The 57,671-nt window shown below is 41.2% G+C and carries 46 protein-coding genes (1 of these 46 running past the window's edge); 19 read left to right on the plus strand and 27 right to left on the minus strand.

Annotated elements, in window-relative coordinates:
- Both M595_RS04060 and M595_RS04065 read right to left on the minus strand, forming a co-directional pair.
- A partial coding sequence (locus M595_RS04060) for a cadherin-like domain-containing protein (protein ID WP_023064827.1) occupies positions 1-887 on the minus strand: 887 nt, incomplete at its 3' end.
- A gap of 397 nt (positions 888-1,284) precedes the next feature.
- Complete coding sequence (locus M595_RS04065) at positions 1,285-2,193, minus strand: bacteriorhodopsin (RefSeq protein WP_052001698.1); 909 nt, start codon at positions 2,191-2,193, stop codon at positions 1,285-1,287.
- 522 nt (positions 2,194-2,715) lie between these two features.
- Between M595_RS04065 and M595_RS30985 the strand changes: the two genes are divergently transcribed.
- The 6 genes from M595_RS30985 to M595_RS04085 all read left to right on the plus strand — a co-directional run bounded on the left by M595_RS30985 (position 2,716) and on the right by M595_RS04085 (position 8,214).
- On the plus strand, positions 2,716-2,886 hold the full coding sequence (locus M595_RS30985; protein WP_161809801.1) for a hypothetical protein: 171 nt from the start codon (positions 2,716-2,718) through the stop codon (positions 2,884-2,886).
- Between the two features lie 66 nt (positions 2,887-2,952).
- Complete coding sequence (locus tag M595_RS04070) at positions 2,953-4,026, plus strand: tetratricopeptide repeat protein (protein ID WP_023064847.1); 1,074 nt, start codon at positions 2,953-2,955, stop codon at positions 4,024-4,026.
- Positions 4,027-4,193: 167 nt separating this feature from the next.
- Entirely contained in the window at positions 4,194-6,086 is a 1,893-nt protein-coding gene (locus tag M595_RS04075; RefSeq protein ID WP_023064806.1) for a CHASE2 domain-containing protein, read from the plus strand.
- A gap of 120 nt (positions 6,087-6,206) precedes the next feature.
- Entirely contained in the window at positions 6,207-6,641 is a 435-nt protein-coding gene (locus tag M595_RS32105) for a putative cHASE2 domain protein (protein ID WP_023064868.1), read from the plus strand.
- A complete protein-coding gene (locus tag M595_RS04080) occupies positions 6,634-7,383 on the plus strand; it encodes a hypothetical protein (RefSeq protein ID WP_023064857.1) in 750 nt (249 codons plus the stop codon). Before M595_RS32105 ends, M595_RS04080 begins: the two co-directional genes overlap by 8 nt.
- Before the next feature lie 132 nt (positions 7,384-7,515).
- Positions 7,516-8,214, plus strand: coding sequence for a calcium-binding protein (locus M595_RS04085; RefSeq protein WP_023064796.1), 699 nt, complete (start codon positions 7,516-7,518; stop codon positions 8,212-8,214).
- 112 nt (positions 8,215-8,326) lie between these two features.
- Here M595_RS04085 and gmk read toward each other — a convergent pair whose 3' ends face one another.
- The 3 genes from gmk to M595_RS04100 all read right to left on the minus strand — a co-directional run bounded on the left by gmk (position 8,327) and on the right by M595_RS04100 (position 10,853).
- Positions 8,327-8,887, minus strand: coding sequence for a guanylate kinase (gmk, locus tag M595_RS04090; protein ID WP_023064848.1), 561 nt, complete (start codon positions 8,885-8,887; stop codon positions 8,327-8,329).
- Between the two features lie 130 nt (positions 8,888-9,017).
- On the minus strand, positions 9,018-9,278 hold the full coding sequence (remA, locus tag M595_RS04095) for an extracellular matrix/biofilm regulator RemA (protein WP_009787456.1): 261 nt from the start codon (positions 9,276-9,278) through the stop codon (positions 9,018-9,020).
- 240 nt (positions 9,279-9,518) lie between these two features.
- Entirely contained in the window at positions 9,519-10,853 is a 1,335-nt protein-coding gene (locus M595_RS04100) for an aromatic ring-hydroxylating dioxygenase subunit alpha (RefSeq protein ID WP_023064779.1), read from the minus strand.
- A gap of 203 nt (positions 10,854-11,056) precedes the next feature.
- On the opposite strand from M595_RS04100, the gene pnuC reads away from it, so the two are divergent.
- A complete protein-coding gene (gene pnuC / locus M595_RS04105) occupies positions 11,057-11,713 on the plus strand; it encodes a nicotinamide riboside transporter PnuC (protein WP_023064813.1) in 657 nt (218 codons plus the stop codon).
- 256 nt (positions 11,714-11,969) lie between these two features.
- Here the strand turns inward: pnuC and asnS are convergent, their stop codons facing one another.
- Positions 11,970-13,361 carry an asparagine--tRNA ligase gene (gene asnS, locus M595_RS04110; RefSeq protein WP_023064824.1) on the minus strand — a complete coding sequence of 464 codons (1,392 nt, stop codon included), beginning with the start codon at positions 13,359-13,361 and terminating at the stop codon, positions 11,970-11,972.
- A 169-nt stretch (positions 13,362-13,530) separates the two neighbouring features.
- Here asnS and M595_RS04115 point away from each other — a divergent pair, with 169 nt between their 5' ends.
- From M595_RS04115 to M595_RS04125, 3 genes are all read left to right on the plus strand, one after another.
- Positions 13,531-13,839, plus strand: a complete 309-nt coding sequence (locus M595_RS04115) for a carbon dioxide-concentrating mechanism protein CcmK (RefSeq protein WP_023064863.1) — start codon at positions 13,531-13,533, stop codon at positions 13,837-13,839.
- Between the two features lie 127 nt (positions 13,840-13,966).
- Positions 13,967-14,320, plus strand: a complete 354-nt coding sequence (locus M595_RS04120) for a carbon dioxide-concentrating mechanism protein CcmK (RefSeq protein ID WP_023064773.1) — start codon at positions 13,967-13,969, stop codon at positions 14,318-14,320.
- 262 nt (positions 14,321-14,582) lie between these two features.
- On the plus strand, positions 14,583-15,053 hold the full coding sequence (locus tag M595_RS04125; protein WP_023064830.1) for a tellurite resistance TerB family protein: 471 nt from the start codon (positions 14,583-14,585) through the stop codon (positions 15,051-15,053).
- An 18-nt stretch (positions 15,054-15,071) separates the two neighbouring features.
- Here M595_RS04125 and hpsP read toward each other — a convergent pair whose 3' ends face one another.
- The 4 genes from hpsP to M595_RS04145 all read right to left on the minus strand — a co-directional run bounded on the left by hpsP (position 15,072) and on the right by M595_RS04145 (position 19,257).
- A complete protein-coding gene (hpsP, locus tag M595_RS04130; protein WP_023064803.1) occupies positions 15,072-16,238 on the minus strand; it encodes a hormogonium polysaccharide biosynthesis glycosyltransferase HpsP in 1,167 nt (388 codons plus the stop codon).
- A gap of 75 nt (positions 16,239-16,313) precedes the next feature.
- Positions 16,314-17,567 carry a rod shape-determining protein RodA gene (gene rodA, locus M595_RS04135; RefSeq protein WP_023064778.1) on the minus strand — a complete coding sequence of 418 codons (1,254 nt, stop codon included), beginning with the start codon at positions 17,565-17,567 and terminating at the stop codon, positions 16,314-16,316.
- An 88-nt stretch (positions 17,568-17,655) separates the two neighbouring features.
- Positions 17,656-18,015, minus strand: coding sequence for a VOC family protein (locus tag M595_RS04140; protein WP_023064864.1), 360 nt, complete (start codon positions 18,013-18,015; stop codon positions 17,656-17,658).
- A gap of 231 nt (positions 18,016-18,246) precedes the next feature.
- Positions 18,247-19,257, minus strand: a complete 1,011-nt coding sequence (locus tag M595_RS04145; protein ID WP_023064876.1) for a sulfurtransferase — start codon at positions 19,255-19,257, stop codon at positions 18,247-18,249.
- 415 nt (positions 19,258-19,672) lie between these two features.
- On the opposite strand from M595_RS04145, the gene M595_RS04150 reads away from it, so the two are divergent.
- Complete coding sequence (locus M595_RS04150; protein WP_023064763.1) at positions 19,673-22,210, plus strand: glycogen/starch/alpha-glucan phosphorylase; 2,538 nt, start codon at positions 19,673-19,675, stop codon at positions 22,208-22,210.
- 107 nt (positions 22,211-22,317) lie between these two features.
- Here M595_RS04150 and M595_RS04155 read toward each other — a convergent pair whose 3' ends face one another.
- From M595_RS04155 to M595_RS04180, 6 genes are all read right to left on the minus strand, one after another.
- The gene (locus M595_RS04155; RefSeq protein ID WP_023064782.1) at positions 22,318-22,950 is read right to left on the minus strand and encodes a hypothetical protein; all 633 of its coding nucleotides are present in this window, start codon (positions 22,948-22,950) and stop codon (positions 22,318-22,320) included.
- Positions 22,951-23,067: 117 nt separating this feature from the next.
- On the minus strand, positions 23,068-24,468 hold the full coding sequence (locus tag M595_RS04160; protein ID WP_023064870.1) for an S-layer homology domain-containing protein: 1,401 nt from the start codon (positions 24,466-24,468) through the stop codon (positions 23,068-23,070).
- A gap of 133 nt (positions 24,469-24,601) precedes the next feature.
- Entirely contained in the window at positions 24,602-25,945 is a 1,344-nt protein-coding gene (gene ctpB, locus M595_RS04165) for a carboxyl-terminal processing protease CtpB (protein WP_023064801.1), read from the minus strand.
- Between the two features lie 658 nt (positions 25,946-26,603).
- On the minus strand, positions 26,604-27,206 hold the full coding sequence (locus tag M595_RS04170; RefSeq protein ID WP_023064771.1) for a cyclin-dependent kinase inhibitor 3 family protein: 603 nt from the start codon (positions 27,204-27,206) through the stop codon (positions 26,604-26,606).
- Between the two features lie 77 nt (positions 27,207-27,283).
- Positions 27,284-28,336 (minus strand): GUN4 domain-containing protein, encoded by a 1,053-nt coding sequence (locus tag M595_RS04175; RefSeq protein ID WP_023064871.1) that lies wholly within the window; start codon positions 28,334-28,336, stop codon positions 27,284-27,286.
- 436 nt (positions 28,337-28,772) lie between these two features.
- The gene (locus M595_RS04180) at positions 28,773-28,952 is read right to left on the minus strand and encodes a hypothetical protein (RefSeq protein ID WP_023064817.1); all 180 of its coding nucleotides are present in this window, start codon (positions 28,950-28,952) and stop codon (positions 28,773-28,775) included.
- A 242-nt stretch (positions 28,953-29,194) separates the two neighbouring features.
- Here M595_RS04180 and bchM point away from each other — a divergent pair, with 242 nt between their 5' ends.
- From bchM to M595_RS04195, 3 genes are all read left to right on the plus strand, one after another.
- Positions 29,195-29,884: a magnesium protoporphyrin IX methyltransferase gene (bchM, locus tag M595_RS04185; protein ID WP_023064840.1), complete on the plus strand. Its 690-nt coding sequence runs from the start codon at positions 29,195-29,197 to the stop codon at positions 29,882-29,884.
- A gap of 107 nt (positions 29,885-29,991) precedes the next feature.
- A complete protein-coding gene (locus tag M595_RS04190; RefSeq protein ID WP_023064820.1) occupies positions 29,992-30,414 on the plus strand; it encodes a hypothetical protein in 423 nt (140 codons plus the stop codon).
- 380 nt (positions 30,415-30,794) lie between these two features.
- Positions 30,795-32,129, plus strand: a complete 1,335-nt coding sequence (locus tag M595_RS04195; protein WP_238987022.1) for a CHAT domain-containing protein — start codon at positions 30,795-30,797, stop codon at positions 32,127-32,129.
- A 125-nt stretch (positions 32,130-32,254) separates the two neighbouring features.
- Here the strand turns inward: M595_RS04195 and M595_RS04200 are convergent, their stop codons facing one another.
- Positions 32,255-34,234 (minus strand): family 10 glycosylhydrolase, encoded by a 1,980-nt coding sequence (locus tag M595_RS04200; protein ID WP_023064859.1) that lies wholly within the window; start codon positions 34,232-34,234, stop codon positions 32,255-32,257.
- 529 nt (positions 34,235-34,763) lie between these two features.
- Here M595_RS04200 and M595_RS04205 point away from each other — a divergent pair.
- Both M595_RS04205 and M595_RS30990 read left to right on the plus strand, forming a co-directional pair.
- Positions 34,764-35,492, plus strand: coding sequence for a sterol desaturase family protein (locus tag M595_RS04205; RefSeq protein ID WP_023064855.1), 729 nt, complete (start codon positions 34,764-34,766; stop codon positions 35,490-35,492).
- 520 nt (positions 35,493-36,012) lie between these two features.
- Positions 36,013-36,156: a hypothetical protein gene (locus tag M595_RS30990; protein WP_009787199.1), complete on the plus strand. Its 144-nt coding sequence runs from the start codon at positions 36,013-36,015 to the stop codon at positions 36,154-36,156.
- A gap of 62 nt (positions 36,157-36,218) precedes the next feature.
- Here M595_RS30990 and M595_RS04210 read toward each other — a convergent pair whose 3' ends face one another.
- From M595_RS04210 to M595_RS04235, 6 genes are all read right to left on the minus strand, one after another.
- The gene (locus M595_RS04210; protein ID WP_023064777.1) at positions 36,219-36,953 is read right to left on the minus strand and encodes an NUDIX hydrolase; all 735 of its coding nucleotides are present in this window, start codon (positions 36,951-36,953) and stop codon (positions 36,219-36,221) included.
- Between the two features lie 128 nt (positions 36,954-37,081).
- A complete protein-coding gene (locus tag M595_RS04215) occupies positions 37,082-37,648 on the minus strand; it encodes a nicotinate-nucleotide adenylyltransferase (protein ID WP_023064838.1) in 567 nt (188 codons plus the stop codon).
- Between the two features lie 108 nt (positions 37,649-37,756).
- On the minus strand, positions 37,757-44,017 hold the full coding sequence (locus M595_RS30995) for a choice-of-anchor I family protein (protein WP_023064856.1): 6,261 nt from the start codon (positions 44,015-44,017) through the stop codon (positions 37,757-37,759).
- A 606-nt stretch (positions 44,018-44,623) separates the two neighbouring features.
- Positions 44,624-45,202 carry a Crp/Fnr family transcriptional regulator gene (locus M595_RS04225; RefSeq protein ID WP_023064790.1) on the minus strand — a complete coding sequence of 193 codons (579 nt, stop codon included), beginning with the start codon at positions 45,200-45,202 and terminating at the stop codon, positions 44,624-44,626.
- 277 nt (positions 45,203-45,479) lie between these two features.
- Positions 45,480-45,905, minus strand: a complete 426-nt coding sequence (locus tag M595_RS04230; RefSeq protein WP_023064842.1) for a universal stress protein — start codon at positions 45,903-45,905, stop codon at positions 45,480-45,482.
- Positions 45,906-46,006: 101 nt separating this feature from the next.
- Entirely contained in the window at positions 46,007-47,563 is a 1,557-nt protein-coding gene (locus tag M595_RS04235; RefSeq protein WP_023064810.1) for an alanine/glycine:cation symporter family protein, read from the minus strand.
- Positions 47,564-47,840: 277 nt separating this feature from the next.
- Between M595_RS04235 and M595_RS04240 the strand changes: the two genes are divergently transcribed.
- Positions 47,841-48,743, plus strand: a complete 903-nt coding sequence (locus M595_RS04240) for a hypothetical protein (RefSeq protein WP_023064770.1) — start codon at positions 47,841-47,843, stop codon at positions 48,741-48,743.
- Between the two features lie 78 nt (positions 48,744-48,821).
- On the opposite strand, the gene M595_RS04245 is transcribed toward M595_RS04240, so the two are convergent.
- The gene (locus tag M595_RS04245; protein ID WP_023064800.1) at positions 48,822-49,949 is read right to left on the minus strand and encodes a TRAP transporter substrate-binding protein; all 1,128 of its coding nucleotides are present in this window, start codon (positions 49,947-49,949) and stop codon (positions 48,822-48,824) included.
- A 109-nt stretch (positions 49,950-50,058) separates the two neighbouring features.
- On the minus strand, positions 50,059-51,183 hold the full coding sequence (locus M595_RS04250) for a TRAP transporter substrate-binding protein (protein WP_023064780.1): 1,125 nt from the start codon (positions 51,181-51,183) through the stop codon (positions 50,059-50,061).
- 261 nt (positions 51,184-51,444) lie between these two features.
- Between M595_RS04250 and M595_RS04255 the strand changes: the two genes are divergently transcribed.
- A complete protein-coding gene (locus M595_RS04255; RefSeq protein WP_023064843.1) occupies positions 51,445-52,479 on the plus strand; it encodes a tetratricopeptide repeat protein in 1,035 nt (344 codons plus the stop codon).
- Here the strand turns inward: M595_RS04255 and M595_RS04260 are convergent.
- Together M595_RS04260 and M595_RS04265 are read right to left on the minus strand one after the other, a co-directional pair.
- Positions 52,471-53,169 (minus strand): DUF8692 domain-containing protein, encoded by a 699-nt coding sequence (locus tag M595_RS04260; protein ID WP_023064862.1) that lies wholly within the window; start codon positions 53,167-53,169, stop codon positions 52,471-52,473. The two genes, M595_RS04255 and M595_RS04260, sit on opposite strands and share 9 nt — an antisense overlap.
- Before the next feature lie 807 nt (positions 53,170-53,976).
- Entirely contained in the window at positions 53,977-55,692 is a 1,716-nt protein-coding gene (locus M595_RS04265) for a CHAP domain-containing protein (RefSeq protein WP_023064872.1), read from the minus strand.
- A 604-nt stretch (positions 55,693-56,296) separates the two neighbouring features.
- Between M595_RS04265 and pruA the strand changes: the two genes are divergently transcribed.
- A protein-coding gene (gene pruA, locus M595_RS04270) for an L-glutamate gamma-semialdehyde dehydrogenase (RefSeq protein ID WP_023064781.1) crosses the window boundary here: on the plus strand, positions 56,297-57,671 show its 5' portion. It continues 1,607 nt past the right edge of the window; 1,375 of the gene's 2,982 nt are visible here — the first part of the coding sequence; its start codon is at positions 56,297-56,299; its stop codon lies beyond the right edge, outside the window.

The raw sequence follows: 57,671 nt of genomic DNA on the forward strand, positions 1-57,671 counted from the left end.
ACTCCGTTGATAGTCAGGTTAACGGTAGCTGTGTCGGTTCCCCCTTGACCATCGTTAATCGTATAGCTGAAACTATCTGTTGCGGTTTCATTTGCTTCGAGAGCGTCAAATTGACCGTTGGGGTTATAGCTGATTGTACCGTCGTTGTTGATGCTAACTTCACCTTTGGTGTTTGTACCATCAACCATACTGACGTTGAGACTATCACCGTCTGAGTCGCTATCATTACTTAAGACATCAATATTAATGGCTGTATTTTCGTCAGTGCTGTCTGTATCGTCTGTGGCTGTGGGTGCTTGGTTAACTGGGTTCGGGTTTGTTACCGTTCCAGATGCCAGTGTAATTACTCGCAGAGGATCAACAGCATTACGGATAGTAAATTTAACTTCTATAGTGTTGTTATTATCTCCCAAAATTTTAACGGTATCTTCAGGAAGTCCACTACCTGGCCCTTCTAAAGTATTATTAGGTGCTAATATCTTAGCTGAATAACCAACAAATTCGTCATTACCATTAAGAGTTTGTAAGGTGTTTGCATCACCAAACAACTCATCATCAGCCATGAAGCCAATAATCGGAGTGTCAAAAGTAAAGGTGGCTGTATATTCTTCTCTGGATGTTGCTAGCTGTTTAACAAAAATAAAATGACTATTAACAGTAGTCCCGGCTGGAATTGTTCCTAAGTTATTGAGATCCTCCCAATTTTGAGGATTACTGATTTTGATGTCTTGTGAGAGGGTGAGATCTTGAGCTTCATTAAAAAACTGAAAGCTATTGGCACTAGGTGCCCACCTGCTTGAATATTTAGAGCTGTCTGAGGCATCATCTAACCAAAAATCATCAATGTCAATTTGTTTTGCTTGTCCTGTAAAACTAAGAATTGCCATAAAAATCTCCTAAAACCGAGGTAGGTTTGAATCTGTAAAAACACAGTTCTAACTTTTTCTATGTACAAGCTAATCTATATTGAGTCTAAATAGACAGGGGCTTTTGTAAAGATCGAGTGAAAAGTATGTAAACTTTTTGTAAACTAAATTTAACTTTAGGAGATCTAGTTAATACAGAATGTGACTCAAAAATCCGGAAAATTTAGTTGATTACAAGCGAAAAGAGGGGTGTTGGAAAAGGATTGATCAGGAGCAATTGTGTTCAATTCCCTTATCTAGTTTGTTTTATCATATAGGATAATTAGTTAATCATAAAAAAGGATTGGGCATCTTTTACGGTTCCCAATCCTTGAATTTGACTTCAATTTTATCTCAAATAAACAATTACTAGAAAGAACTAGCGTTGTTGATTAGATTCGACATACTCCGGTTGATAATTCCCGTTGCTTCCAGGTTGAGCTTCTAAAGCAGGTTCATATCTATCGGCAGCACTGCGAGTTTGAGCAATACTGGTTAGTAATACCCCATAAACGACTTTGGAGAAAACATCTGCCATCGTGTAGAGAAACTGTCTAATTACGACACTCCAAGCCCCTAACTCGGGGAATAATTGCCAGAAGAAAGGCATTAAATAAGCTAACGGATATAACGTCCAAGCGATGATAATTAACCACCACACTGTACCCATCGTATTGTAAGCTTTGCGGGGTAAATCTCCTCGACTGCGAAAGATTAAGTTACCAACCAAGTACAGAATATAGATATAAAAGACGGTACTGACTGCACCCCAAATCAGAAAAGCTGGAGTATTGGTAACTTCATAATACTGTCCGATATATCCAGTATAAATCATCAATAATCCGGCGATTACAAAGCGTCTGCGTGTTTTAGTAAATTGACCGGGTGAAATATCAATGATAAATAACATTTGGGTCAATAGACAGGGAACATCAATAGACCAGTTCAAATAGCGATAACCATTGGAAAAGGTCGTATCTGTCAGGCTCCAAACTTCTCCATCAAAGGCAAAAGCTTGTGACCATCCGATTAATTGCCAGGTTAGAATCAGGAATGCGGACACCATGACAACGGCTGAAAGTACGGAAGAAGGTCGATAGCGAGGCGCGCAACGTTGGCGGGTGGCGGTAAAATAAATAAAACCAACGGCTTGAGCGCTAACACCTAATACAAGTAAATGAGAAATGAGTTGGTGTTGAAGAGGAGAATAGGTGAGTAAATTTTCTAAGTTTAATCCTTCAGGAATTTCTCCTTGAGGAATTTGAGATAGATAAGAAAAGAGATTCATAAATGAATCGAGATGTGAAATCACAGTCAACTCCTTAAGTAGTTGTTTTAAGTTTTCTCCTAGTCAATTAAGGTTAAAACAAATTCTTGCTACTTTTTATCTATCTCAAGTTAGAGATATAATCGTTATGATTGATTTTAGCATCAGTCTCTAAGCTAGAAAACATCTACCGTGATCATTAAATTTAATATCAAATTTAAAAAAATAATTCTACACCTTTCTCGCCCAATTTCCCCATGAATGATCTAGATTAAATATTTAGTAATTTGATCTGAGTCTTTCAATAGAATAAACGCTGAATGCTTTTTTAATCAATTCTTACATCCATACAAAGACGAAATTCATAAACTTTAATTTTTTTCCATTACTGACAGGTGTTATACAGTTCTACCTAAACTGTCGGTGGGGAAACTCAAAAGTCAATTCGCTGAAATGCTGACTATATCTAGCTTATCGCGTTTTCTGATCCCGTTAGTGCATAAGCTTCCTGTTTTGAGACATATGTCACTGTAGATAACCCAATTGCAGAATTGTCTTGAAGCCATGCAACCGCAAGCCACCCTAGTTGAAAAATTAATCCTCAGTGCGTTAATTGCTTTTGTGACAGCGACTGCTTCGGCTACCGTGGAAATACACACAAAAGCCGAAAATTCACTTGCTAACCTCAATTCTGTCATTCTGGCGGATCGATAAGCGGTTGTATAGACTCTAAAATTTTTTGATTCTCTCGTCTACGTTGCTACTTTCTTGGAAATGACTATGAAATCTACTTCCTCTCTACAATCTCGGTTAAAAGTTCTCCGTAAAACTGGACTTCAACAGTTAAATCAAGAACAACTTTTACCGGCACTTAACACCTTTCAACAAGTGCTAGCCATTGCTCAAGAAACAGAAAGTTTAGAGTATCACGTTGAGGCTTTACATAAGATCGGACTCATTCACTATTCTCTGAAACATTATACTTGGTCTATTAACTGTCTCAAACAAATTATCAAACTGGCTGAGGGGAACTCAAACTCTTTAAGAGTCGCAACCGTTTATAATGATATTGCTCGGGTTTATTGTGCAACCAAGCAATATTCTCAAGCATTACGATATTCGGCTCAAGCACTCGAAAACTTTCTGAAGCTTTCCCATCTCAACGGCATCGGAATAACTTTAAACTATTTAGGAGAAATTTATAATCACCTGGGTATGTTTGAACAAACCCTACAATCCTGCCGAAAAGCCTTACTGATTTTTCAAGATCTCAATGATACCGTTCAAGAAGAAAACTTAAAAAATAGTGTCCATGAAGCAGCCGCTCTGCATAATCTAGGATTAGCAGAATATCATCTAGATCGACCCAGACAAGCCTTAGCCTTTCTCAATCAAGCTCTCAATATTCGTCAAAAGCTCTGTTCAGCCGAGCTAAATCAGGATCGAGGTGAAAACAAATATTCTGCAAAATTGGTTAAAATCCATTCTGAAATGGCAAAAAATCTTGGGCAAATCGGGATTGTTTACTTTAGTCTCAAAGAGTATAAAACTGCAATTGACTTTTACAAAAAAGCAATCCAAATCTATCAACAAAATCACCAACTCGAAGAACAAGCCAAACTGATGAACTACATCGGAATCGCTTGCTACAAAAAAGCTGATATTTCTCAGGCTTTATGGTATCATCTTAAAGCTTTGGAACTCTTTGAACAAATTCAAAATTCCGAGTCTAAAGAAAACTACTTACCTCATATCCTTTCCGTTTATCAGCGATTCAACATCTGCGATCAGGGCGTAAAATTGTATCAGCGTGTTCAGGAACTATTTCAGGTCATGGAAACCGAAGTTAGCTAAAATTCTCACAGAGAAGTCGGGAATTGGATATTGGGTATTGGGAGAGATGTGAGATCCGATGTCTGTCCAGATGTCTTGTACTATTACAGATAGTTAATGAATTATCCTGATAGTGAACCCGAAAGGTCACAAGTCTAAGGTTGTTTGTCGGCACATCCTCCATCAAGATGAATCAAACTATTTCCTCATTTAATTTAAAAATTCAACTTGTTGAACAAATCTGTCTCTTTGAATTATCTTGGGGTCAAGGACAACACTTAGAAATCAAAATTCCCTATCCAAAAACGCTGAACCGATTTTACCAAGATTGGCAACAAACTTATTTAAACTTCTATAAAAAAGCGTTGCGAGGTCGAGTGGAAGGAACAGGTCAACTTTCCGTTCCTGTCGATTGGCACGCTAAACTGGTTGAGGCTGAAGCCAAACTCCTCTCAGAATTTCATCGCTGGTTACGACACCAAGACTTGTTTGAGATCCGCGCCACTCTCGCTAAAGCCGCTTCTGATCATTGGCTCGTCGAACTGTGTCTGTGTGTCACTCCCCTGGACTTATCCCGCCTCCCGTGGGAAGCTTGGGAGATTGGCACTGAATTTGCCGCACCGGGAAAAATTCGGATTGTTCGCACCCCGGCTAACATTCGATCTAAAAGCATTCAGCCCTCGCCTCGTCAGCGAAAAGCCCGAGTTTTAGCAATTTTGGGAGATGATACCGGATTAGATTTTAAAGTCGATAAACAAGCGGTAAAATCCCTGTCTGACATTGCTGACATTGAGTTTGTGGGTTGGCAACCCGGACAAAGTTCTACAGAATTGAAAACTCAAATTGCCAAAGCCATTACTGATCCCAAAGGCTGGGATGTATTATTTTTTGCAGGTCATAGCAATGAAACCACTCTAACCGGAGGAGAACTCGCCATTGCCCCGAATATTTCCTTATCTCTGAGTGAGATTGAAAAACCGCTAACTTTGGCGATGCAACGGGGACTACAATTTGCTTTATTTAACTCCTGTATGGGTTTAAGTCTAGCCAATTCTCTGATTAATTTGGGCTTAAGCCAAGTTGCCGTGATGCGTGAACCTGTTCATAATTGTGTTGCTCAAGAATTTTTATTGCAATTTCTCCGCAGTCTTGCAGAATATAAAGATGCTCACGATGCCATGCTAGCGGCCTGTCAGTTTCTCAAACTCGAAAAACAGTTAACCTATCCCAGCGCTTATTTAATCCCTTCTCTGTTTCGCCATCCCGAGGCACCGGTTTTTCATCTCAAACCCTACGGTTGGAAACAAAAACTCAAACGCTGGTTGCCCACCAAAACAGAAGCGATCGCTTTGGGGGTATTGTGTGGATTAAGTTGGCAACTGTCTGTGCAGGAATTGTTACTCGACCAACGCCTGTGGGTACAGTCGGTTTATCGTCAAATTACCCTTCAGACTCCCACCAATTCGCCCCCGGTGTTGATGGTTTCCATTGACGAAGAATCGATTAAACGGGCTAAAATCTCCGCTCCCCGGCCCATGAATCGCCGCTATTTAGCCCAAATCATCGACCAACTCGCCCTGTTAGATTCCCCCGTTGTCGGTGTGGATTATTTACTCGATCGCCATCAACCCGAAAATGACCCCATTTTAGCCAATTCGATTCGTCAAGCGGTAGAAAAGCGAGGAACTTGGTTTATATTTGCCACGAAAAACCGTTCTGTAGACGGTTGGTTTGAAGTGTTACCGGAAATTGCCGATCCCAACTGGAGTTTTAACGGGGATCTGCGGGTTTTGGGTTATCCTCCCCACTATATGAGTCTGGTTCCTTTACCCGAGGAGAATTCCCAACAGCGTTTACCTTTGTCTTATCTACTCGCGTTGGGATATTGGGTTCATTATGAATCTGCACCTACCGCCACGACTATACCCAAACCCCAACTCGACGCTTCGAGCCAATTATTATCTCAGGTGAGGGCTTATTTACTCGAAACCACCACAAAAGACTACGGAAAGGTTTTTTCCCCGAAGGCGGTATTACACCCCTTAACCAATTGGGCTTATTTATTGCGTCAATGGTGGTAACAGCCGATTATTGATTTTTCGATTCCTCCCGAACAAGTTTATCAAACTATTCCGGCTTGGCAACTCCTCGAACAACCCTCCCAGATTGAGTCACTGATTGACTTAGATAAATGTGTCATTTTGATCGCCCCAGGTGGATACGGTGAAGCGGGTGTGGAGACGGAGGGGGAGGATAATTATCCCGTACCGAGCGCTCTTGCTTATTGGCGATCTCAACAAAATCCACCGGATTTACGTCAGATTTTGCCAGGAGGTGAAGTTCATGCGTATATGGTACATCATTGGTTAAATCGGCGATTGGTGACTCCGATACCTGATTTATGGATGGTGGCGATCGCTGCTGTGTTGGGAAAGGGTACTGTGTTGGCTGTGGGGCAGATTTCCCGCAAGCAGTGGAAAAAAATTCTAGTAATGATTGCTGTTAGTGGGATGTATGGCGGAGCCAGTTTACAACTTTATATCACGGGAGGGATATTATTGCCTTGGTTTTTACCAACTTTAACTTTTTGGACGTATCTTATTATTGCTTTTGTGGAGAGGAAATCTTATGGTTAAATATTATGGGATGCTATCGACAGTTGTCTTGACTGTGTTTTTGAGTGGGGAAGTTCTGATCCCGATGACTGCAACGGTTAGCCCTGTACAAGCTTTGGGAAAGGAGAGGCTGTTTTTATCTCAAAATAACTTACCTCCTCAGTCGAGTGATGGGGGATCGCGTTATGCAGATACTTCTTGGAGAGAGTCCTTTTTTAATAATCAACCTCCTCAGTCGGGAGATGGAGGATCACGAGGCGGGCCACTTTGTCCCCTAACGCCTTTAGATGAAGCAACTGGAATTGAAGTGTGGAATGATCGTCCCACATTTGTTTGGCAAGGACAGTTAATGCGAGTTGAACTTTATGATCAGAATGAAGATGAGTCGATCTGGAGTCAGGATCTCGCTGAAGACGATCAACAAGTACAGTATACAGGAGATCCTCTAAAACCCGGTCAGACTTATAATTTGATGTTGTATGAGACGGTTTCGGATAACTTCCCTTTTCCGGCAACCCAGGTGACGTTTACGGTGATGGACGGAGAAAAGCGTCAACAAGTGAGTCAGGCGTTAGAACAACTCAACCGTGAACTTAAACAACAAAATGCCTCTGAAGAAATCATTGCCCTTGTCCGTTTTAATTACTTAGCAGAAAATCAGTTATGGTCTGATGCTTTGGCTGAAGCTTTTTCGGTGGAAAATCCAACTAAAGAATTACAAGAACTTCGTGAAAAAGCAATTCCTCAAAAGTTTTGTAACTAATTCCTCAAATGGTATAATGCTTCAGAGTTCAATTAGAAAGTATTCTTGAGCTGAACGGATCATGATTACTTCTTTACTTAACAGGTTTGTATTCAAATTGTTAGTCCACTTAAACTGAGTTACCTCTAGAGTATGGCAGAAATTTTAGGAACTCCAGGAAACGATGAACTTTCTGGTACTGTTGAAAATGATTTTATTTTTGGGTTAGAAGGACAAGATACGATTAATGCTAATCTCGGAGATGATACTGTTATTGGAAATCAAGGTAGAGATGTTGTTTCTGGAAATGAAGGGAATGATATTTTATTTGGTGGCCGAGATAACGATTTTATTAATGATCAACAAGGTATTAATCAAATTTTTGGCAATTTAGGCAATGATTTATTAGCCGCAGGTGCCGGAGATGATAGTCTTTTTGGGGGTCAAGACAATGATAACATCTTTGGGGGCAGAGGAAATGATATTGTTTCTGGGGATAAAGGTGAAGATTTATTGATTGGAGTTGATATTACCACAGCCAATCCTGGACAGGGAGAAATAGATACATTGAGTGGGGGAACAGAGGTTGATGTTTTTGTGATCGGAGATGACTCCCAATCTTATTATCTCGGGGGCGGGAATGCAGATTTTGCTTTGATTACTGATTTTTCACCCACAGAAGATCGAATTAATATTAATAGTAGTAATAGTGAAATTCGATTTGTTGATTTTACGTTCGGAGACTTAGGGGCAGGTGTTGGTATTGTTGCCAATGAAGATTTAATTGCTTTCCTACCCGGTGTAAATGCTGGACAGCTAGAAATTGACGGAAATATTACTCCTGTTGTTTAACGATTTGATTTTTGCCTTTTGACTACTGGAGATGAGTAGTATAAAACCCGTTAACCGAAAATAATTTCCTGCCAGCAAGATGCTGGCATTCTTTTCTCAACTTCTGCCCTCTTTAAACGACTGCAAACAAAACATTTTCAAGCTGTTTAATTGCATCGTCTAAGTCATCGTTGACCAGTTGAAAATCAAATTCATTGGCTGCATTAATTTCTTCGATAGATCGTTTCAAACGACGGGCGATCGCTTCTTCTGAGTCTTGACCACGACTTCTGAGCCGACGTTCTAATTCTAGCATTGAAGGGGGTCGAATAAACACTTGTTGAGCTTGGGGAAACCGTTCTCGAATTTGTCTAGCCCCCACCAACTCAATTTCTAATAAAATCGACTCTCCCGCTTCAATGCGTTGTTTAACCGGAAGTAGAGGAGTCCCATAATAATTTCCCGCAAATTCTGCCCATTCTAGTAACTCTCCATTTTGTACCATTTGTTCAAACCGCTTGCGGTCAACAAAATAGTAATCTTTTCCCTCGACTTCACCTGGACGTGGGGAACGAGTAGTGATAGAAACAGATAAACGAAGTTCATGATGACGTTGCAAAAGTTGGCGAACTAAAGTTCCCTTGCCTACCCCACTGGGTCCTGTAATTACAATTAATTTACCTTGAGAAACCATACCACTTTTTGTAAGTTTGCTAGACGTGACTCGGGTTCAAGAGATGAACCTTGAAAATATTTTGATATTATTACACCATACGACTCAAAAGAATTATCAATTTATATCCCAGTTCCCTCCCCGATTAATTTCACACACTGGAATCTTCTCGATTGACGACAAATCGATGAGCAACTGTTTCCGGCTGGATAGCAGAAAGGATAATATGACTAGAATCAGTAATAATAACCGCCCGAGTTCGGCGGCCATAGGTGGCATCAATTAATTGTCCTCGGTCTCGTGCATCTGTAATGATCCGCTTGATCGGAGCAGATTCAGGACTAACAATGGCAATCACTCGGTTGGCTGAGACTATATTGCCAAAACCGATATTGATAAGTTGAATATCCATGTAAAGCCTGGGAGTAGGGATCAAAGAGGTTGATAGCTCTTAATTTAATGATAGAGAGAATTTTTTAGAGTTACAAGCCTAAAACCCAGGGAAAATACTGATTTTAGATAGAACTGCGGGGTTGAATATTTTCTCGTTCTCTGATAACCGATTTGAGTTGCTCATCTCTAGGAAGATTTTTATCAAGTTTTGAACGAATAAAATCTCCAAAGTTGAAGCTAAAATTTTTGAGAGTTAGAATTACTTTTTATCGGCATGAACATAGTCAACAAAGTAAAATTTGGGTTCTAATCTATACTTCAGCCAAGCGTAAATCCCTAAACCTGTTAAGGCGGTTAATACTAATGGTAAACCTACTCTGAAACGCCAAAAATCTGGTAAAATAGCAGCAGTAGAAATGGCGACAATAAAATAAATGAGTAAGCCCAGTTGCCAGCGTTTAACTGCTTTTAAGGCTCCTTTACAACTGCTACAATGTTGAGTATGTTGTTGGTAGCGATCTAGAATTTCGTGTCTATTTTTAGTCATGGGTAAGACTTCCGGCTGAGAAATTCCTACCTGTTCCCAAGGTAATTTTCCCCCGCTATATTGCTCGAACCATTTCCGAAATTCAATCACTAAACGATCTGCTTCTGTGGGAAGTTTATAAGCAGTTTTCCAACTTTCGGTTTTCTGCTTTTGTTGGAGTAAACGTTCTTGTTGATGTAAAAAGATCATATCTCCATCTAAGACTAAATTCCGAGTTTTAACGTGTTCCCACCACCGGGGAATAATTTTATTCAATCTTTTGGCAAAGTTGCGGGTAAATTGAGCAACAATTCTTGATTTTCCGGGAGACACGGGAAGACAATAAGTCACCAAACCCACTTGTTTACCATCGCTTCCAAATTCTATCTCATATTCTAAACGACAAGGCGGTTCAAAGGTGATTTTTGTATTAAAAAATCCTTTATATTTTGCTTCAATTAAATTGAGATTAGATTCAATAATTTTCAAAGGAATAGGGCTTCCTTTTTCCCGATTTCCCTGAACTCCATGATGAGCAAAAGGAACATGACTGGGGTCAGCAACATTTTCAACTAACGTTTGCCAATCATACTCTAAATCTCGCACAAAAGACGACCAAACAAAACCTTTACTCACATCAATTTGAGGGGATAATGGTAACGGAGTATTGGCTGCTTGTTCGCTGGAATTTGGATCAGCCCAAACCCAAAGTAAATCATTGGCTTCTTGAGTTGGGAATTTAACTACACAAAAATTATCTTTATTTTTACTCACAATTTCTGGTTTTTCAGCTTGAGGAATTGTTGTACAAATCCCTTTTTGATCAAACTGCCAGCCGTGATAACTGCACATTAAATCTCCTGTTTTTTCATCAACTCTACCCTCACTCAATGGGGCTAAACGATGGGGACATTCATCGATAAATACTTGATAAGTTGGACTGTTTTTAGGCTTCCAAATTACTAGATTTATTCCTAACAGCATAACTGGGGTTGGCTGTTCAGGATTGAGATCTTCGATGGGTGAAAGAGGATACCAGTTTTGAAAAAAGTTGAATTCAGAAACCATCATTAAGGGTCGGTAATGACAACGATTGAGCTTGAGGATCAGTCTTTCTTATTGTACTACAGTTTTGGTTTATATAGAATATTTTTTTCGTTCATACTATAATAATTGAAACCCGGAGTTAAATCAGTGATAATAGCCGCAAGCTATTTAGGCAATTCGATCAGTATTAAACCATAATTTAATCTCACTATTTTGGAAATAAAATGAATAAAAGTAGGATAATTTTAGTCCTGGCTGTAATCATCAGCTTTTTAATTGTGCTAATACCTTGGCAATCATTTTTTGCAGTAAAACTTAGTTTTTTAGAAGTCTTTGCGGTTGTGACTTCAGCCTGGAGTGTGGGTTTACTCGCCAGAAATAATCCTTTAGGATGGTGGGTGGGGTTAGTGGGAGTTGTCGCCTATGCGGTTGTATTTTATCAAGTTGAACTTTATGCTGAAACTGCTATACAAGTTTTTTATTTTTTTACCAGTATTAAGGGGATTTCGGTTTGGTTAAAAGGAGGTAAAAATAATACAGAAAAATCTGTTAGTCATCTGCCTAAATCTCAACTAAAATTAAGTATAATCAGCTTTATTCCGAGCGTATGGGGATTACAAACTTTTTTAATTGCGGTGAAAGGAGCAGCTCCTTTTTGGGATGCTATTACCACAGTCGGGAGTGCAATTGCTCAACTTTATTTAATGGAACGTTATGTGGAGAGTTGGTATTTATGGATTGGCGTTGATCTGATTTATATTCCTTTTTATGCTTCCCAAGGATTATACCTCACCAGTGGATTATATATTGTTTTTTTAGGGATGTCAATTTATGGATTACTTCATTTTCAGCACTTGTACAAACAACAGTCTAAACATTAATTTAAAATTCAGTTTTTTAAGGAAAATTACGATTAAAATTGGGATTATAGCGCTACTCAAAAAGGTTAGGACATTGGTAAAAGCGAAAAGTTGAGGCAGTGCTTCATCTTTTGCAAGAGCGCCTTTTGCCTTTTGCCTAGCGCGTAGCGCTATAATTCAGACTGCAAAAAGTCAAGTCAATTTTTAATTAAGTTTCATTATTAAGCGGGCAAGATGCCCGCACTGTTGAGAAAAGAGTTAAGGAGGAAAAAATCGTTTAAAAATCAATACTTAATGGCGCTCTGGGGAAAGGAATTACATCTCGAATATTAGCCATTCCCGTCATAAACTGAACCACTCGTTCAAAGCCCAAACCAAATCCCGCATGAGGAACAGTTCCATATTTTCTTAACTCCAAATACCACCAAAGTTCTTCGGAGTTTACATCCATTTCTTTCATGCGGCTTTCGAGAATATCTAAACGTTCTTCCCGTTGAGAACCGCCAATAATTTCTCCAATTTTGGGAGCTAAAACATCCATCGCTCGAACGGTTTTTCCGTCATCCCCTAACCGCATATAAAAGGCTTTGATATCTTTGGGATAATCGGTCACAATGACAGGCTTTTTAAACAAATCTTCGGCGAGATAGCGTTCATGTTCTGACTGCAAATCCAAACCCCAACTAACGGGAAAATCAAACTTTTTATCAGCTTTTTCCAAGAGTTTAATTGCTTCTGTGTAGGTGAGACGTTCAAACTGATTGTTGATAATATTGTCAGCCGTTTCTAAGACCGTTTTATCAATCCGCTTGTTGAAAAATTCCATATCTTCCGGGCATTTTTCTAAGACAAACTTAAAGATGTATTTCAAGAAATCTTCAGCCAAGTCCATATTGCCTTCTAAATCACAAAATGCCATTTCCGGTTCAATCATCCAGAATTCAGCTAAATGGCGAGAAGTGTTAGAATTTTCGGCGCGAAAAGTCGGCCCAAACGTGTAAACATTTCCAAACGCCAGTGCCATAATTTCGGCTTGTAACTGACCACTAACCGTTAAAAAAGTGGGTTTTCCAAAGAAGTCTCGACTAAAATCCACTTCCTTTGATTCAGTTAACGGTAAATTTTTGAAGTCTAAATTTGTGACCCCAAACATTTCTCCTGCACCTTCACAGTCACTCGCGGTAATAATCGGAGTATGAATCCATAAAAAACCCCGTTCTTGAAAAAACTGATGAACCGCCGCCGAACAAGCATTTCTCACCCGAAAAACGGCACCATAAGTATTAGTACGCGCTCGTAAATGAGCAATTGTGCGTAAGAATTCAAAAGAATGACGCTTTTTCTGCAAAACATAAGTTTCGGGGTCAGCATCACCGTAAACAATTACAGACTCTGCTTTGAGTTCCACTCGTTGTCCTTTGGCTGGAGACTCCACTAAGGTGCCGACAACCTCCACAGACGCGCCTGTATTAAGCTGTTTGAGAATATTTTGATAGTTCTCTAAATCAAGATTAAGAACCACTTGTAGGTTCGCCATCGCAGAACCATCATTAACTTCAACAAAAGCAAATTCTTTAAACTCTCGCTTGGTTCGCACCCAACCTTGAACCGTTAGTGCTTCATCCGGTTGACCACTTCTGAGTATTTCTGCAATACGTCGCGTCGCCATACAATCTAATTCCTTAAAACTGACCGATTTTTGCCTAATCTTAACTGTTCACAGAAACAACGGGTATGGGAAATTAACGAATTGCCTCTACACAGGTCACTGTAAAAGACGGTTTCGGTGGTACAATAAACACTTGGCGATTTCAATCATTGTTTAGGAGACCGATTCAATGCCACAAGCGGTTGGCGTTATTCAAGTCCTCGGCTTCCCGGGTGTGCTAGCTGCGGCGGATTCGATGGTGAAAGCCGGACGAGTGACCTTAGTTTATTATGGATTAGCTGAACGGGGTCAGTTCATGGTTGCTATTCGGGGAGGAACTTCTGAAGTTAGACCTGCAATGGAAGCAGGAATTAGAGCGGCAGAGAATACCTTTGGTTGTACCATTATTACTCACTACACCATTCCCAATCCTCCCGAAAACTTAGAAGCGGTTCTTCCGATTGCTTATAGCGAAGAAAGTGAACCCTTCCGAGTTTAATACTCTTTCACAGATTAGCGATGCGTGAGCTTCACATCAGTTTGAATTTAGCCTAGAGAGTCGCCAATCTTTTTACAATCAGTTTAGTTTAATCTCATTAAGTTTGCATTCATTCAGGAGAAATTCCATGTCACAACAAGCCGTTGGCGCACTCGAAACCAAAGGATTTCCAGGAATTCTAGCCGCTTCCGATGCGATGGTAAAAGCGGGCCGAGTTACGCTAGTGGGTTATATTCGAGCAGGAAGTGCGCGTTTTACGGTAATGATTCGGGGGGATGTCTCCGAAGTTAAGACGGCTATGGATGCCGGAATTGCGGCAATAGAAAAGGTGTATGGGGCTGCATTGGAAACCTGGGTGATTATTCCTCGTCCCCATGAAAACGTGGTTGCCGTTCTGCCGATTGATTTTAGTGAAAATGTCGAACAGTATCGTGCAGCGGCTGAAGGTTTAACCCTTCCCGGAATGCCGAACGGTCGATAGCTCATTCAGGAATGGGGAATAGGGACAAAATGTAAAGATTTTCATAATAAATCCGCTCATATCAAGTCGGGGATGGTAAATAATAGCAGGTGTAATCGTGGCTTCGGGAGTTTTTGAGGTCAAGTTTTGTATTGATTTCTGATCGTTTTTTTGGAAGTGTCCCTGTTCCGTCTGTCTAAAGCAAGTTGCACGGTTGTGAAGATCCTAGCTAGCATATAGCAGGTCAACAATACCGATCACCTTAGAGAGGAATTCTCAAAACATGAATTTATTAGAAAAAATGTTTGGTGTTCAGGATACAGCTCGTCGAATATCACTTTCCCCAGCCGAAGCATTTGCAGCGATTGCAGTCGCGGCGATCGCGGCTGATGGCTATCTGTCCAACGAAGAACGTCATCGCATCGTCGAAGTCTTGTTTCAAGTTGATCTGTTTCAAGGGTACTCAGAACAACGCTTGGCAGAACTACTCGAAAAGCTGTTTAATCTCCTGTCTGTTCGAGGAATTGATCCGTTAGTGGCGATCGCCAGGGAGTCTTTACCGCACCAATTGCAAGAAACAGCATTTACAGTCGCCGTTGACTTAGTATTAGTCGATGGTGAGTTATCCCCCAAAGAAAAAAGCTTTTTAGTGCGTCTGTGGAATATTATGGATATTCCAGTCGAAACAGCTTCTCAAATTTTGGATCTAAAAATAGAGGAGTATGACGCGGTTGAAGTCGCCAATCAAAGTTAAGCAATACCCTCTCCTCACTCAATCAACTTTCTTTTGATCTAAAATCTGCTGATAGGCTTGAATGGTCGTGGTTGCGATCGCATCCCAACTATAATGCTCTGTTGCCAATTTTCTGGCATTTTGGCCGCGTCGTTCTCGTTCCTGTCGATTTTGCAAAGCTGATGTGATCAAGGCCGTGATTTCATCTACACCCCCTGTACTCACCCAACCTGCTTCTGCTCGTTTGATCTGTTCCCAAATCTGCACCCCATCGGAAATCATCACAGGTATTCCTGCGACCATGGCTTCAGCGACAGCAATCCCAAAATTTTCATAATAGGACGGTAAAACAAACAAATCAGCCGTTTGTAATAATCTCGCTTTCTGTTCTCCGGTAACAAAACCTGTAATCGTGGTGTAGTCTGCGATCGCGGATTGTTGAATCTGGGTTTGAATTTGACTTTCATAGGCGGGATCTTGAGGATTTGATCCCGCTAAAATAAATTGAAACTGATGTCCTGCGGCTAATACTCCTTCTAACGCCGGAATCAGTAAGTTTAGCCCTTTTTTGGGTTCAATGCGCGACATGAACAAAATCACTGGCCGATGGTTAGGTTCTGTCTTTTCTTCCCGATGAACAGGGGGATTGACTCCCAACGGAATCACCAAATCTCGTGTAGTCACCCCAAAACGTTCAGAAATTTTGGCTTCCGGTTCACTGGTAAAATGTAGAGCCGACGCCCCGGCAATATTACTCCGTTCTAGTAGCGTTGCATAAATTTGTTTCAATTGCTTTTTTTTCTGCAAATCCGCCGGATCAAGTGTTCCTAAAGGACGCAAAATATAAGGCAATTGACGCATTCTCGCCACTGTCGCCGCCCCACTACAGACGGGAGAAAACAAAGCATGAATATGAGCCACATCAAACTCGTGGGCGTGATACCATAACCAGTTTAAAAGAGAGAGCGAAAATTTATAACGTCGGAATGGTGAACAGCGAAAATAACGCACCGTATAACCGTCTTCAGACACAGGTTGATTGAGTGGCACCTCTAAGGGCGGTTGGCCTGTGTCTCCGTTAGAATCAGTCGTTAAAATGGTGACTGATACCCCTTGCGTTGCCAACGCTGCTGATAGTCCTCGCACCATCTGACTCGGGCCACCATACACTAAGGCTATTGAAGGAATAATTTGAAGAATCCGCATCGCCGATATGACCTGAAGAATGAGGAATTGGAAGTTAGGGGGTCACAATGAGTCACTGACTCGATCACGTCTCGACTAGAACTTAATTCGTTGTCGATGGTTAGCAACCGACTGCACCAGTCCTATCGCCAGAAAATTACTCAATAGCGCCGAACGACCATAACTCAGCAGGGGCAAAGGAATACCTGTAACCGGAGCTAACCCAATGTTCATGCCAATATTAACAAAAACCTGAAACACAATCATACATAAAACCCCAATGGCAATCAGGGAACCAAAGGTATCTTTTGCCGTTAAAGCAATCATCACGATACGCCAACATAAAATCCAAAATGCTGCTAATACACACAAACACCCAATAAACCCTAATTCTTCACCAATGGCTGAAAAAATAAAGTCAGTGTGTTGTTCGGGGATAAAGTTTAACTGAGTTTGTGTACCTTGATAGAGTCCGCGTCCGTGGAGTTGTCCGGAACCAATAGCAATTCGAGATTGAATTAAATGATAACCTGCACCGAGCGGATCTTGTTCAGGGTTGAGAAATCCGGTCAGACGTTGTTTTTGATAATCTTGGAGTAAACCCCAAAAGAAATTTCCCAATTCACCCGCGCCTAAATTTGCCAACAGCGCCAACGGGCCAGTTAACCAACGGACAGGTAAACTCCACCAACCGACAAACCCCATTAATACCGCCCAAATGATCCCCGCATCCTCATAAACAGTGAATAAAATCACCGAAACAAGGGGGGCGACTAATAAAATTAACCAACCGGGATGAACATTTCCCCAATACAGCATTCCCAGTGTAATCGCTCCGAAAACCAGAGAAGTCCCTAAGTTGGGTTCGATAAAAACTAATCCCCAAGGTACAGCGGCGATTACTAATATTTTAATGACATCGAGGATAGTAGGGGTTGTACGTTCGTGTAATAAGGCAGCTAGAGTAATAATAATCCCGACTTTGGCAAATTCTGACGGTTGGACGTGAAAGCCACCAATATTAATCCACCGTTGCGCCCCTAAAGCGGTTGTCCCGATAATTTGTACCGCAATTAAGGCGATAATTGTGGCGATATAAATTACCCATTTCCATTCCAATAAATGTTCATAACGGCATCGAGCAATAAAAATGGCACTCACCAGACCAATACCGCCCATCAGCCAATGTTGCCACCAGTCTGTTAAGCCTTGATTGAGTTCGACACTGCGGATCATGATTCCGCCCAAAACGGTCAGACCAATAGACAGGAGAAAGAGAAAGTAGTCAACTTGTTCCCAAGCCGAAAAGGGGGTTTGCCGACGTCTTCCCAGGCGTATTTTTTCTAACATAGTTTCGGGTCGTGTTTTGAATGGTGGTCTTTTATTTATTGTTTTCAAACCCTTTCAGGCACAGTCGGGAGTTCCAGATTGAGAATTTTCAGTTAGAAGTGTTTACGGGTTCGTACAGGTACTCAAAGGTGTTGTCATCGAGATCTCGGGCATAGAAGGATGCACTCCCATCTCGGTGTTCGTGAATGGGACTGACTTCTACCCCTTGGGTTTGGAGTTGTTTGTAGGCGGTTTCCATTTCTGGGCGATCGCTAAACACAAATCCGAAATGGGCGCCGGCTTGGTCGTAACCGGGACTGAGAAGGGCTAGCCCATCTTCTCCTGCTTTGAGGTAGGCCCAGTCTGTATCTTTCCAAACCAACTTCATTCCTAAATTTTTATAGAATTGAGCCGCTTTGTCTATATCCTTAACACAGATTGCGACGTGTCCTAATCGTTTCAGTTTCATGGCAATATTTTGTTAAGATGCTTTTCCGTCATTATTTTACTGTTTCTATTGTGGGGTTTTGGAGTCTCTACGGGTGGGCAGATCGAAAGATCGGGAGATTTTGCATAAGATCGGATCACTCAGATGTATGTTGAGGTGAATGGCTCTAAGTGTTATACGTTCATAGCTGGAACCCCAATGCACTCTCCTTTATTGGTCGGGTGCATTTTTTTAGTTTTTATTCGTTACTGGTCACGATTGATTTTTGGAGTTTAACAGCGGATAATCTTCTGCGGGATAGGCTGACCACTCCCACATTGAACCCGGATAATTTTGGGCGGAAAATCCTAAATCTACTAACACCGAAGTTAACCAAGCTGAACGGATTCCTCCGGTACAATAACTGACAATTTCTTTATCGGGTGTAATCCCTTTTTCTGCTAATTTTTCTAAAATAAATTCACGAGAAAATAACATTCCATTTTCATCAAGCAACTCTTTGTAATAAAGGTGAATTGCTCCGGGAATATGACCGCCTCGCTGTTCTCCGTAGGGCGTTTTTCCCTGATATTCTCGGGGTTCTCGACTATCTACAATCACTAAATTGTTGTCATTTAAACGGTGTTTGAGTTGCTCGCGATTAATTTCCCAATTTTGACGACGTTGAACTTGAAAATCTCCTGGTGAAGGTTGAGTGGATTGGAGACGGTTTTCAACAGCTACACCTGCTTTAATTAAAGCCCCATAACCCCCATCAACCCAAACGGCTTGAGAATGACCCAGACTGCGTAACATCCAAACTATTCGACCCTCTTCGCCCCATCCTGTTTTGGGGTCAATGTAGACAATCACAGGTCGATCCTGAAAGATACCAATTGCTTGTAATTTTTGAGTTAAAACCCGATCATCGGTTAGTAGTTTACCGCGATTAGGAGGGTTGGGAAGTGAGAAGTCTTGCCAACTGACAAAAGTAGCATTTTGGAGACGTTCTAAGTGTAAAATCTGGAGGGAACGAGCATCTAACAGAGTTGCCCCTTGTTCGACGAGACTTTTAGCGTGTTCGCCACTAACGATCCATTGATGTTCTAGGTTTAGCGTTGCTTGAGTAAATTGAGATTGACTGGAACTGTCGAGGGCGGTCGTCTCAAACCACAGGTAAACAAAAATGACTCCAACTCCAAAGAAGCTGAGTCCTATCCATCCCAGAATCGTGATCAGACTGTGATTGAGCAGCAACTTTTCTCCTTTTTCCTGACCCGGCATTTCTAAAGAAAAGGCAAAGAAAGTTCAGTGCCAATAGAGATCCCGTTAAGTTAAATTGTGAAAGAGACCCCTCTGTAAAATGTACTGTTAACTACTTTAGGCTAGCCTGAAAAATGTGACAATGGCAGCACTTTGAGTTCGTTAAAGCGATCATTAAGATTCCAATAGGCGTGGGAGGAGGATCTCGCTCTGAGTCAATGTAGCTCAATCCAAACAAACAGGATACAATAGACCCGAAAGTTAACACTCTGGGTCTTCAAATCAAAGAAATTTATCAATAGTTTGCATCGGGAGCAGGGGTTCTGTAAAGACAGGCTGGAAACGATTGCTACGCAAGACAACTAAATCCAGCCTGATATTATTTCTGCAACCGAAAAGTTGTCCGAACCCAACAGGCCGATTGAAAGGAGAATCTATGACTCAATCCCTAATTCCCGCAAATGAATGTCCGATACAAATTGAGGACGACCGCACCGGAATGAGTGTGGACACGCTCAAGCGGGCTTTTGCGGATAATCTTTTCTATTTGCAAGGGAAGTATGAGTCCTTTGCTACAGCAGATGATTTTTACATGGCGCTTGCGTATACACTCCGCGATCGCTTACTCAACCGTTGGCTGAAAACGTTTAAAACCTATGTCGAAAACGATGTCAAGGTTGTCTATTACCTCTCAGCCGAATTTTTGATGGGACGCCATCTCGGCAACAGTCTGATCAACCTACACATCTATGAAAAAATTCGTCAAGCTGTTGAGGAGTCAGGACTCAATTTAGATGAACTGCTAGAACGAGAACCTGACCCCGGTTTAGGAAATGGGGGTTTAGGACGTTTAGCCGCGTGTTTCCTTGACTCTCTGGCGACGTTAGAAATTCCGGCGGTAGGCTGTGGTCTACGTTATGAATTTGGGATTTTTTACCAAACGATTCAAGATGGTTGGCAAGCTGAAGTTCCAGATAAATGGCTACGCTTTGGCAACCCGTGGGAAATTGCTCGGGCCGATCAGGCCGTCGAGGTGAAGTTTGGCGGCCATACGGAAATGTACCATGATGATAAAGGTCATTATCGAGTCCTTTGGATTCCCTCAACCACTGCCATTGGAATTCCTTACGATACGCCCGTTCCTGGATATGACACGAATACTGTTAATCCGTTGCGGTTGTGGCGGGCAGAAGCCAGTGATGACTTCAATTTTGATGCGTTTAACTCCGGGAACTACGATGGTGCGGTTGCTGAAAAAATCCGTTCTGAAACCATCTCTAAGGTTCTCTATCCCAACGACAACACCCCTCAAGGTAAGCAACTGAGATTAGAGCAGCAATTTTTCTTTGTTTCTTGTACGTTACAAGATATTCTTCGCACTCATCTGATGCGTCACAAGAATCTACATAACCTCAATGAAACGGCTGCTATTCAGCTTAATGATACTCATCCGGCAGTAGCGATCGCGGAAATGATGCGGTTGTTGCTTGATGAACATAGCATGGACTGGGATGATGCTTGGCGGATTACCCAAAATACTTTTGCTTACACGAACCATACTCTGATGCCGGAGGCGTTGGAAAAGTGGTCTGTGCAGTTGTTTAGCTATCTCTTGCCTCGCCATCTGGAAATCATCTACGAAATTAATCGTCGTTTTCTTGAAGATGTGAGGCTGTGGTATCCCGATGATGAGGAGATGTTGGCGCGTTTGTCTCTGATTCAAGAAGGGCCAGAACAATATGTCCGCATGGCGAATCTGGCTTGTGTGGGATCTCACGCAATTAATGGTGTTGCTGCACTGCATACTGAATTGTTGAAGCAAGACACTCTGCGCGATTTCTACAAGATTTGGCCGGAGAAATTCTTCAATAAAACAAATGGTGTTACTCCTCGTCGTTGGATTTTATTGAGTAATCCTAAACTGTCTGAGCTTTATACCTCTAAAATTGGTAATGGTTGGCTCAAAGATCTCGAGCAACTTCGCAAGATTGAAGATTTCATCGAAGATCCTGGATTCTGTGAACAATGGGATCAAATTAAGCTAGAGAACAAACGCAAACTTGCTGATTACATCTGGAAGCATAACGGCATTGGGGTTGATCCCAATTCGATGTTTGATGTGCAAGTCAAGCGGATTCACGAATACAAGCGCCAGCATTTGTGTGTACTGCATATTATCACGCTGTACAACCGGATTAAACAAAATCCCAATATTGAAGTTACACCTCGAACTTTCATTTTTGGGGGTAAGGCGGCACCTGGATATTTCATGGCAAAACTGATGATTAAACTCATCAATGCCGTCGCTGAAGTTTTAAACAATGATCCGGATGTACGGGGACGCTTGAAGGTCGTTTTCCTGGCGAATTTTAATGCTTCTCTGGGTCAGAAAATCTATCCGGCTGCGGATTTGTCTGAACAAATTTCTACTGCGGGTAAAGAGGCTTCTGGCACGGGTAACATGAAGTTTGCCATGAATGGCGCGATGACGATTGGTACCTTAGATGGTGCAAATATTGAAATTCGTGAAGAAGCTGGAGAGGAGAATTTCTTCCTATTTGGTTTGACAGCCGATGAAGTCTATAAGACAAAAGCTGCGGGTTATAATCCTTGGGAATATTACAGCAAAAATGCTGAGTTGAAAGGGGTGATTGATCGCTTGACATCGGGATATTTCTCTCATGGGGATAAGGAATTATTTAAACCCATGACTGATTCTTTCATGCACCATGATCCTTATATGCTGTTTGCTGATTATCAGTCTTACATTGAATGTCAAGACAAAGTTAGCAAAGCATTTCAAGATCGCTCTGGTTGGATTCGGATGTCAATTAAGAATGCAACTCGCATGGCTAAGTTTTCTAGCGATCGCACGATCAAAGAATATTGCGAACAGATCTGGAATGTTAAACCTGTTCCGATTCAAGTCGAAGAATACAATCAAGATGCTGCGGTTTTAAACGTCACTAAGTAATCTTTCTCGAATGATTTCTCTATTCTCGAAATTTTAATGTTCCTCTGTCAACAAAAGGCAGAGGATTTTTTTGTTTACAGTCACCGTAGATTATTGATCAATGATCTCTACTCAGGATTAAAGTTCCTAAAATCTCTAACTCTTAACCCTTCTGAGAGAATTTTTACCTGACAATTTAAGGGCGTTTTCTCAAAATCACAAATAGAGTAACCGAGTAAATCACCCTGACTATTACAAACCCGTAAATTATAACCATAGCTTCTAGTCACTGAAGAAAATCGACTGATAAACACATATTGCCCCATGTATTTTTCGCGATTCCAATTGATTCGATTGACTACAAGAGTAACTAAATTATTCACATACAAATCGGGCTGAAGTTGGGTAATTTTGGGTTCAATATACCAAGTTTCTAGCAACTGATATCGTTGACGGGTTTCTGGGGGTTGTTCGACATAGAGTTGAATGTCTGTTTGGCTTTGAACCTCCTCAACTTTTTGAGGTTCTAGAGTTGAATATCCATAGAGTTCTTGGGCTAACCATAAACTCGGAATACTGGGTTCAGTTTGAGAAAGGGGAGGGGAAGGTAATTCATCTGTTTCCCAGAAGCAAGGTTTAGGAGATTTACTCACAATCGGGGTGTCTGTCTCTTGCGATCGCAGAGGCTGAATCATAAAATTTGAACTTAAAAGTAAAGTTAAAAATACTGTTAGGGAACAATATTTATACTGATAGTACATAGAAATTTTACTCCGGTTCTATAAAAAAACTCCCCTAAAATTCTGCTTGTTAACGTTCAGACTAGGGGAGTTTTAAGCTTTAAAATTGTACCTTTTAAAAAAGTGTAAAATTCCACTCTAATCCGGTTTGACAATATAATCGGATGAAATGGATTCAGCTTGATCAGATGCGACTAAAGCTTGATAAATCATTGCTGAAACTTCCGCGCGAGTTGCGGGTTGATTGGGATTGAGAGTCTTTGTTTCTGGATAATTAACCACTAATCCGGCTTCTGTGGCGGCGGCGATTTGCTCAACAGCCCACTGGGGAATTTGATCGGCATCCTGATAAACTTTTAAGATTTCTTCAGGATTTTTCGGGATTTTGAGATTTAATCCACTAACTAACGCCACCAATACTTGAACCCGAGGTACGGTTAAATTAGGATTAAACACCTCGCCGGGATAACCGGTCATAAAACCGGTTTTGGTGACATCAACAATTGCCTGTTCCGCCCAGTAGCTTTGATCTACATCTTTATAACTGGGTCCGCCGGATTTATTTTCTTCGGGAATAAAGGCATTTTCGACTTGAGCGGCAAATTCAGCCCGAGTGATCGGTTGATCGGGCTTAAATGTACCATTGGCGTAGGGGATAATAATATCCTCTTGAGTGGTATACTCAATAAACTCTCTGGCCCATAAGTCTTCCGGTACATCCGAAAGCACGAATGGTGCTGTCGCTGGAGTTTCTGTCTCCGGTTGAGCCGCTTGTTGTTGGGGTTGAGGGCTAGCTTCTGTCTCCGGTTCAGTAGCCGTTGGCTCTTGAGGCGGAATGATGGGTACTATCGTTGTTTGTGTCTCCGGTTGAGCCGCTTGTTGTTGGGGTTGAGGGCTAGCTTCTGTCTCCGGTTGAGCGGCTTGTTGTTGGGGCTTCGGACTAGCTTCTGTCTCCGGTTCAGTAGCCGTTGGCTCTTGAGGCGGAATGATGGGTACTATCGTTGTTTCTGTCTCCGGTTGAGCCGCTTGTTGTTGGGGCTTCGGACTAGCTTCTGTCTCCGGTTGAGTAGCCGTTGACTCTCGAGTGGGAATCGGTGCGATTGTGACTGGTGAACCGATATTTTCCCCTGACTCTGGTGTGTCTTCAGGTGCAAAGAAGAAGGGAGTAAAACTCCACCCCGGATTGATCGCCGTTGAGTTAGAATCAGTTCCCGTAACATCGGCCGTCGAAAACCGATTAAACACAGAGGCAGTTGGGGAGACAGAGACAGGCTCAGAAGAAACTGGGGTTTGATTCCGATACTGAGCGAAGGATTCTTCTAAAACTCTAGATAAATTGAGATTATCCGAAATGGTTGTTTGAGGAGCAGGAACAACAGTGGGCGAAGCAAATTTTTGCTTATTGGGTTTAGCATCTCTACCCAAGATCCAAAAGAAAATACCGCTCATCGCGACAAGTGCGACTAAAACGGCAATCCATTCGTCATTACGAGAAGAATCTTGAGGCGATGATGAATTTGGAGGTATTGAGTGTGACATGATAACACTTTAATCCAGACAACATCATCCTCAAGATTACCTGCTATTTTCCAGTGTGACAATTGTTCGTTCGATAGACAAAAGACTCGGGGCAAATTTTAACTGAACAATTTGCCCACAATCAGTCTTGTTGTTAACGGTTCTGACGTTCGCTAACCGATAGAGATCGTAGAGGTTGTGAAGCCGCCTCAGTTTCTAAAAAATTGATCGCTCCGGCATAGTAAGGATCTTTGCGAGTACCAATTGATTGAGGATCGCCGGCAAGTTGTTTTTTCTGGGCTTCAGTCAATTTTAATTTAACGTCAGGTGTGACTCCTTTTTTACTAATATCGGTGCCACTGGGCGTATAGTAATGAGCAACGGTAACGGCTAAACCTGAACCATCAGATAAAGCAAAGACGGATTGAACTAATGCTTTTCCAAAGGTTTGATCGCCCATAATCACCGCACGATGATTATCTTGCATGGCTCCGGCGAGAATTTCACTGGCACTGGCGGAGTTTCCATCAACTAAGACAACAGTAGGTAAAGTGCTAAGGGCGGTGCGGTTGGCTCGAATTTCTTGGGTGTCGCCGTCGCGATAGACCGTACTAACAATAACGCCATCATCCATCCACATCCGGGCGATTTCTATACTACTGCGGAGCAACCCTCCGGGATTTCCGCGTAAATCGAGTACAAAAGCCTCTGCTTTTTGCTCGGCTAACTCCTCCATCGCCTCTTTCATTTGTTCAGCGGCGTGGGAATTGAACTCCCGCAATTGAATGTATCCGACTTTGCGATCGCCTTCGGTATTGAGACGATGGTAAACGGTTTCTAGTTCAATGCGAGCGCGGGTGAGAGTCACATCAAAATCTTCTCGTCCCTGGCGTTCAATTCTCAGTTCTACCTGAGTTCCAACGCTACCCCGAATTTTTTCGGCGGCTTTATCGACGCTCATGCCCTTTGTGGAGGTTCCATCAATAGCGATAATTTTATCTCCGGCTTGAATTCCGGCATCTTGTGCGGGAGAATTTTTAATCGGAGAGACAACAACTATAGTTTTGGTTTTTTCATCTAATGAAAGCTGCATTCCTACACCGGACAGTTCTCCTGCGGTTTGGTTGGTTAACCGCTCATACTGTTTAGGGTCCATGAAGCGGGTGTAGGGATCATTAAGTTTCTCTAAAGCTTGACGTAAGGCACCATAAGCTTCTTCCCGTGAAGAGTATTCTTTGTCGAGTAGATCTTGTCGAATGGCTTTCCAATTTTGGCGGTTAAAGCTCGGATCTACATACTTTTGATAGACAATCTGCCAAACCTCATCAACAACGGCTTTCGGACTATCTTTGAGGCTGGCATTAACGGCATTACTGAGTCCGGGAACCGCGATTGCCGAAATGGCTGCAATTGCCATTAGACGTTTAGCTTTACTACGAATTGCCTCACTGAGCAGGCGATCACAAAATGAAGAAAAGCTTTTTGCGTAGTCGTTCATCTAGTCTTCCTCTGGCTTAATTCCCTACATGGGGATGACAATGCAAGATGGGGAATTTTTCCCCGTAAAAAACGTAATTTACGGCTGATTTCCGCCTGGGGCGAGAATCTAACAGTTAGAGTAAACAGTATCCGTGAACCCGTTTTCCGTCCACTTTGGTGAGCAAACAATCAAGGGAGAGGTCGCATTGGGGATCAAGGAATTGTTCCTCAATCTTTATGATTACTCACGATTGAGTCCAAATTCAATAAGTTCCCTTACTCTAAGATTTCCCGGACTGGCCCACCTTTGATTTCGTTTTCTGGGTTTTCGCGAATGTAGACAATCTTTATACTGGGTCGTGAACAAAATAATCCGAACAGGATTCTACTTGTTATTGATGTCGTACTCCTCTCATTTTAGTGTAGCTAGACTTTTAGTAAATTGGAAATGCTCTAATGTTAACATTTTTACAAACTGAGTTTAAATGGGATCTGAAGTCCGTCTAAAAGTTTCCTTAAATCTTTCCGGATCTTTAGAAATTTACTGGGTTGACTTTTGATCCCAGCTGAACCCGAGCTAGCGATCGCTAGATTTTTTTCTGTATGATACTTAACCTTGACCAAAATTCCGCTGCATTTGTTACCGTTTAAAGACTTCACGGTTGCTGGGTTGAGGTCTAGCAAAAATTTCGAGATAAATTTCGAGACATCATGGACTTGGAAGTTTCCCAAGCAGAGGCAAACTCGGAGATATAATCTTCTTGCTGTTGAGTTTCAATACTATATTGGCGAGTTTCACGAACGGTTTCAATTGCTTCTTCAGGAGAATAACCCCTAGCCACTAAACAGCAAGCGGCAACCATTCCCGTTCGTCCTAAACCGCCCATGCAATGAATAACAACTGTTTTATTTTGTTGAGTATTCAGCAAAATTTTTTGAACTAAAAGGATCAATTCATCCATCGAATTTGGTACACTCATATCTGGGATGGGAAACCAAATTGTTTGCATTTCTCTGGCTTGTGCTTGTACAATTAGATCGGGAATTTGTACAGCTTCAAACTCGTGTGATTCGATTAAAGAGATTAAAACATCAGTCTGATATTCATTTCGCAGACGATCAAGATCTTGCTCCAAACTACGATCCCACATAAAGTGCATTCCTTGATGCTTTTTTCCGGGTGCAAAAGTCAAGCCGATTTGACTGAGAGAGGAGATTTTATCGGGCGGTAGGAAATCCACGGTAATGGGATCATTTTGAGACGTTCGTTCCGCATTCATGTTCGGCTGAGCGAAGTTGACAGTAGACAGTTTCCTCCTGATTGTAACGAGGTTTGAGATTATGAGCTAGTTAAGAATCAGAGTTCACAGGCTTCTACCCTTGAAAACAGGAAGTTTCGGGCTTGGATCTCTTGAGAGGTGAGGGGTAAGGAGTTGGGGGAAATGAGTTGATAACTGGGTTCTTTTTCCATTCCCGCTTCTAGTTTTTTTAACCGAGGAAGATGACCTTGAGGTGCATCCAGAGAAAAAATCAGTTGTTCATAGAGTCTCCAACTTTCTTTTCCATCATCTCCTGTTTCGATCCATCGAACTAAATCATTAAAATGAATATAGGCATCTGGATCGTATTTTCGGAGATGATCTTCTGTTAACTTGTTGCCTGTTTGTTTGTAAATTTCTTTTTGAACACTCAAACCAAACTGTTCACCTGAATATCGAGTCCAGAGTTGATCAATTGTTTCTAAGTAGGAACAGGGAAAGTTCTGGATTGATTCACTATTGAGGTATCCTTCAGACTTACGATTTGTGACTTTGAGCATGACATCATAGGTTTTGAGATCGGCTTCTTTCCATTTTCTTTCTTGGAGTAGTCTTTCTAACTCTTGAATCTCTAAAGGTTTCCGAATACAGGTATTTTTTTCTGTTAAAAGGTTAATCTCTATCGCGGTAGGTTCATTATTGATATTGATAATATCTAGGGTTCCGACTCCATCCTTCAGAATTTTATCGATTTTTTCTTGAAAGATTTCAAAGCGATTTTGCTCTGGATTGTCTGAGGGGACAGAAATTTGTATTTGATCTCCTTCTACGATGGCATTTTCACAAAAGGAATTGGGTAAAGCGTCCAGTTTCAGATCGTTGGGGTTGACGATAATATTAATTTCTTCAACATAGCCTCGAAACTCTTTTTGTTGTTGAATATATTCATTAGAAAATCCTAAAAGTTCACTATAAAAATCAATGATATCTTTGTTATTAGAGCCTAAATAATTGAACAGATCAACATGAGTTAATGTTCCGTAAACCGTTACAATTGATCCCATTAGCATACCCGAAACAAAAATGGGAAGGGGTTTAAAGATCTGTCTAATAATTGTTTCTGTTTTTTCACTGATGTTCGTATGTTTCATACTGAAGCTAAGGTAGATGCAATGGCATCAAGACTGAGAGCAAAATGAGAAAATGAGAATAGCTAACTCAGATTGACACAAATACAGTAGAGGTTGATTCCTCCCCATAAAATATTTAGCTTGGCCTTGAGCATCGACATCATCCTCTAAATTATAACTTTGTTGAGGTGGGACTGTGGGAGAATTGGGTCTGAACCTGGGTCTTTGTCAGAAATCACGGATTAAAGTTTGAATAATTATATTATACAAAGCTGAGATTGCAATCAGACTTTTTTAACATATAATTACTAGGCGACGAACTCACTTAACTGCATTTTATCCTCCTCTAGTCTCTAAGTTCATTTTCAGTATTAGGTTGTGAATCTCACCCGGTTCGTCGAAACTTTATAGAATTTTTAAGTTTGATTTTAAATCAAAAAATATTAGAGAATATTACTTATTTTTTGAGTTTTTCAGGACTCGACCGAGACTTGTAAATGCAATCCCTTAAGCCTAGCCTATTGGTATCGAGTCCACCTGCAAATAAAATCAAGGTGAGTGCAAAATCTCCAATGATTGTCGCAACTTGGGGATGATCAAATTCTATTTCACCCGGCCCTTTTGAACCGGCTATCATTCCGAGTCATAAAAATAGAAGTAAAGCGGGAATACCTAGCTTATGGGCTGCCTTGCTTGCTAAAATACTCGCATTTCAGCAATATAGCGATAGTGATGAATAGTAATTCAACATTAATCATTAGTTTTAAATTGTCTGACCTGTTTCCGGCAACCTCAAATTAATCATCTCAGATTTGGTTTCATTGTACCGGATAATGGTAGGTTGAACAGTTGGACTCCACTTAAAAACAAATCCAATTTATGAGCGTTGCAGACGATAAAACCGTTGTTCGAGAATACTTTAACTCCACAGGCTTTGACCGCTGGAGACGAATCTATGGTGATGGTGAGGTAAACAAGGTTCAACTCGATATCCGCAATGGACATCAACAAACCGTTGATCGCGTGCTAAACTGGCTGAAAGCAGATGGCAATCTCTCGGGTTTATCCATTTGCGATGCGGGGTGTGGTGTGGGGAGTTTGAGTATTCCTCTGGCGTCCGAGGGGGCTGTGATCAATGCCAGCGATATCTCTGAAAAAATGGTGTCAGAGGCGAGTGTTCGAGCCAAAGCTACACTAGGGGAGCAAGCGAGCAATGTCACGTTTACCACTCAGGATTTAGAAACCTTAGAGGGTCAATATCATACCGTGGTTTGTCTGGATGTTTTGATTCACTATCCTGATGATCAAATGGCGGATATGATTACTCATTTGGCCTCTCTAGCGGAGTCTCGCTTAATTTTGAGTTTTGCACCCAAAACCCTAGCTTACACGATTCTCAAAAGAATTGGTGAGTTTTTCCCTGGGCCAAGTAAAACGACTCGTGCTTATCTACATCGAGAAGCGGATGTCGTGAAAATTTTAGAAGCTCGTGGCTTTGGGATTACTCGGAATGAGATGACTAGCACTCGCTTCTATTTCTCTCGTTTGTTAGAGGCGGTTCGCTCTTGAACTCCATTCTTTTACAGTCAACTGCTATCGGAAATAACGATCTCAGCTAGAGCGTGAAGCGATGTTAAATTACAGGCTGATTGCTAATATCATTCTAGGGGAAGATAATGCAGTTGATTAAACTGATCACTGCAAGTTTGTTCGTTTCTGTGGGGCTGTTTTTTGGGTTGGCGATCGCAACCGAACTCGTCAATCCAGATGCTTCTTCTGATAGCAAACTCAGCACTACAATTGGTGGGTTGACTTTAGGTTTACCTGCTTTAAGCATTGGCAGTTGGCTGTTGTGGAATGGATATGATCAATTTCGTCAGAAGATAGAACATCATTCCCGGCGAATTAATTCTATCTTCTTTTATTTACTGAGTCTAAATCACGGTCAAGTGAAAGTGAGTGATTTAGTGAAATATACCCAATTATCTCAACAGGAAGCCCAAGAATTTATCGAGAATAAAGCTTTAGAACTGAATGCAACTCTTGAGAGAAGACCAGATCAAGAAATAGTTTATCATTTCCCTTCAAATTTTTTCTAATTTATTTATTTATTTATTTATTTATTTATTTATTTATTTATTTATTTATTTATTTATTTATTTATTTATTTATTTATTTATTTATTTATTGTAAAATTTCCTTTTGTTCCCTTCCTCTAATATTTTGTTAGATTCTGATGAGTCGTGCTAACCCACCCAACGGAATTTAACTCTGGTATAAGAGGAATTTACAAACCGTATTTTGCCTAAAATAATAAATTATTCAAGATTTTATACACTCAGTTTTAATAATATTTGTTATGTTTAAAAATAGAAGACGTTAGACGACGAGGTGCGAGATGTTTCCAAAATTATTTACTTCCAAGAACAGACACAAAGCGGGTATAACCATTCTTGGGTTTATCCTTTCCCTGGTTTTTGTGATCAATTTGAATACAGGAAAAACCCTCTCTCAAGACATCACTCTTAGCCCCCCAGAACAGTCTGAAATTGCTTCTAACCCCAATTTATCAGAGAAAGTGATGAAAATGGAGCAGAGGCTAGAAAAAGAATTTGAGGTTTATTTTGATCGAAACTTAGCTGAAGTCGCACAAGCGGGAGATGATATTGCTCAAACGCTATTGGAAATTAGTCAGGAAAGTAACATCAAACCAGCTGTATTTTGGGCAATTCCTGAATCTGAATATTTACATTTAGTATTTATTTCTCCTGGAAAACAACCTCTCGTTCAAGATATCAAATCTCTCAAACGTGAAACTCTAATTGAGGCTGTTAAAGCTTTTCATAATGAAATAACTAATCCCCGTAACCTTTATACTGACTCCTACTTAAGTCAGGCGCAACAACTTTATAATTGGATGATCAAACCCTTTGAAGCTAACCTGAAAAAAGAAGGAATAGACACGATATTATTTTGTTTGGGAAAAGGGTTGCGTACCCTACCGATAGCCGCATTGCACGATGGTCAACAATTTTTAGTTGAAAAATACAGCCTTTCTATTATCCCAGCATTTAACCTGATTGATTCTAATTATACTCCGATTCAAAAAGCAATAATTCTGGCGATGGGAGCCTCAGAATTTCCGAATAATAATCCTCTACCTGCTGTTCCTATTGAACTCTCAAGCATTGTTGATGCAAACTTGATGGAAAATATCTCAACTCAAAGTTTATCTAGAGGTTGGCCGGGGCAATTATTTCTCAATCAAGATTTTACCTTAGATAACTTAAAAACTCAATTAGCTTCTAAAACTTTCAGTATTATTCACTTAGCAACTCATGCAGAATTTCTACCTGGAAAACCCGAAAATTCTTATATTCAATTTTGGGATACTCAACTGCATTTAGATGAAATGAAAGAGATTAGCTGGAATAATCCCTCGGCGGAATTATTAGTTTTGAGTGCTTGTCAAACCGCAGTGGGAGATGAAGATGTTGAATTAGGTTTTGCGGGATTAGCCTTACAAGCGGGGGTTCAGTCTGCATTAGCAAGTTTATGGTATGTGAGTGATATTGGAACTTTAGCCTTGATGAGTGAATTTTATCAACAGTTAAAAACCGCACCTTCTAAAGCAGAAACAATTCAAAAAACTCAAATTCAAATGATTCAAGGTAATGTGCGTTTAGCTAAAAATAAGTTAAGATTTTCGGGAGGAGAAATACCTTTATCAAAGGATTTATCTGTATTAGGAGAAACTGACTTCTCTCATCCTTTTTATTGGTCAGGATTTACTCTTATTAGTAGTCCTTGGTAGAGACTTAAAATGTCGTGCTGAACGCAGTGAAGCATCTATTCTTGAGATTTTTCGCTGCGCTCAAAATGACAGTTCTACTCCAATTTAATTGTCATCCTTCACTACGCTCACCACTGACAAAACTGTTACTGAACTGCTACCACTTGTTCAATACTTTCATTCGCCATTCTATCAACTGCTTTAATCGCATAAGTTCCTTGGGGAAGTCTTACCGTTGTCGTTTCTGCATTGAGAATATCGACTAATTCCCAAGTATTTCCCTGCTGTTGATACACCGTCCAAGAGCGAATATCTTCCGATAAAGACGGACTCCAACTCACCGTATCATAACTCACTGTGACATCTGTTGGCGGTTGAGGGGGTTCATTATCTAGCCACGTCATCGCCGGAACTAACGCAGGTTTTGAATACAACCCAGACTTGAAAATCTCATTCACCCCTTGACGATTATCCCGAAAAATCTTCATGCTAAAAAAGATATTTCCAAGGGATAAATACTGGGCATTTTGGCGAGAAATTTCTACTTGACGTTCAAACTCAGAAATCGGCCAACCGTTATCGAGTTGACTCAAATAATTTCCCGCATAAATATGACGTTGCTGAGGATTATGTCTTAACCACCAATTCAACAACACTGGATAACTTTGTTGTGGGGGATCAATTCGCCAATATAATTGAGGTGCTAAATAATCTACCCATCCCTGTTCCATCCACAGTTTAACATCGGCATACAAAGCTTCATATTGATCCATTCCGACAATTCCAGACGCTTTTCCGGGGCGATAAATTCCAAACGGACTAATTCCAAATTTAACATAAGGTTTCGTCGCTTTTATCCCCTCAGCAATGCGTTTAATCATCTGGTCAACATTCTGACGACGCCAATTTGAAAGCGATAAAGTTCCGCCAGAAGCCCGATAAGCAGCGTAGGTATTAGAGTCAGGAAAATCAATTCCAGATTTGGGATAAGGATAAAAATAATCATCCAAATGAACCCCATCAATATCGTAGCGTTGAACCACATCCATAATCACATTATAGGTGCGGTCTTGTATTTCTTTAACGCCGGGGTCCATCCAAATTAAATCACCATAACGATAGGCATATTGAGGATAAACAACCGCCATGTGATTAGGGGAAAAAGGAGAGTCTTGGCGGGCAAGTCTAGCGCGATAGGGATTGAACCAAGCATGAAGTTCAATATTACGTTTATGACATTCTTCAATTGCGTATTGAAGCGGGTCATAATAGGGGCTGGGTGGTACTCCTTGCGCCCCCGTTAACCAACCACTCCAGGGTTCAATTTGAGACTCATACAGGGCATCACCATTGGGTCGAATTTGTAGCACTAAGGCATTTAGATTCAACTCCTCCATCCGGCTGAGAATTCCTAACAGTTCAAATTTTTGTTGGGCAACGGGTAAATTGGGTTTACTCGGCCAATCAATATTCACAACTGAGGCGACCCATACTCCTCGAAATTCCCGTTGATGGTTAACATTATCGAGGCGAGTTGCTTGTTGATTTTGAGGAATATTTGTTGCTAGAGAGAGAGATTCTACTTTCTCTGTTAATTTGCCTAATTGTTCTTGAATTTCGGGTAAATCAGGGAAAACTTTCTGAAAACTATGATTGGGACTATTGGTGTTTTGGATAAGAGATTCGACTTCCTGAGTTAATTCTCCCAATTTTTGTTTGACTTGAGGTAAATCGGGAATAACTTGCTGAAGACTATTTTCAGATAAATTAGCGGTTTGGGTGAGGGATTCGACTTCCTCTGTTAATTTGTTTAATCTTTCTTTAACTTCTGTTGAATCGGAAAAAACTTGCTGAAGACGGTTGCGAAAAAATTCCCGTTTTTCTAACAAATTTGACCGCAATTTATGAAGTAGTTCACCTTCGGGTTTTTCAACCTTTGGCGTCGGAATATTGGGATAAATTGAATCGGGTGGTAAAGAATAAGCTTGAACCTGAGTCAGCATCAATCCCATGAACACAAAAAAGATGCTAATCGCGGCTTTGTGTTGAAAGCGGGTTAGCTTGCGGTTTGCGGGTTGACGGGTACTGGCGGGTCGGTTGTTCACTCGTTGACGTATCCATTTCATAGCATTGTGCAGGTGAAGGGTTAACACCAATAGTCAGACAACAATTCTTAAGCGTATCTGAGATTGGGTTTACTAACAAGGGATTTTTGGTACAGAGATCGTCATCCTTGTTTTTCTAAGGGTGGTGAGGCGTATCCGCACAATATCCAAATTTTGCGTTAGTTGAAATGTAGAATGGGTAAGCGTTGCGTAACTCATCTCAAATCTTGCTATAGCAGTTCAATGAGTTGTGCTGAACTGTTAACCTCAAACAGCCATCCAGCAAGCCAGACGCTGCCCCTGACGCCACACTCGGCGAATGCACGACTATTCTCATTTCAAATAAAAATGCTATATATGCTAGCCGAAGGGGTCTAAACCTTTCATCTGCTGAGTGGGAATAGCGACGGTACTGCACCTTTAGATAGATGAACTTTCTCGTAACAACTGTGATGCTTAAAAAAGAGTTTAATCGCACTAACCGCTAAAGTCGGTTTATTTTATCGCTAATTTTAACGGTATTATTAATATTCAATAATTGCTCAAAATTATGAAGCTTTGGTTCTTTTATTTTTTCGCTTTGTTCGGAATTACTTTGATTCGCTATTTTCTCATCGCTGGAGGTACATACTGGTTCTTTTATTCTTTTTTTGGTGGCTTTTTTGGAAAACAGCATTTGGATTTTAAGTCTCCTAATAGGGATTTAATTAAAAAGGATATTCAACTTTCCATCATATCAACTGTTGTTTTTGCGGTTTGCGCTGCTTTTCTCCTGTCAATATACCATTTAGGTATAACCCGCCTGTATTATTCAATTGGTGATTATGGAGTCTTTTATTTAGTTCTAAGTTTCGGGGTTGTAATTTTCTTGCAGGATACTTGCTTCTATTTTTTCCATCGAGTATTTCATCATCCCCGCTTGTTTCGATGGCTGCATAGCGGTCATCACAGGTCGAGTTATCCGACTCCTTGGACTTCTTTCGCCCTCGATTTTCCTGAAACCTTAATTCAAGGATTATTTCTAATCGCAGTTGTTTTCATTATCCCCCTTCATTTTGTCATTTTGGCTTTATTACTAACCACGATGACAATTTGGGCAGTCGTCAATCATCTGGGATTTGAGTTATTTCCGGCTTTCCCCAATCACTGGCTAGGAAAATGGCTAATTAGTGCGACCTATCATTCTATTCATCATCGCAATTATCGGGTGCATTATGGATTATATTTTACCTTCTGGGATAGGCTTTTGGGGACAAACGATTTTAACAACAAACATTAAACCGTCCCCTTGAAAATAACGCCATATATTCAAAGTGAGGGCGTATATTTTGCGTTTGATCAAATTAGACAGAATTACGGATTCATTTTAGGTTGATAAATTGCTGTAAAAATCAACCTATAAAGTCTGAGATCGGGTTGAACTTCCATCCGGTATTTAATCCCCCATTTTAGTCATCATCCTTCCCTAAGTTATGACGAAGGTTAGGTGGGTTTGAACAAACTACAATGGCCAATTTAACTATTCTTTCGGACAGTTAGGGATTCTAAAAAATTGAGATATCATGTTAATAGCAGTGTAGTTTAGGGAGAATTAAAAGGGATGATTTAGGGATGTTACAAAACGTTGTAATTTTTTGTCCGGAAGTTCACACAGAGCAATCTGTAGAATACCCAATATTTAGCAGAAAACGACTAGCTTAACAATTTTCTACGGAAAGACAGTGTATATCGAGTTGAGAAAGTCATTCTATGCTTCTTACACGTTCGTGTCCTTGATTAAAATAGGAGAAAGTTAGACAATGGAAGTTATTGTGATTTTTATGGGAATTGCTCTTTATTTAATTTGGGGAGAAGAAAACCAACCAAAGAAAGAGAAACCCAAGGAAGAGTGGCAAGTTGTTGATAAAAAAAGAGTAACGACAGTTGAAGAAAAACCCAAATGATTCTTGTTAGATCAATTTCGGGGTTCTTCTTTGTTAACCCAAAGTTCCCAAAAATTCAGACCCTAGACAAAGACTAATGGCTTGTGTTTAAATGGTGCAAATGCTTCAGCATCAAACCGATATAAACTTGCGGGTCGCCCCGCCCCTCGTGATGTTTTTTTCCCCGTATCGTAGAGAAACCCCAATTTCAGTAAACGGGCGCGAAAATTGGAATAATCAGAAAAGCCTTCTCCCAAAACGGTCGTATAAAGTTGGTACAAATCTCCCAAAGTAAATAATTCAGGAAGTACATCAAAAGCAACGGGACTATATTCAAGTTTGTTGCGTAGCCGTTGATAACCGTATTTCAAGATGTGATTGTGATCAAAAGCCAGTGAGGGAACTTGTTCGAGAGGATACCAAGCAATTCCGGTCACTCCATCGGCAATTAATTCGGCTTCTTCAAACCGAACTAAGGCAAAATAACTCACCGATAAATAACGAATATCATAACTTTCAGGACTTTCACGGGGATCTCGATGCGGCCCCCCAAAAGTATACAGTTGTTCTAAGTATAAATTATTAACGCGAATTTTCTCCGATAAAATCCGATAAGCAGCATCTTCTAAAGATTCTCCCTGGCGGACAAGGGTTCCTGGAAGACTCCAGCGATCGCGAAACGGATCTTCTTGTCGCATCACCAATAAGACCAACAGACGATTTTGGGTCGTATCAACTGAAAAAATAATATTATCGACTCCAACTTTGAAGTCTTCGAGGGGATGAGAAGTGGTTTTTTTTTGGCTGCGTCCTGCCATCTAGTTCTGCTTGAGTTACTGATTTACAATTCAACGGTTCAGTCCGATGAAAATCTTACATGAGTCTAAGTTGCTGATGTTAATTTTAACTCTAGCCTAGAACTCGATGAACTGGGTTTTCTCGAACCCTATTGAGAAGACTGATACAAACTATTTTGTTCAATATACACTTGAATTGCAGGCGTTAAGGTTTCTGGATCTCCGTTTTCGCGATAGTTTGACGAAGAAACAGGTAAGCCAGTGATCGAAGCGATCGCCACATTTCCCCCAATTTGTTGTAGCGTTTTGATCTTCTCATCCTCAACTTGATAACCAGGGCGAGGAATAACTAATAGATTAACTTGACTCAATAATGCTTCTATCTTATACCAACTCGGCATCTGGGCGATTAAGTCAGAACCGACAACTAAATGTAACTCGGCATCTGGCCAGTATTGTTGAACCCCTTGTACCGTTTCGAGGGTACGACGACTGCTGAGTTCTTGGTGAAGGGCGATATTATCGTCAGGAGAAATATCCTCAATTAAAATTTTCAGCATGGTTGTCCGATGTTCTATTGCGGTCTGGTGAGACTTAAACGGGTTATCGGATGCCCAGACGACCACTTGATCAAAATGTTGAGATAACCAACTCAAAATTTTTTGATGGCCTGCGGTTGGGGGATCGGCGCTGGTGCCAAATAGAGCAATTTGCATTCGGGAACAGGATAAACTATGGCATTATATCTTAAAAAAGCAGGGGCAATTCATCAACTGCCCCGACCTATAAACGACTCTGTTGTTTGAGAAACCGGATTTTAAAGTTTAGGACTCTAACGGCGTTTCAATGGGTTCAAATAAGGTAAAGTCTTCTTGACCAATATCCCCCACCGCAACACCCGGTAAAGTTGCGAGAACTTCATCGGTACTGCTAACTTGAATTTGAGTTAGACCCGAAATTTGAGTAATGGTCAGTTGGTCAAAGGTTAACCCTTCACCCAAGACAAACAAATCCTGGCCATCTTCATAGTCTGCAATCAAATCTGTTCCTGACCCTTCAACGAATAAGAAGCGATCGCGTCCGTTACCGCCTAACAGTGTATCACTACCCTCATCCCCAGTAATGAAGTCATTCCCTTCACCCCCATTAACGAGGTCATCGCCTTTTCCTGCGAAAACAATATCATCTCCGTTACCGCCCAGAATCGTATCTGCGTCTGTGTTTCCGAAGATAATATCATTTCCATTTCCACCTTCGATGTAGTCCAAATCACTCTCTTGATCGCCGGGAAGTGTACCGCCAATACCGCCAAAGATCGAGTCATTTCCGGCATCGCCGTAGCAGTTATCATTTCCTTGACCCGCCAAAATCAGATCATCTTCTCCGCCCCCATAGATATTATCATCCCCATTTAAAGCGGCGAGAAGATCACTACCCTGGAAGCCGAAAATCTCCTCGCCTTCATCGGTTCCCAATAGTTCATTATCATCTTGATCTCCTTCGATAATATTAGTTGTGGTATTGGGTGGACGAACCGGAATTTCGACGTCAACGGCAGGAACAGGAGGTTCTGGGGTTTCGCCGTCATCGTCGTCGTCATCATCACCGTCATCATCATCTTCACCATCATCGACAGGGGGTTCTTCTTCATCATCATCGTCGTCGTCATCATCTTCACCATCATCGACAGGGGGTTCTTCTTCATCCTCGGGTAAGGGGGGAATTTCAGGAATGATAAACGGTGATACGTTGAACTCAAAACTGGTTTCGGCTTCGGCTTCCCCATCACTAGCAACGACGGTAACATTAAACGTTCCTTCATTAACAGGCGTTCCGATAATCAACCCAGTATTTTCATCGAGGGTTAACCCCGCAGGTAAATTCTGACTACTAAAGGTCAACGGATCTTCATCATCATCGTTGAAATTATTAGCAACATTGAGGTTAAAACCAATATTGACCTCTCCGGTTTGACTGGGGATATCCTCAACCACAACAGGCGGAATATTTTGTTGTTCAATAACAGTTAAGCTGGCGGTTTGGAAGGTTTCACTAAAAGCAGTGGTTTGACCGGTTTGAGTAACATTAGCAAAACTTCCGCTTTCTCCAAAAGTTCCATCCCAAGCAAAGAATGTAATTGCGCGTTCAAGGGTGCCTGTAAACTCACCGCTTGCAATAAAACGAATTTGGAAGGTTGCACTCAAAAGTATTGCATTTTCTGGGGAAACGCCAGTAATCTCGATCCAACTTTCGCCATTATTGCTAGAATATTCCCAACTTCCGTTTGTGTTATCAACCCCCGCGATCGCAATTCCGATATCATCATCATCACTATCATTGCTAATTTCCCCAACAAAATCAGCGATCGAAATCCCTTCTAGGTTATCAGGGTTGGAGAGGTTTTGCAACTCACCCAAACTCAAGTCATCGGGAAGATCTTCTGAGAAAACCGGGGCGCTATTTTGGGCGGTAATTGAATAAGCTGTTGTGGTTCCGCTAACTTCGTTACTAACAATTAATTGTGGGTTTTCTCCCGGTACAAAAGTAATCCCTTCTGGGGCAAGATCTCCGGCTGTTCCTGCTTCTGGATCACCGCTAAAGTCACGGGGGTTAATGTATTCGATAAACTGAGGTTGGCTAGGGTTGGTAATATCATAAGACATAATCCCGCCCATCCGTTCTAAACTGATGAAAGCGTAAGTTTTTTCGTCTATTTCACCAATTGCAACGCCTTCGGTTTCTGGTCCTTTATCGTTACTGCGGTTATCAAATTCGTTTTCATCGTTGGTAGTATTGAAGAAGTCGGGGAACTGTTGGGCAATAATCTGTTCAAATTGATCACCACTATCAAACACTAAGTTTAAACCGTCTTCTGTGGGTTCCCAGATGGAAAAAGATCGACCCCCAAAAGCATAAAGTTCGTCAAAGTCACCATCGCTGTCTGTATCTCCAAGTGTAGTGGTGACTTCCAAACGTCCTAAATTTTCATCAAGTTGTAACTCGGCTGCATTCGGGAAAGCGGTAGGATCAAGGATCAGATCTGCGATATCGGCTTCTTCACCAAAAGTGTCATAGTCACGACTATCGCCTTCATTCGCTGTGACAATATAGGTGACACCATTTGCTTCATAAGTTGCAATTCCGTCGGGCTGATACATCCCAAACAGGTTTTGATAGGTGGTGATATTAATAGCCTCGTCTCGATCACTCGCATCTAGAGGAATTTGGCTATGATCTTTGAAGCCAAGCGGGAAAATATCTGTTACCGTACTGGTGGCAATATCAACAACTGCGATCGCATTATTTTCTTGCAAACCCACATAAGCAGTCGTTGAGTCTGGGGAAACAGAAATAAACTCAGGTTCGACGTCTTGGGCGACGGTAGCATTCGGCCCAAAAATTCGGACTCCGGCTTGTTTTAACTCGTCTATTTGGTCGTTAAAATCGGTAAAGGTTGCGGTTGTAACTTCCCGAGTTTCAACGTCAATAATGCTAATTGAACCTTCTGGATCAACAGTATAATCAGCATTGGGTTCGCCTTCGTTTGCAACTAGAATTTTACTCCCATCGGGGGTAAACGTGACCATATCCGGTAACGCCCCGGCTATAATAGATTCGCCTTGAATATTTCCCGACCTATCGAGGAAGATAATTTGACCGTTTTCTTGACCGACATTCGCTTCCACGGCAACGGCAAGTAAACCCTCAAAGATTGTCACACTATTAACAACACCGCCAAAGGATGAGAGGTCAACTCGTTGAAATAATGTCGGTTCAGCCGGGTTTGAAAAGTCGAGAATATCGAGACTCACATCAGCATTATTGGTGACAAATGCCCGTTGAGTCGTGGTATCAAAAACGTTGATTTGACTGGCAGAATCATCAAAAATTCCTGTTTCAAACCGTCCTTGAACCTCTAATATCTTTTCTCGGGGTTGAGGTTGAGGCGGTTGAGGGGGAGGAGTCTCTGTTTCGATTTGTTGAATGCGTTGATCTTGTTCTGGGGGGGTGTCTTCTTGGGTGAATGCGGGAGTATTTGCATCTTCATCAACCGGGAAGGTTTCCGCCAAATATTCAGCTAACGCATCTTGTTCGGTTCCATCATCTGCAAAGGTTTCTAAGTTAGTTTCGGGGGCTGGTTGTTCGACTAAATTAACCCGATTTTCCCCAAACAACGGGAAGGGATAACTATCACCACCCCCCGCTAAAAACCCTAACGTTACCAAACGAATTTCGCGGTTTTCATTCCCAATGATTTCCCCATTTTCAACGACGGTATCAACAGCCGTCCCGTCTTCATCAACAATTTCTAAACTAACAATTCGTTCCCCTTCGGTAGCGACACCCGTTGCATTTTGGTTGTCATCCCGTTCAAATTCTATCGCTTGTTGGGTTGGGTCGTAAGTAAACCTTAAACCACCAACTTGGGGAAACTGTCCGGGTGTCGAACCGGGGGCGACACCAGCAACACCATGTTCTAGAATTTGTTTGAGTTCTGTTGCGGTTACAGTTAATAGCGATAAATCATTATTAAACCGCAGGGCATTTTCGATGTCGAGTTGAGAAATTTCCCCTTCTTCTTTTAAACCGGGAACCGCTTGGGGAGGAAGTTTTTCTAACTCATCACTCACTCCACCTGGAGGAACAAATGCCACCCCAATATTATCGCGAATTCCGCCCCCATTTTTAATCGAAACGATAACATCTTCGTCGTATTCTTGGGCAATCTCTAAGTTTGCATCTGCACTTAAATTCCCCAAATTTGTTTCTTGAGTGCGAACATCTCCCCGAGTTCCGTTCAGGAAAACGTCTGTTAAACCAAAAACATTGCCCTCTTTGACTTGAACAATTTCATTGATTGCAGAGGTAACTTCAACAATCGTCGGATCGGCAACATCTGCGGGGTTAACGTCTTCTTCATAGACCCGATCCACTCCAGCCTCATCAGTTGCATAGGCGCCGCTTTTTTCCCCAATTCCGGTAATAATTCCATTGGCGTCAAAATCAGCAATTAACCGCCCGACATACTGATAATTTCCATCAGTATTAATCACATAAACGGGTTCATCGCTGGCAGAAGTTTTTTCAATCGGATAGGGGCCGGCTGCGGTGTCACCTTCTCGCAAAATATCGTCTTCGTTGGCGAGTATTGTATTAGAACCTCCCGCCATGATAATATCAACATCGGTGAGCAATTCCGCGAGTTGTTCTTCAACGGAAATTTGCTGCATATGAGCCGCTAAAATGATTTTATCAATCCCCTGATTGACCAGTTCATCGACAGCAGGTTGAATGGTTGCGGCGAGGGCGTTAATATCATCAGGATCAGGCGGCGTAACGGTAATATCGCCGATATTGGCAATAGCAGGTAAGCGAGGCGTAGTGGCACCGACAACCCCAATGGATTCGCCGTTGACTTCAAAAATGACACTATCGGTAATTGTGTTCGGTTGGGGGGCTTCTGCGGGGTCTACGACCAATTCGGCTAAATCGGGTTCGCCCGTAAAATCGAGGTTGGTGGAAAGATAGGGAAAAGCTGTTCCCGGATAACCGCCTTCTGGTATTCCAGGCCCGGTAATTTCTGCGTCGGGTCGGATCAGGGTATTTAAGGCGCCGGGGCCGAGGTCAAATTCGTGGTTGCCAATCGCTGAGGCTTGAAAACCGAGGGCGTTGTTAATTAAAATATCGGCTATTCCGGGTTCGCCGTATATCTCCCGACTGGTATTAAAAAATGGCCCTGCGATAAAAATATCACCGGATGTGAGTTTCAGGGTATTTTCAAATTCGGGATCGGCTTCTAGGGCGTTGAGGACGGCCGAAAAGTTGACTGCATCGGTGATCGCCGGAATTCCCGCTTCCTGGTCTGCGGCGTGGAGAATTTCGAGGGTAAAGGGAGTCCCCGGATCGGTTTCTTCCTCAAAGGCAAGGTCAGCGAAAACCAAACGGTGATCGGAGGCGTCCACCAATTCCGCCTCAGGTGTACCCGGCGCCGGCCAAAAAACTTCCGCCTCCTCTATTTCGAGTTCATCGGAGGGGAGTACATAGTCTACTCGCAGGTTTCCGGGGGCTGCATCGTTGAAGTCTGCGGTATCAAAGGCGGGGTTTCCGGCATGATCGAGGTTGGCGCCGGCTTGGGTGGTTGCGGCGATAGTTCCTCCGTTGCTATCTGGGGTAATATTTACATCGGTTGCAGAGGCGAGAATGTTGGGATTTTCTATCAGTTGTGAAATCGCATTATCAAAGCTATCCCCATCAAACGGATCGGCATTTTGGTCGCCCATAATGACAAAGGCTGAACCTTCTGCAAGTCCGCCTGTTGTACCTGTATCATCGACGATATAATCTCCGGAATTTGGAGTTACATAGTCTGCCCAAAACCGAATTTCATCGTGATTTCGACGCCCGTTTCGGTCTTCTTCTCCGTCAAAGGTTGGGGGTGTGGGGTGAGAGGCGAGGACGTGAATAATCTCACCATCAACTTCTAATGGGATATCCCAATGACTTTTTGATGATAGCGGTAATACGGCTAATTCTTCTTCGGAATACCAGTCGTTGGGTTCGGGTGTTGTTGGATCGTCGGGTAATAACGCATTCGGCATATCTTTCCAGAGAAAGTTTTGAAAGGTCCGAATATTTTCTGTATCAATGGGATATTTTGATAATAATACCATCCCAAATTGACCGGGAAAATTACCAAATCCCAAAGCATCATTAGCATAACCGTTGTTTACGCCCGGAGTGGTAACAGTTTCGCCGTTATTATCGAGGTCAAATCCCGATGCAACGCCCGTATTAGAAGGGGCGACGTAAACAAAAGGATATTCAACGGGTGTCTGACCATTTTGGCTAACTTCTAGATAGTTATCCCGGAATAAATCAATAGCCGCGTTGGGTTGATCGGCATTATAATCAAACTCATTAATCAGCAAGACATCGGGATTAACTCGCTGAATTATCTCGGCGATCTCTTGCGGATCATTGTCGTTGTCGTCTGGGTCTGGCGGATTATCGGGTGTGGTCAGGTCGGCAATGAGTTCACCTTCTTCACCCCGAAAAAGAGAAGCGTTAAATGTAGCAAATCTCATGGTAATTAATTCCCCTCACTAACCAAGTTGATTGAACTTAAATTTAAACTTTAGGACGGCAATAAAAGAATTATTCCATTGTTTGATTAATTGCTGACCGACCTTCTAAAAAATTGATAATTTTACCAAAAATTGCAGGATTCAGAATACAACAATCTAGTCAGAATTAGCGTTACTCTAGCAATGGGTATTTGCTGAGGTATTTGACAATGGAAAGTTTGCAGCCTGATGATATCAGTATTATTGGGTTGGGGAGAAGCTTTGAGAAGGCGATCGCCCGATCTCATCGAGTAGCAATAGATGTCTATTCACTTCTCCAGTGGTTAATAATGCTGATATCGTTTAGATATGATACTATAAAATCGGCAAATCGCAAAGATAAACTGAGTTGTTATTTATCAAAAACACTTGCTCGGTTTAATCCGTATATTCACAGGAAAAGACAGTAATAGATCGTGGGTCGGGATTCTCATCAAGAGTTCGAGAGCGATAGTATTAACAATAGGTTAAATTTACCGGATCGTTGGGTTAATTGTTTTTCTCATCCTTGAACGGTGGAAAAAAGCTTCATACACTCTAGTTTTGATGGAATTGTAGAGGAGAGATTTACTGGGCTGATTTCAAAATAATACAATGACGACGAGGACGCAAGATGATTCCTTTTCGTTCTAATTTTTGCATCATTCGAGTTACACTCACTCGGGTTATGCCTATCACATCGGCGATTTCTAAGTGAGTTAACCGGACATCAATTAATAGTCCTAACTCGGTCACATTTCCAAACTTTTTCGCTAACCAATTTAAGAAATTTAGTAATCTTAAATCGGTGCTTTGAGTTTGAACAATGCTGTGCAGTTCTTGGGCTTGTTGGATATGAGAAAGAATTGAATCCAACTCCTGTGACCAATCTTGAGGAGGAATCAAACTCACTCTTACAGGGGTCAAACACTCGACTTGAAAGGGGTCGAGTCGTGATAGCGGTTGACCAATCACATCTCCAACACCCCAATATCCTAAACTAATTTGATTTCCTTCTTGATTCCAAGTCATAGTGCGGACGATTCCAGACTCTATTTTCCAGAGGGCTTCTGGCATCAGGGGAATCAAATCACGTCTGTAAAAATCACGAGATTTTTGATCAGAATTTTGACTAGAAGGAAGTACAGCAAGCGTCGAGATCGTCACAATTAAGACCCTTATGAATGCTTACACCTTACCCTACACCTGAGAGGTTAACTAAAGGTTTAATTTAGGTTAAATTTTGATAAATTTGAGGAAAATTGAAAGAAAGTTATACATCAACAAAAAAGCAATTAATGCAGTTACAATTGTTACATTTAAACAGGAGTATTTGAAAGAGACTACACTGACTTGTTTTTTAAATTAATCTAGATCAAAAAATTCTAGATAAATCCGACTCAACTTTCCCTTTTTGAGCAGATGTTTTGAACAAAGCCTTAAGTTATCGTAATACTAAGACTGGACATTGAGCAAATCGAATTACTCGTTCGGTCACTGAACCCAACATAAACCGACTAATTCCTCGTCGCCCATGAGTGGGAATCACTATCAAATCTGCATTTTTTTCCTGAGAAAAGTCAACTATTTTTTCAGACGGATGTCCGATTTCTACATAAATTTGTATTCCTTGATGTTCGGGTTGGTTTAAGACTTCCTCTAACTTTTTATGAGCATTATTCTTGCGAACTTCATCATCTAGAGTATTCCAAATCATCGCCGGATCGGTAGCCTGAAGTGCTTCTAATATATGAACAGCATGAATTTGATTGGGAGATTTTACATACTCTAATGCTGTAGCAATCGCCGTTAGGGAAAGTTCTCCAAAGTCAACCGGAACAACTACGCAGTTTTTTTCAATTGCACTCATCTTGCTTTCCTCAACATATTTTATCGACGGTCGGATTCTATTATCTCATTAATGAGCTATTGTGACTCACGATATTTCTAAAACTTTACGTTATAGGTCTTTTAATTCTGTTTGATTTGGGGTTCATATTGGTGCATTTTCCCTGATTTTAGACGACTCATATAGTCTTTCAAATCGGCGGCAACTTCTCCAGACATGAGGTAACATCCAATTAAGTTTGGAAAAGCCATGGCTAATAACATCATATCCGTAAAATCTAGGGCAGCACCGACGCCAATACTCGCCCCAACTGTGACCCCCAAAATATAAATAATTTTCGGAATTAAGAGAGTTTGACTTCCAAATAAATACGTCCAAGAAATCATTCCTTGATAAGCAGTGCCAATCATTGTAGAATAGGCAAATAAAAAAACAGCAACCGCGAGTAAGTAGGGAAACCAACTAAACACCTGGCTAAAAGCAGCAGCCGTCATCTTTACTCCGGCTAAATCTCCACCGATATTTTGATAAATTTCATTTTGATATTCTCCAGTAATTACAATCACTAAAGCGGTCATATTACAAATAATAATTGTATCAATAAATGGTTCAAGTAAAGCCACTAAACCTTCCCGAATGGGTTCATTCGTTTTAGCTGCCGCATGGGGAATAGATGCCGTTCCTAAGCCCGCTTCATTAGAATAGGCTGACCGTCTTAAACCGATTGAAAAGGTTGTCCCAAATCCACCTGCAACCATTGCTGAAGGTGCAAATGCTTCGGTGATTATCTGAGCAAAAGCCGAGGGTATTTGAGTGAAATTTACAGCTAAAATCCACAAACAAGCGAGAATATAAATAACCGCCATTGCTGGAACAATACGACCCGCCACAGCCCCAATTCGTTTCATGCCTCCCAAAATAACAATTGCCACTAAAATTGCGACAATAATTCCATATATTCCCGGTGATAAATTCGGGAAAACGTTAACAACTGCGGCATAGGATTGTAGGGTTTGAAAGATACTCGCCCCGACTAACGTTGAGAGTCCACAAAAGAAAGCAAATAATGTCGCCATTCCTTGTCCAAACTTGCTAAAACCTCGCCGTGATAATCCTTTTGAGAGGTAATACATAGGCCCGCCCGCAACGCTTCCATCGGGGTTAATATTGCGGTATTTTAAGCCTAAAGTCACTTCTGTAAATTTACTTGTCATTCCAAATAAACCGCCCAATGTCATCCATAAAACTGCTCCTGGGCCACCGAGTTGAATGGCAATGGCAACCCCGGCAACATTCCCAATTCCAACGGTTCCTGAAACGGCAGTTGCTAGGGCTTGAAAGTGGGTGACTTCGCCGGGTTCGTTGGGGTCATCGTATAGACCTCTTACAATATCAATGGCGTGTCGAAATCCTCGAATATTGATCAATTTCATTCTAAAAGTCAGGAAAATTGCCCCGATAATTAACCACAGAACAATTAATGGAAAACCCGCAATATTGTAAAAGATAATAGCATCAAGAACATTGACGATATTTTGAAAGATTTGATCAATAACGGTAAAGATTCCGCCAGGTTGTTCGGTAGGGGCGGCTAGGGCTATCCTTTGAGTTCCCAACAGAATAATTGTGATTAATCCCAATATTTTTATTTGGATTTTTAGAATGAGTTTGAAAGACAATTTTTTCTCCTGAAATCTTGTATAAAATGATATTATATTTTATAAATTAACCGAGATAAAAAATGTGATCTACAATACAAGCTATTCTCGGGTAAAAATCAGACTTTAATAATAAGTCTGATTGGGATTGCTCATCCTGCATACCTAGATGAGAGGGGAAGAAATGTTGAGTTGAAGAAACAGAGATAATAGGATAGTCTGAAGATATAAGATACCTATTTTTTGACTCTCATACTTGAGGAGTAAAACTGTTAAGTCTTTCGGAGGATGTCGAACTATGTCACAAAAAATAGCAGTTGCAGTCACTCATGGACTTGGGAATGGTGAACCCAAAATTAAACACAATCAGGTTCGAGAACCGAATTTCTTAACGACACTCAAAGAGAATTTATTCAAGCAATTTCAGCAATTGGGTTTATCCGAAGCCGAAGTGAATTCAAAATTTGAGTTTGTGCCGATTTATTGGGCGCCTGTTTTGCAAGTTCCTCAAAATAAACTTTGGCAAAAACTAAAACAAGGTAATGAAATGCGATGGCTTGGTTTACGAGAATATTTGTTATCTTTTGTCAGTGATGCGGTTGCTTATCAACCCACTCCTCATAAACGCCATGTTTATGATGCCATGCACGGTGTTTTTTCACAAGCCCTTCATAAATCGGCTGTCCTCGCTGGAGAAAAAGCACCTTTGTGTGTGATTTCCCACAGTTTAGGAACCGTTATTGCAGAAAATTATTTCTATGAATTGCAGGTTCATTATGAAAGCAAAGGAAAAAATTATAACTTCATTAACCCTGTGTTACGGTTGATGGGTAATACTCCCATTGAACGCGGAGAAACACTCAGTTTATTTTATACGATGGGGAGTCCGCTTGCTTTGTGGACTGTTCGCGATCCAAATTTTGGTCAACCCATTCAATTTCCACCGCCGAAATTGTCAACGCATCATCCGAATATTCAACCGGAGTGGGTTAATTTTTACGATAAAGATGATGTTATCGGATTTCCCTTAAAAAGTATTAATGAGGCTTACAATCAAGCAGTGACTCAAGATAAACAGGTGAATGTTGGCGGTTGGACTCAGAGTTGGAATCCGATGTCACACAATAATTACTGGACGGATGATCGGGTTAATTGTTATGTGGCTGAAGCGTTAGTTTCCCTATGGAATCGTGTTAATTGATGCTGTTATTTGTTCCGAAATTTATCAACATAAAAGTAGGATAAGCAATGCCCATCCTACTGTTTTTAAGCAAGATACTTAACTTTTTTCAGTGATTGATTGTAATGCGGGAGCAATGGTAAAATTGCCATAGGCAAGTTCACTAACTGCACTCCATTGATAAATATTTTCTCGAAAAGTTTTCCACTGTTCATAAATAGTTTTAAACGTGGCATCTTGACTCGCATTTTCATCATAAATTTCAAAGGCTTGTTGTTGTGCTGCGGTCATAATTTCTGGGCTAAAAGCCTTGAGTTGAGTTCCGCCTTCTATCATCCGTTTTAGGGCAATCGGATTTTCACTATCATAGGTGGATAAACATTCCATATTTGCTTCTACGGCGGCAGCTTTGATAATTTCTTGATATTCTTTGGGCAGCTTATTCCAGGCATCTAAATTAATCTGTAAATCAAAACTTGATCCCGGTTCCCACCAGCCCGGATAATAATAAAATTGTGCGGCTTTGTTTAAACCTAATTTCTCATCATCAAACGGCCCAACCCATTCGGCGGCATCAATGGCACCCCGTTCTAATGCGAGAAAAATTTCACCGCCCGGTAATACCTGTACATTCACTCCTAAACGAGATAATACTTCTCCCCCTAAGCCGGGAATTCGCATTTTTAAACCCTGTAAATCATTAACAGTATTTACTTCTTTTTTAAACCAACCGCCCATTTGTACACCCGAATTTCCCGCCGGAAAAGCGATAGTATTAAAGTCAGAATAAAGCTTGTGCATTAAATCTAATCCACCGCCTTTATACAGCCAAGCATTTTGTTGTTGAGCGTTTAATCCAAACGGAACAGCCGTGCCAAATGCTAAAGCCGGATTTTTGCCGATATAATAATAACTGGCAGAGTGACCACATTCAATTGTTCCCTGTTGTACCGCATCTAAAACTTGCAAACCCGGTACAATTTCACCCGCCGCAAACACTTGAATGGTAAACCGTCCATCTGTCATTTCGTTAACTCTTTGAGCGACTCTCTGAGCGGCACCGTAGAGGGTTTTTAAGGACGTTGGCCAACTGGTTGCCATTTTCCAGCGAACGTTCGGTAAGGCTCCCCCAGTGGTGCTTGTGGTGTTGGTGGGGCTACAGGCAGCCAGGGCAGCAGTCGTGGCGGTGGCAGTGGCAGCATAGCTTAAAAGAATGCGTCGTTTCATGGGTTAAAATTAAGGGTAAAGTTAGGATATTAACAAGTGATTGAGATGAAATTTGTGATTCGATTCAATTTTAACAAAGTCGGGATCAACTCAGGTTAAGAAATATAAATTATTTTTGATCTATTTCTAGTTTGCTATTAGCGATTACCCAGTTATTATAAGCGAGTTCTCCGACAGCATTCCAAGTGAAAACGGCATCTCTAAATTTTTTCCAAGGCTGATAAGTTTGCTGAAAAGATTGACTCTCGGCTGATTTGTCCTGAAAGAGTTCTACAGATATTTTTTGAGCAGCTTCTAGAATTTCTGGACTAAAGGTTCGCAATTCTGCTCCATTTTTGATCAATAAATTTAAGGCTTTCGGGTTTTGAGCTTCGTATTTTGCTAAACATTCCATATTGGCTTCAATTGCAGAAGTTTTGAGAATTTCTTGATAGACTTTGGGGAGTTTTTTCCAAGCCATTAAATTCACTAATAAATGTAAGCTTGGTCCGGCTTCCCACCAGCCCGGATAATAGTAAAACTTTGCCGCATTATTTAATCCTAACCGTTCATCATCATAAGGCCCTGCAAATTCTGCGGCATCAATGGCACCCCGTTCTAAAGCCAAAAAAATTTCACCACCCGGTAAGACTTGAACGTTGACACCTAAACGGGATAAAACCTCTCCCCCTAACCCCGGAATTCGCATTTTTAAACCTTGTAAATCAGCGACGGTATTAATTTCTCGCTTGAACCATCCCCCCATTTGAACCCCCGTATTTCCAGCCGGAAAAGCGATAGTATTAAAGTCAGCATAAATCTGATTTAGAGCCTCATTTCCACCACCTTTATACAGCCAAGCATTTTGTTGTTGAGCATTTAACCCAAACGGAACAGCCGTGCCGAATGCTAAAGCCGGATTTTTGCCAATATAATAATAACTGGCAGAGTGACCACATTCGACTGTTCCTTGTTGTACCGCATCTAAAACTTGCAAACCCGGTACAATTTCACCCGCCGCAAACACTTGAATGGTAAACCGTCCATCTGTCATTTCACTCACTCGTCGCGCCACCGTTTGAGCCGCACCATAGAGGGTGTCGAGGGAAGTTGGCCAGCTGGTGGTCATTTTCCAGCGGATTTGGGGTTGGGATTGCGCTTCCACAGCCACAGATGTAGGATGAGTAAGAGCAGCTAAAGTCGCAGTTGTTGCTCCCCCTGTCGTTATGGAGTTGAGTAGGTGTCGGCGTTTCATCTGGAACCAAAAAGTGAGTAAGGTGTTGTAGATTTGAATCTAAGTTAGTCATCTACGTTACACTTATGGACAACCCCCGATCATATCAAGATTAATTGAACTTAGAGATTAAGATATTTAACAAAAGGGCGATCACATCTAGAATTAATTGTAAAAATTGTGTGATTGAGTGCGAAATGACTGGGTTTGACTCTCATTACAATAATGAGGTAGACGTTGAACGTCAATGTTTCTACAATGAATTAGCATTGAAGGGTATGGATGATGAATGAACGTAAAACGCTGATTGTGGCTTTAACTATTATTATCTTGGGTTCATTAGGTTTAGTTTGGCGCACAAAATCTGTACAAAGTAAAGTGATTTTAGAGACGGAAACCCAGGTTGAAAACCTCGGAGATCTCAATCAAATCTCTCAGCCAGAACAGCTAGAAAAGGCTAAACAGGAAATTGAATCTGCTTTACTGACTTTGGATAATATACCGACTATACCTGTTGTTGCTCCCGCACCACAAGCTGTTACGGAAAACCTCGATCAATACTCAGCTAAACTCGATGAAATTGAGCAAAGATTGCAACAAAAAGCAGCAGGAGAACAGGGTATAGAAGCGGCTAAAAAGTTAGCTTGGGAAGCGGCAAAGTTAGTTCAAAATGCGCCCCATCCCGCAGAAGTTTGGCAACAAGCACAGCAAAAATGGCAACAAGCCATGACTCAACTGATTAATATTCCTGAAGATAGCTCGGAGTTTGCAACTGCTCAAGCTAAACTACTAGACTATCAGAAAAATTATGACATTGTTAATCAATATTATGAAAAGGCTAAACAAGCAGTTAAACTGAATAATCGAGCGATGAAACTTATTGAGTCGGGTGATTATCAAGAAGCAATTTCAACCCTCAATCAAGCGGTTAATCTCAATCCGGGACAATTAGAAGCTTATCTTAACCGGGGTGTAGCTTATTCAGAGTTAAACAGTCATGCTTCAGCAATTGCAAATTATGATAAAGCCATTCAACTCGCTCCGAATAATGCGGAAGCTTACTATTATCGCGGGGATGAATATTTGCAAGCCGGAAATGCACCAAAAGCCCTAGCTGATTATAACAAAGCAATTCAATTTAATCCTAACTATTCTCAAGCGTATTTAGATCGGGGATTTATTTACTACCAACAGGGAGAGAGTCTAAAAGCGATTGAAGATTTACAAAAAGCGGCGGATTTGTTAGGAAGTCAAGGTGATATTCAGACTCAAAATACGGCGTTAGAGGTGATTCAAGATATCCGCAATTCACTTTAAATGATCAACAGGATAATTGAGATTTTTAAAGCCGACAATTTGTTGATAACAAACCCTACATAGATAAAAACACCATGTAGCAATTCCCATTAACTTGCTGCCATCTTCGAGAATAAAATATAGATTACTGCCATATCCGATATCATCAATTTCTAGGAACTGATCAATGATTAAAGAACTTCCAAAGAATAAAAAAGCCAAACCTAGAAGCAGAAAATATGTCCGCTTAAAAATAATATTTCGATAGTAAATTATATGAAAAATGACCCAAGTTAAAGTTATAAGAATAACCCCTTTTTCGGGGAAGCCTAAGCGAAAGGGAATCACTTTTTCATGCAGCATTAAAAAGTCATCCAGCATCATCCAAGCTGAAATCAATCCAAACCCACCCAGACAATTTTTTATTTTATTTGCTGTTCCTGTTGTGGGTTGAATCAAAAAAAATGTAAATAGACAAACCACTGCACTACAACACCAAGTTAAAATCCCCAGGTTAGAAATAAATCCGGTGTAAACTGGAACTTTTGCAGAAGCAAAAATATCCCGAGTTAATACAGGAACCGGAATCTGATTTTGCCAACTTGAAACGAGTAAAATAATCAAGAAGGGAAGATAAAATATAACTAAACTGACAAGAGTTTTATTGAGGAAAATTTTCTTTAAATTAGACACCGGAAAGTAGAGTTTCATTTTCAAAACTTGAAAGTGAACAAATGAAGGGATTGACAACCCCAAGACAACCCTTCAGTTGTAGGGACTTGCCCGGGGCAATCTATTACCTCAGTTTAACCTATTGTTAATCTAAATTCAAAAGATATCCTCCCTAAGATAGAAATTTTCACCAACTACAGGCAGTTTTAGCCGCTTCTTAGTAAGATAACGCAATTAACCAACAGGTTATCGTCTGTTAACCTTCGGTTGAGGGAATCAAGAGCAGCTAAAATGCTGATATACCGTGATTTCCTGGGGCTATCCTCAGTTATAGAGACCCTAAAGCCCGGATTTCACAGGTTAAGATAAATTTAAGCTTGTTTAACTTGGAGCCATCCCATTGATAGATTTTTCATAATTTTCTAATTTTAAATCAAGACTATCGCCCCTTCGCCTTTAAATAGAAATTCGTTTCGAGAGCAAAGGAATTGATTTTTTACCGTTTTTATAAACCGTTTCTATCCATAGAACTCTGGCTTATTATAAGGTTTATCCCTGACTAATATTAAGAGGATATAAATTACATAAATGTCAAATCATTATTGCGATCGCCTTTCTCACTAAGAAAATAGCGATCGCTTTTATAGCCCATTTAAAAACCGGGTTTTTTGAAAAGTTTTATTAACCCGAAAAAAACCGGGTTTCTAATGTTTGTTAAGACGAGAAAACGATCGCGCATTGATGGGGAAAGAATCAATAGGCGATCGTATCTAAGGAAATGGTGTTTGTAGGATAAGCTTCACAGTCGGCTTATTACTCCATATAACCGACTGTTACAATTAGTGTTTAGTAAGTAGGATTTCCAGTGATGAAAGCCGCAGAAACCCACTTATTAGTATTCTGAATGCGGAACCAGCGATTCTCATTTTTCCTTTCTTTGGGGTCCCAGTGAGTTGTACCAACAGTTGTCGCATCAAAAGTCTGACGGCTGCCACTACTGAAAGAGCCAACTATAGAATTGCTTGTTCCAGGTCCGCTACGGACATTTAAAGTGGTATCTACCGAGCCAGTGAAGAGAGGATTACCAGTAATGAAACTTGCAGAAACCCACTGATTAGTACCGCTTAGACGAAACCATCGCTTATCATTCCGCTGTTCGCGAGAGTCCCAATGGGTCGTACCTCCTGCCACAGCATCAAATGTGCGGCTACTACCAGAGTTGAGAGAGCCAACTACAGAATGGTTTGTTCCAGGTCCGCTGCGGACATTTAAAGTGGTATCTACAGTACCTCGGAAAGCACTTGTTGAAGGTTGAGAAGGTTGAGAAGGTTGAGTAGTTCCTTCAAGATAAACAAACTTAGCTGTGTTAAATGCACTGCTACCAGGAGTAATAGTACGGGAGTTAAACGACATTCTAGCGCTACCCCAATTGGCTTCAGAAATCACGAACGAGCCGTTTGAGTTAACTCGTTCAACAAAGCCAACATGACCTACACTACCTGCTCCACCTTGCCTGGGGTCCCATACAACAAAACTGTTTGGACGAGCCTGACGACCCCATGAACCCGCCTGATCGTCCCACTGACCAGCATTTCCTGTTATTCTGCCTCCGATACCGCTATATTGTTGGATTAAGCCTTTCTCTAAAGCTCGACCGAAAGCATAGTCAGTACACCAGAGACGAGTTCCACCCGTTCCATTAGCTCGTACAAACTTATTACCACTCGAACGATAATGGCTAGAGGAAAGATTGATGCTAAAACTTGACGGCGATGACTGCTCTATTACAGTTTCTTCCCCATTTAATATGACAATTGCAGTATCATCAACAGCTTGCAACACCTCAAGTTCTGATTCCTCGAACTCATTGCCTTGAACAACACCCGAAAAAATTGATCCTTCATCTCCTGGGGTATCAGTGACATTAACTAAGGTATCTATATAATGTCCGTACTCCTCTAATAAAACAGTAGATATATTCTCTACATTCTCGTAATTTTGGGCTAAAAACTCCTCAGAGATGTAGATTGTATTACTGGCAGCAGCAAAAGCGCCATTCGCTCCATTAATATCGGCAGTATAAATGACCTCAATGGGTGGAGTTTCAACAATACCCGCACTCCATTGTTCCGCTAAAGACTGGGCGACTTCAGTATTAAAATGAGCGCCAAATGCTACACCCATCTGAGTGAGGAAATCAGGGCTATTTCCAAACTCTTGTAATTGCTCAACGCTCTGAGTTAAAGCATCAGTCAGGATTCTCGCTTGATGAGCGGGTGAATTCACCTGATTTTCGGCATGAATTCCAATTAATAAATCTGCTGAAAAGCTATCTAAATCAGTAGTTTTATCTAGACTTTCTGTAGAATTAACTGACAGATTGTGAGGCAGAATAATATGATCATAACCTCCAGACACTAGAGTTGAAATCTGGACTGGATTAGTACCGCCTGAAACGGGTAGTTGATTGGCAGCGATTTGCTGTAAAATGTCCTGACTTACTAAGTCAGAATTGATTCCGGCTCCAGCTATCGTTTCACCGTCTTTATCCAAAAAAAACATAAGAGTTCCCGCTTCCTGGTTGATTGTTGATATCCGCCCATCAAGGCAAAAATAATCTGCCTTTATTTATCAATATCTAACCAGAATAAAACTTTGTAAATCCCGCAAATTACGGATTCTGTAAAATAAAAAAAACATCTAACTTCAGTAAAAATACTGAGTGAAACGATAACTGAGTTCACCTTTGATTAATCAAAAAACACAAAATAAATTTGATGTGTTTTAATCCAGTTTCTTGAATTGTAGATGAGATTCAATCAAAAACTCGAAAGCGGATTGATTTTTATCCAAAAGCTTCTCAAACATAGCTAATCTGTTCAAATCTAGCTGGTGGGGGACGAAAGATAAGGTATTTGATTAACTGACTCAGTATACTCATTGAGTTTCAACAAGATCTGATCTAATAGACTAGAAAAAACGAGAGGACTGGAGAGTTATTAAAATTACTTTTTATTGCTGTTTTCCCAAAACTTAAAAACAATTGACCCTTTCGACGTACAATAGAAAAAAGAATCTATTGATCAACGAGGGAGAGAGCCGTCGCTAGTAAACCAACTCTTTCCCTTGTTACTCCTGTTGAATTATTGTTGGAGAAACATTAACCGTGGTTGCACAAGCTCCTGAGACTTACGAAACCAAAACTCAAGAAATCGCCAAACAACTCCTCGCCGCAACGCAAGAGAAGAAACGTTCATTTCTCGGACAGTTGCAAGACCAAATGCGTTGGGATGATAAACTGCTAGACTGGACAATGGCGAACCCCGGACTGCGCGTGCAGTTATTTCATTTTATCGACTGTTTACCCGCCCTGCGAAGCAAACCCGAAATTGCCGCCCACCTGCAAGAATACCTAACCACCGCAGAAGTCGAACTTCCTGACACCTTAAAAAAACTCCTCAACTTTGCCAACCCCGACTCGGCACCGGGAAAATTTGCCGCAACAACCGTCGCCCCCGCAGTTGAAACCCTCGCCCATAAATACATTGCGGGAGACTCCATTCCTCATGTTATTAACACCTTAGAAAAACTGCGGAAAGATAAACTCGCTTTCACCGTTGACTTACTCGGAGAAGCCGTTATTACCGAAGCCGAAGCCCAGGCTTACCTCAACAGTTATTTAGAGTTGATGGAAAAATTCAGTGAAGCGGCGAAAAAATGGTCAACCATTCCTCAAATTGATCAAGCCGACGGACAACCCATTTCTAAAGTTCAAGTTTCCGTTAAATTAACCGCTTTTTATTCCCAATTTGACCCCTTAGATGCCAAAGGAAGTGAAGTCAAAGTTAGCGAACGCATTCGGACTTTACTCCGTCGGGCGGCTGAATTGGGCGCGGCTGTTCACTTCGATATGGAACAATACACCTACAAAGATCTCACCTTCAGCATTTTAAAAAATCTGTTGATGGAAGAAGAATTTCGCAACCGTACCGATATCGGCATGACGATTCAAGCCTATTTACGTGACTCTAAAAAAGACTTAGAAGGTATCATTGAATGGGCAAAATTACGCGGACATCCCGTAACCGTGCGATTGGTGAAAGGAGCCTATTGGGATCAAGAAACCATCAAAGCCATGCAAAATGACTGGCCCCAACCCGTTTATAATGATAAAGCTGCCACCGATGCAAACTTTGAAGAATTGACCCAATTGATGTTAGAAAGTCATCAATACATCTATTCGGCAATTGGTAGCCATAACGTTCGTTCTCAAGCCAAAGCTATTGCGATCGCCCAGACTTTAAATGTTCCCCCTCGCGCCTTTGAAATGCAGGTTTTGTATGGCATGGGCGACCAACTGGCGAAGACTTTAGCCAAACAAGGATATCGGGTGCGGATGTATTGTCCCTACGGTGAATTATTGCCGGGAATGTCTTATTTAATTCGCCGTTTATTAGAAAATACCGCCAATAGTTCGTTCTTGCGTCAAAGTTCAGAAAATCGACCGTTAGAAGAACTGTTAGCCCCGCCCAAACCCAACA

This window comes from Lyngbya aestuarii BL J (assembly GCF_000478195.2).
GTDB lineage: Bacteria > Cyanobacteriota > Cyanobacteriia > Cyanobacteriales > Microcoleaceae > Capilliphycus > Capilliphycus aestuarii.

Bases quoted from the DNA above. Each gene is read 5' to 3' on its own strand.
- M595_RS04065 (WP_052001698.1), bottom strand. From the start codon at position 2,193: ATGAATCTCTTTTCTTATCTATCTCAAATTCCTCAAGGAGAAATTCCT.
- M595_RS04070 (WP_023064847.1), top strand. From the start codon at position 2,953: ATGAAATCTACTTCCTCTCTACAATCTCGGTTAAAAGTTCTCCGTAAA.
- M595_RS04075 (WP_023064806.1), top strand. From the start codon at position 4,194: ATGAATCAAACTATTTCCTCATTTAATTTAAAAATTCAACTTGTTGAA.
- M595_RS04080 (WP_023064857.1), top strand. From the start codon at position 6,634: ATGGTTAAATATTATGGGATGCTATCGACAGTTGTCTTGACTGTGTTT.
- M595_RS04085 (WP_023064796.1), top strand. From the start codon at position 7,516: ATGGCAGAAATTTTAGGAACTCCAGGAAACGATGAACTTTCTGGTACT.
- gmk (WP_023064848.1), bottom strand. From the start codon at position 8,887: ATGGTTTCTCAAGGTAAATTAATTGTAATTACAGGACCCAGTGGGGTA.
- remA (WP_009787456.1), bottom strand. From the start codon at position 9,278: ATGGATATTCAACTTATCAATATCGGTTTTGGCAATATAGTCTCAGCC.
- M595_RS04100 (WP_023064779.1), bottom strand. From the start codon at position 10,853: ATGGTTTCTGAATTCAACTTTTTTCAAAACTGGTATCCTCTTTCACCC.
- pnuC (WP_023064813.1), top strand. From the start codon at position 11,057: ATGAATAAAAGTAGGATAATTTTAGTCCTGGCTGTAATCATCAGCTTT.
- asnS (WP_023064824.1), bottom strand. From the start codon at position 13,361: ATGGCGACGCGACGTATTGCAGAAATACTCAGAAGTGGTCAACCGGAT.
- M595_RS04115 (WP_023064863.1), top strand. From the start codon at position 13,531: ATGCCACAAGCGGTTGGCGTTATTCAAGTCCTCGGCTTCCCGGGTGTG.
- M595_RS04120 (WP_023064773.1), top strand. From the start codon at position 13,967: ATGTCACAACAAGCCGTTGGCGCACTCGAAACCAAAGGATTTCCAGGA.
- M595_RS04125 (WP_023064830.1), top strand. From the start codon at position 14,583: ATGAATTTATTAGAAAAAATGTTTGGTGTTCAGGATACAGCTCGTCGA.
- hpsP (WP_023064803.1), bottom strand. From the start codon at position 16,238: ATGCGGATTCTTCAAATTATTCCTTCAATAGCCTTAGTGTATGGTGGC.
- rodA (WP_023064778.1), bottom strand. From the start codon at position 17,567: ATGTTAGAAAAAATACGCCTGGGAAGACGTCGGCAAACCCCCTTTTCG.
- M595_RS04140 (WP_023064864.1), bottom strand. From the start codon at position 18,015: ATGAAACTGAAACGATTAGGACACGTCGCAATCTGTGTTAAGGATATA.
- M595_RS04145 (WP_023064876.1), bottom strand. From the start codon at position 19,257: ATGCCGGGTCAGGAAAAAGGAGAAAAGTTGCTGCTCAATCACAGTCTG.
- M595_RS04150 (WP_023064763.1), top strand. From the start codon at position 19,673: ATGACTCAATCCCTAATTCCCGCAAATGAATGTCCGATACAAATTGAG.
- M595_RS04155 (WP_023064782.1), bottom strand. From the start codon at position 22,950: ATGTACTATCAGTATAAATATTGTTCCCTAACAGTATTTTTAACTTTA.
- M595_RS04160 (WP_023064870.1), bottom strand. From the start codon at position 24,468: ATGTCACACTCAATACCTCCAAATTCATCATCGCCTCAAGATTCTTCT.
- ctpB (WP_023064801.1), bottom strand. From the start codon at position 25,945: ATGAACGACTACGCAAAAAGCTTTTCTTCATTTTGTGATCGCCTGCTC.
- M595_RS04170 (WP_023064771.1), bottom strand. From the start codon at position 27,206: ATGAATGCGGAACGAACGTCTCAAAATGATCCCATTACCGTGGATTTC.
- M595_RS04175 (WP_023064871.1), bottom strand. From the start codon at position 28,336: ATGAAACATACGAACATCAGTGAAAAAACAGAAACAATTATTAGACAG.
- M595_RS04180 (WP_023064817.1), bottom strand. From the start codon at position 28,952: ATGATAGCCGGTTCAAAAGGGCCGGGTGAAATAGAATTTGATCATCCC.
- bchM (WP_023064840.1), top strand. From the start codon at position 29,195: ATGAGCGTTGCAGACGATAAAACCGTTGTTCGAGAATACTTTAACTCC.
- M595_RS04190 (WP_023064820.1), top strand. From the start codon at position 29,992: ATGCAGTTGATTAAACTGATCACTGCAAGTTTGTTCGTTTCTGTGGGG.
- M595_RS04200 (WP_023064859.1), bottom strand. From the start codon at position 34,234: ATGAAATGGATACGTCAACGAGTGAACAACCGACCCGCCAGTACCCGT.
- M595_RS04205 (WP_023064855.1), top strand. From the start codon at position 34,764: ATGAAGCTTTGGTTCTTTTATTTTTTCGCTTTGTTCGGAATTACTTTG.
- M595_RS30990 (WP_009787199.1), top strand. From the start codon at position 36,013: ATGGAAGTTATTGTGATTTTTATGGGAATTGCTCTTTATTTAATTTGG.
- M595_RS04210 (WP_023064777.1), bottom strand. From the start codon at position 36,953: ATGGCAGGACGCAGCCAAAAAAAAACCACTTCTCATCCCCTCGAAGAC.
- M595_RS04215 (WP_023064838.1), bottom strand. From the start codon at position 37,648: ATGCAAATTGCTCTATTTGGCACCAGCGCCGATCCCCCAACCGCAGGC.
- M595_RS30995 (WP_023064856.1), bottom strand. From the start codon at position 44,017: ATGAGATTTGCTACATTTAACGCTTCTCTTTTTCGGGGTGAAGAAGGT.
- M595_RS04230 (WP_023064842.1), bottom strand. From the start codon at position 45,905: ATGAGTGCAATTGAAAAAAACTGCGTAGTTGTTCCGGTTGACTTTGGA.
- M595_RS04240 (WP_023064770.1), top strand. From the start codon at position 47,841: ATGTCACAAAAAATAGCAGTTGCAGTCACTCATGGACTTGGGAATGGT.
- M595_RS04245 (WP_023064800.1), bottom strand. From the start codon at position 49,949: ATGAAACGACGCATTCTTTTAAGCTATGCTGCCACTGCCACCGCCACG.
- M595_RS04250 (WP_023064780.1), bottom strand. From the start codon at position 51,183: ATGAAACGCCGACACCTACTCAACTCCATAACGACAGGGGGAGCAACA.
- M595_RS04255 (WP_023064843.1), top strand. From the start codon at position 51,445: ATGATGAATGAACGTAAAACGCTGATTGTGGCTTTAACTATTATTATC.
- M595_RS04260 (WP_023064862.1), bottom strand. From the start codon at position 53,169: ATGAAACTCTACTTTCCGGTGTCTAATTTAAAGAAAATTTTCCTCAAT.
- M595_RS04265 (WP_023064872.1), bottom strand. From the start codon at position 55,692: ATGTTTTTTTTGGATAAAGACGGTGAAACGATAGCTGGAGCCGGAATC.